The organism is Vibrio tritonius, assembly GCF_001547935.1.
Lineage (GTDB): Bacteria > Pseudomonadota > Gammaproteobacteria > Enterobacterales > Vibrionaceae > Vibrio > Vibrio tritonius.
Genome location: NZ_AP014635.1, coordinates 2,190,192 through 2,247,862 on the forward strand (window position 1 = coordinate 2,190,192; position 57,671 = coordinate 2,247,862).

The window sequence follows — 57,671 nt, forward strand, 5'->3', positions numbered from 1 at the left end:
CTGGTGAGCTTGATCTTGTGATTACCTCTGATATTTTGCCTCGTTCAGAGGTTCACTATGAACCACTATTTGACTTTGAGATGCGTCTGGTCACAGCAACAAACCATCCATTAGCCGACAAAGCGTTTATCGAGCCGCAAGATCTCGCCGATCAAACCATGTTGAGCTATCCAGTGCAAAAACAACGTTTAGATGTGGTAAAACACTTTTTAAATCCAGCTGGTGTTGAACCCGCTCGTTGGAAGCAGGCCGATAACACTCTAATGCTCGTTCAAATGGTCTCGGCAGGGTTAGGCGTTGCAACGTTACCTAACTGGGCGATCAGCGAATTTTCTCGTCAAGGGCTAATCACCAGTAAACCATTAGGGAAAGGACTGTGGCGACGCCTGTTTGCTGCCACTCGCCACAGTGAAAAAGATAAGCGCTATCTACAAGCCTTCTTCTCCACAGCTCGCATGCAGTGTAAAAGCCATCTGGAAGGTATCAAAATGGCATAAGATTACCGAAATTGATTGGTTAGCGGGTCGTATTGGAACCCCGCAGCTTCTAGCTTTTGCTCTAAGTGGCTCTGATCGATTTCATAGGTCATCACCAAATCATCCAAACTGTGGCACTCTAGCCGCAGTTTTTCATTTATGATGCCAAGTAAGATATGGGTATCAAAACGCTGCACATTGCTGAGATCCATGGTCAGTCTCCTTATAGCGATCTTATCCATCGTCGAAAGTAAGAAATCACTTAAAGAGTAGCCAGCAATCTGAAGATACGCAGTATCACACCTAAAAAATGTGATACTGCGAAAAATGAAAAGTGGTTGTCGTTAAAGTAAGTAGAGACCTTCAAATCCGGTCATGGCGATCAATATCAGAATTTGAGTAACGACTAACTGAATTTTTGCCACACTCTTGTTGGTAAAAATGTGCCAACACCAAGTGATGATCGCCAACACCAATAGAGACAAAAAGGTTAGAACGCCATGAGTCAGTGTTCCAAGAGCACTCTCCGTTAATTGGTATCCGTAAGGAATAAAACAGAGCACCATCAGCATGGTGCCAACAATACCAATCACCGGCAGGATGCGATTAAATGCCTGTAGACGAGAGCGAGCTAAAGTCATCAAGAGATGAGCCAAAACACTACCTGAGACAAATAAGCTAATAAAATGTGCCGCACCAGCCCAAAAATGCGCGTACAAAAAAGATTGCCACAGCAGCGCAATAACCGCGAGCACGTTAGTCACGTGCATTGCCCACAATGGGCCTTCATCGCGAGTTTTCTTGGTTTGTACCTGTGAACAAAAGAACAGAATACCCGCCCCAAGCACAATAAATATGAGATGGTTGAAAGCAGTTGCCAACCACAAAATACCCACCACAGGTAGTACTTTATGTACACGGCCACGCTGTCCAGGACAGATTTCACCTTTTACCATGATGAGCGTTAGAACGAGCTGCGCACCCAATAGCATAGGCGGCAACATTGCAAGTAATGAATGAAGCATAATCGTCGAGACAAGAAGAGTAACAGGGCGCAGATAATAGCAAACTATTCGTTTATCCCCAAATTAGTTCACTATTAGGTATATAGATAGGTATCTATAGAATAATTGGTTCGTTCAATTTTATATTTCTTTTATATATTATCCACTTAAAATTAATTAAGGATAATATATGAGACGTTTTCAGTTGTGCTTTTGGGTGCTCTGCACTCTATTCTTTTCTGCCCCTAGTAGCTTCGCCACGCCGCTAAGCGATGATCCCAATTGGGTGCATGGTACTCTTTCCAACGGGATGCGATACCACCTTTACCGCAAAAACAGAGAGGAAGTGTCAATTCGTTTGTTGATGAATGTCGGTTCGATTAACGAAAAAGACGATCAATGGGGATATGCACATTTTATTGAGCATATGGCATTTAATGGTAGCAAGCATTTTAAACCCAACGAAATCATATCGTTATTTGAAAGAAACGGTATGGAATTTGGTAACGACATAAACGCTTTTACCTCAAAGGAGCGTACTGTTTACCGACTTGATCTGCCTAATGATAAAGACATAGAGCCAGCTTTAATGTGGATGAGTGATATTGCCCATGGCCTAACCCTAAGTTCTGAAGAAATAGAAAAAGAAAAAGGCGTCATACTCAGTGAAATGAGAACCCATGAGGAATACGCCCGAAGTGTATATACTGCATTTTTCAAAGAACTCGCAACAGGTACACGTTATGAACATGATGTGCTTGGTACTGAGCAAAGCGTATCTAACGCATCAGCTCAATCACTCGCTAAGTTTTATCAAACATGGTATCAGCCACAATCTGCTGAACTGATAATCACTGGTAATATTGCCCCTAAAAACCTGCAAGAAGCAATCGAAACCAATTTTTCCTCATGGCACTCAACCAACAGCAACCTGCCTAAACAACCTAAGATCACATTGCAAATGCCCACCGCAGTAATGCAAAACCTCAATCAAGACGATGTTGGGCTATCCGTACTATATCCCTACCCTAATAATTCAATCACAGACTTAGAAACCCAACAAAAATATTGGCAGCTGCAATTGCTTCGCTATCTAATCAATGACCGTTTCCAATCCACCTATTCAGCTAAACCAGAGATTCAAGATGCCATCAATGTGTCAGTGATTGAACACAATCACATATCTATGTTGGCTTTAGAAGTCCTTAACCAGCCGAATAAAAATGGAGATTTTACTCAGCAAAATAAGACCTTTTTGCAGCATATCGCCTCGCTACAGATTTACGGAGTTACACAACAAGAACTTGATGAAGAGATTGCTTATCTTCAGCAAGAGATTGATCAGGATGAACAGTCATTTATTCGTGAAGACGCTGCTACCATTGCAGGGGATGCTTTAGACACACTCTATAATAATGATGCCTTTACTGAGCCTCATCAATGGTACCAACTCCAGCGAGACTATATCCACAGCCTCACATTAGAGGTGGTAAACAAAGCTCTAAAACAACTATTGGCACCAAAACCAGCCATTATTATTACTACTAAACACCAGCAGGATGTGGCAGCCCAGCAACACGAACTGGATGGCTATTACACAGCACTTAAGTACCAAGGTGAGAAATATCAAGATCAAGCTCTACTCACTACGCTGCAAGCACCAGAACGTCCTGGAACAATTACACACACTGAGATAATCAACCCTGATTTTAAATATCCCATTACCCATTACACATTGAGCAACGGATTGAATGTCTACTATTTACGTTCAAATAAACTCAAGCAACAAACGTTACAAATCACCTATTTTGGGCAAGGTGGATTAGCCTCACTGCCAGAAAAACAACATTTCACCCAATTTTGGCCAAATTTGTTTGCCCAACAAAATTGGCAAGACAGCAGTAATAATGCCCTCTGTAACTACCTAGATAAGCACAATATTTTCTATCAATATAATCTTTTTTCTGCCAACCAAAAACTATACATTGACGGCAACGTCAAAGATGCAGATAGCCTTTTTTCCTTAGCATCAGAATTTCTAACACGCTTAAACATTACTCAAAGCCAAGTGGATTCCGTTCAACAGAAATTTGTTAACCAATACCAAGTGCAAATGAGTAACCCGATACTTCGCCATATAAGTCATATGAAACGTAGGATATTCAGTCCCGACAGTGGTTTTATCGATGACCCAATGCCAAGCACCAGTGCACTATCACTGCAGCAAGCTCAACAAACGTATCAATCTCTTTATATCCCCAAGCAAGGAGATAGCATCATTATCGTCAGTAATGTGTACTACAAGAATATTGAACCTTACTTAACTCGTTACTTAGCTGGTTTAGCCGTCACGCCATCACACAAAATGGTGACTAGCCCGGCTACGTTAGACACCCTACCATTAACTTGGAGTGAAGCGGCTGGTACAAATAAATCCAATCGCTTTGATTATGTCGTTATCACAGCAAATACCGCCAAGAATTATAAAACGTATTTTAGCGATCAATTAATCGACTTAATTATCGACCAACGCCTAAACCAGTATATCCGTGAAGAGAAAGGACTCGATTACTCGCCTTACCTAAATCAATACGCTTGGCAAGGGGCACCAATCGATATTTGGCGATATTCCGCCTATGAAGATCCGAAACGACATGGTGAATTACTGACTGCCTATCGTCACGTCCTTGAGTCAATGAAAACCATCTCCAATGACGAACTGATGGTGGCTAGAAAGCAGTTTTGGAACTCGCTAAACCACGACTTGGATTTTGATGATGCATGGAGCAACGAGCTGCTCAGAGCGCTAGAAAACCACTACTCACTAACCGAATTGCCACTCTATGAGCAAATCATAGACGGGATTAGTGTTCGCGATTTAGAGCAGCGATCAAATCAATTGTTTGGTAACCATAGTCAGCATTTTTACTCCTATCTAATGCCGGAGCAAGTTCAATAAAGCAGCTTGCTAAATATGGCGGATTTAATACATTTTTGTGGCAAGCATATTATTTTCTCTATTGCTTAACGCTACGCGAATAATTCGCCATAAAATCAACATTCGCTATTATTTTGACTATTCGTCAAAATAATAGCTGAATAAAAATAGCAGACATACTTACATCAGTTGCTTTATTCGATTGTTTTGAAACTATCGTCAGATATACCCAAATGACCTCAATATGCAGACTTCAGAGCTTCATCAACGAGCACAGGTCAAGCTCAATGACGGAAGGAATGGTCATTCCCTTTCAACGCCATTGGGCGCAGAAATGGGCTTGTTGATGAGCCCCCAAGGGGCGAGTTGTATTCGCTCCTATGCTGCGTTACCGATTTTCTACGTAGAATAACTATGTATTCAAATCGGTGCCTTGCCTATGAGCGAATACATTCTCGCTGAAACCGCATCTTGAGGTTACTTGGGTATAACTCTCTCATGCAAAATTAATCTAGTATAGAGAATTCTAATATTCTCAATTTCCAGTGAATAGTCGCTAACCCCCTAGCAAATTCTTCCATCCTCGCAAAGTTTGTTATCAACAACGCGGTAAAAGCCCCCCTATTTCCCTGTTTACTCGCTATCCCCTTCGCTCTAAATTTGCTCACAATATCAACAGTTGTGTCATTACTGTAACGTAGAGATAAATTTTTTATTGCAGAACATAAACCAAACTATCCGCCATAGATGATCGTTTTATTTTTATAAAGTGTTGTATTTAACCAACATATTAGATTATATTCACACCTCATAACATCAACTGGATGCATTACATCACACTGCAGTAAATGCTAATGCAATGCACCCGGTCATATTGATACCTGTAGCACTTAAGGTCATTCTTCGATTTTCAACTTAGTAAGGACTCCAAACCTGCGGCACATCGTTATTAGTGATCACACGAGGTGACAATGGTGTTTTTAGTCGCTACTGCTAAGGATTTATCGCTAATGAGGGATGGTAACTAAGACAGCCATGTATCGTTGTTTCAATACTATATTTAAGGAATAACAAGGGATACTTGTTAGCGGAACACATGACTTTAGGATTTAAATCTCGTATTTATCTCAGTGTGTCATTATTAGTCGCACTTTCATTAATCATTCTTGGTTCAATTAATATTTATAACCTCCAAGAAAAAATGGTTGCTTCTCTGGTTAAAGAAACAGAGATAAAGCTCACCTCCCAAGTATCCAATATGGAAACTTGGTATCAGGGTAAACAAAAAGCAATTGATAACAGTTCAGCTTCATTTTCTCTCGACCTTTCAGATGCTGAAAACCTCAAATTAGTTGACCTACTCGAGAAAAGTGGCAATTTCAGCACTGTTGCCATCGCCTACAGTAATGGCAATAGTTACCTTTCTCGCGACCACCAAATTTTACGTAATAACGTCCTACAAAATCGTCCTTGGTACAAAGCAGCGATTCAGTCAAACGATCTTATCGTGACGGATATCTACCAAGATCTACAAACCGGTGAGAAAACCATCAGCTTGACCAAGGCAGTCATCCAAAATGGTCGCAAGATTGGTGTGCTGATCGGCGATATCGTGATCGATAATGTGGCAAGTAGTATCAATAAAATGCGTTTCGCTGGCGGCGCGGCGACGTTAGTCGATCGCAACTCGATCTTCTTTGCTAGTGACGATCCAAGTGACATTGGTAAAACACCAAGTCAAGTAAACCCGGCATTTTCCGATATGGAACGTGCGTTTGAGACCCAAGAACAAGGCCATTTAACTTTTTCTTACTTAGGTAAAGATTTTACCGGTTACTTCCAGCGTATTCATTTATCAGAGGATAACCATTGGACGTTGATGGTCTTTATCGATAAATCCACAGCTCAAGCAGGTGTTGAAAGCGCTAAATGGAATTCCATTTGGACAGGCGTCATATTACTTATCATTAGTTGCGGTTGCATGGTGGCGTCCATTGAAAGCGCCTATAAACCCTTAATGCGCCTTAAAGCTGCAGTCTTAGCACTTTCAGAAGGCAGCGGCGATCTTACCTCTCGTCTTCATGTTGATGGTCACGATGATCTTGCACAAATCAGCCAAGGCTTCAACAGCTTTACCGAGCAGCTACAGCATATGATGCTGCAAATCGCGCAAGCCAGCCAAAATATCTCTAGCAGCATCACACAGCTGGGGCAAAGCGCTCGTGATAACGAAACTCAGTTGATTTCTCACTCAGCAGAAACAGAACAAGTGGTCACCGCAATCACTGAAATGAGTGAAAGCGCTCATAGCGTGGCGGTTAACGTAACCGAATCTAACAAACTGACTGCGTCAGCTAACACTGGTGCCCGTGAATCACTCGCCATTGTCAATAATGCCGTGGATAACGTGGAATCTTTGGTAGGTGAAGTAGAAACCATGTCTAGCCGTATCGAAGCAATGAACAACGATACGATGAAGATCTACGATGTGGTCAATGTGATTGAAGAGATTTCTGCTCAAACCAACTTGTTAGCGTTGAACGCAGCCATTGAAGCCGCACGCGCAGGTGAACAAGGACGCGGTTTTGCCGTCGTGGCCGATGAAGTTCGCGCATTAGCCGTGCGCACTCAAAATAGCACCTCAGAGATTTCGGCCATGCTTCAACAACTATTAGATGTTACATCCAGTGTTGTTAACTCAATGAAACAAACTCAAAGCCAGTGCCAATCGACAGCGGACAGTACCGCGCAAGTCTCCACTAGCCTTACTGAGATGAGCCAATCCGTTAATGAAATTGATGATGTGAGCACGCAAATCGCAACCGCTACGGAAGAACAAAGCCGAGTGACTGAAGAGTTATCACGCAACATGCTAACCATTCGCGATATTGTCGAATCCCTTGTCGTAAGCGGCCGTCAAACGGTTTCAGCAACAGAACTTTTGGCGCAAGCCAATGGTGAACTAGACCAACTAGTTCGCAAATTTAAATTGTATTAATTTTGTTTGTACCATTAAGTAAGAGGTCCGTATGACAACGGCAACAATTGAGCACATTTGGTCTGATCTTTCTGCCAATACAGTAAGCGATACCTTCAACAGTAAATACACTGAGGTAGTGAAACGCTTTTTCGGCCGTGACAAAACGTTATGGCCAACCTATCAGATCGCCGGCTTAGACAGTTTAATCGAGAACCGTCGTCACAGTGCTGAATTCAATGATGAGCACATGATGGAAACCCTGCTGAACTATTCAGAGATTCCAGCGCACTGCTCTGACAGTAACGAACCGTTCGACCCTATTGCGATGTTCGCAGCGCAGAAAACCAAAAACTGGGAAGATCCTAAAGCGGTAGAAAACGTTATTTCTACCCCAAGTGATCCCGCGATCCATGGAGCAATCCTTGCGACCATCGCTAACCCAAACTTGGTTTACAGTGAATATTCAGGTAAAGCCACCGAGCTTGAACGCTTAGTTGTACGTCAAATCGCTAACCTTGCGGGTTATGATGTTGAACAGGCTTCTGGTCTTTTCACTCAAGGTGGCACTTTCTGTAACCTTTATGGTTATCTGTTGGGCTTGCGTAAAGCACTGCCTGGTTCTTGCGTACAAGGTTTTGCGAATCAATCCTTGATGATGATGAACTCTCAAGCGGGTCACTACTCCAACATGACCAACTTGTCGTTACTGGGCATCAACATCAACGACCAAGTACTGCGTGTTCATATCGATGAAAATAACCAGATGGACATCGACCATGCAGAGCAACAAATGGAAGACTGCTTTAAAAAAGGCATTGTGATTCCAACTATTTTGTTGACCTTCGGCACCACTGATACCTTTGCGATTGATGATGTTAAAGCGATTTACGACATTCGTGAACGTTTATGCGCACAGTACAAAACCTCTTACAAGCCACATATCCACGTGGATGCGGCTATCGGTTGGGCGCTGATTTTCTTCAATAACTACGATTTCAATGCAAACCCACTCGGCATTAACGCAGCAACGCTAGATGGCCTGATGGCGCTGAACGGCAAAGTAAAAGCGCTGAAATACGCAGATTCGTTCACTGTCGATTTCCAAAAATGGGGTTATGTTCCTTATACCTCTAGTTTGATCATGGTGAAAAACGGTAAAGATTTTGAGAGCTTAAAACACGATCCAAGCTACTTCTCTTACTTTGAACCAGCGATGCAAGACGATACTCACCTACAATCAACCATTGAGTGTTCTCGTAGTGGTGTGGGTGTGTTCTCAGCATTTTCTGCGCTGCAATACATGGGCTTAGAAGGTTACCAAGCGGTGATTGCTAATGGTCTACAAAACGCAAACTACCTGCGCGCTTTGTTAGAACAAAAACCAAACTGTGTTGTGGTATCACCAGAAAACCACGGTCCTTCGGTCACCTTCCGTCTATACGATGCAAAATGTAAAACAGAGGCAACGGAGATGTTCCGTCGTGAGCGCGATGCGTTTACTTCAGAAAAAGACATGGAGAATGTCGTACATGCGGCAGCGTTCCATCGTCAAAACTTCCAAGGACGTAAAGGCCAAGTGCTGAATACTAACTGGATCGACTCTGTTGCTCGCACTGCCTATAATGCAAATGGTCAATGCCTATATCTACCTGGTGAAAAAGCGGTATTTTTGAACCCATTTACTACCCGTCAACGCATTGAAGAATTCGTAGCCAATATCGAATCTTAATACGATGTAACGTAAGCAACACCTACCTCAGAAGCCTGCCTCATGCAGGCTTTTTTCATCTATCCCCTAACAACAATACACTGATGATGAATGTTATCTATCCTTAATATAACGTGGTGTTCTCTATTCGGTTCATGGTAAACTCCAGCGCTATTTTGTCGCTCAATTTATACTCAACATAGGAATGTATTTACCATCAAGAACATGCGGTCGGTCGTGTTCTGTTAGTAATAAAGAAATGAATAGATGGATTTATCGAACAGTAATGAGTGAACAATTACACCGATGGAAGTCAGCACAGCAGATGGCAAAACCATAATTCTTACCATAAGGCCATCACTGTTAGATAAGTGAGCATGTATTACATCTATGAATATTAAAAAGATTTTTGAGTACAACAAGTATTGGGCCGAATGCTATGGCATCTCCCCTTTCCTGCCGACCTCTCGTAAAGAAATGGACGAGCTCGGTTGGGATAGCTGTGACGTGGTTATCGTCACTGGTGATGCTTACGTTGATCACCCAAGTTTTGGTATGGCGATCATTGGCCGTTTACTTGAAGCTCAAGGATTTCGCGTCGGTATTATTTCCCAACCAGATTGGCAAAATAAAGATGCCTTTATGGCGCTTGGGAAACCTAACCTATTTTTCGGTATCACTGCCGGCAACATGGATTCGATGATTAACCGCTATACATCGGATAAGAAGCTGCGCCATGATGACGCCTATACGCCGAATAATGAAGGAGGCAAACGCCCCGATCGTGCGACATTGGTCTACTCACAACGCTGTAAAGAAGCGTATAAAGATGTGCCAATCGTACTGGGTGGCATCGAAGCAAGCTTACGCCGTGTCGCTCACTACGATTACTGGTCAGACAAAGTTCGTCGTTCCATTCTGATGGATGCAAAAGCGGACATTTTGCTCTTTGGTAACGCTGAACGTGCTCTTGTTGAAGTTGCGCATCGTATTGCAGACGGTGAATCTCTGGACACCATGACCAATATTCGTGGTACTGCCGTGAATCTTGCTGCTGCACCTGAGCGTTATAAGATTATTGACTCATCACGCATTGATAAGCCAAGTACACCATTCGTACCAACCAACCCGTACGAAGTGGAAACCCAGTGTGAAACGAAAACCAAGGAAGAAGACTCTCAGCCTAAGCCGATTACCATTCGTCCTTCTCGTCACGATGCAGAAAACACGGCTGTTCGCTTGCCTTCGTTTGAAAAGCTGGTGAATGACCGCATTTTGTATGCCCATGCTAGCCGAGTTTTACACTTAGAGACCAACCCCTACTCTGGTCGTGCGCTACTGCAAAGCCATGGTAATCGCGAACTTTTAGTAAACCAGTCGCCAATCCCTCTTTCAACAGAAGAGATGGACTACGTGTTTGGTCTTTACTACGCACGCGTACCACACCCTAAATATGGCAAGGCAAAAATCCCTGCCTATGACATGATCAAAACCTCGGTTAACATCATGCGTGGTTGTTTTGGTGGCTGTTCTTTCTGTTCGATTACCGAACATGAAGGTCGTATCATTCAAAACCGTTCACAAGAATCAATCTTAAATGAGCTAGAAGAGATTCGCGACAAAGTGCCTGGCTTTACCGGTACTATCTCCGATTTGGGCGGCCCTACTGCAAACATGTACCGCTTAGGTTGTTCCGATCCCAAAGCAGAGGCCAACTGCCGTCGACCTTCGTGTGTTTTCCCGGGTATTTGTCATAAATTAAATACCGACCACAAACACACCATCGATCTCTACCGTGCAGCACGTAAAGTGGATGGCATTAAGAAAATTCTTATCGCATCAGGGGTACGTTACGACCTCGCGATAGAATCGCCTGAATACGTTAAAGAGCTGGTGACTCATCACGTGGGTGGCTATTTAAAAATTGCACCGGAACATACAGAAAAAGGCCCGCTTGATCTGATGATGAAACCGGGTATGGGCACGTATGACAAATTCAAAGAACTGTTTGAAAAATACAGCGCAGAAGCCGGCAAGAAGCAGTATTTGATCCCGTACTTTATCTCCGCTCACCCGGGAACTGAAGATGAAGACATGCTCAATTTGGCATTGTGGCTCAAGAGCAACAACTTCGAGTGTGACCAGGTACAAAACTTCTATCCATCGCCAATGTGTAATGCAACAGCGATGTACCACTCAGAAGTGAATCCGCTAAAACGCGTGAAGTACAAAAAGCGTGAAGATGTACCTGTTGCCAAAGGCGTACGTCAGCGTCGTTTACACAAAGCATTGCTGCGTTATCACGATCCTGCTAACTGGCCAATTATCCGCGAAGCCTTGATCGAAATGGGTAAGAAGCATTTGATTGGTGATAAACCAAGTTGTTTGGTTCCTGCTGAAGACGCAAACAAACAAACACCAGCGCAACGTCGTAAATCGGGGCGTCACGGTTCAAACCGTTTTGCAACCAAGCACTCTCCTGCTCAGCCTGGTTTTGAACCACTGCGCGGTGGTCGTGGTGGTAATAACCGCAGCGAAGGCAATAAGAGTCGTGGTGAAAACAGCAACCGCAATAATAACGGTGGTGGCCAACGCGGTAATAACAACGGTGGGCAAAACGCTAACCGTAACCAAGGTAATGGACAAAGAGCTGGCAACAACCAAGGCAACCGTGGTTCAGTGAATAAAGGCCGTCCGGGTCAACGCCCCAATAAGCAGCGCCCACGTGCTACCTCATAAAGGGGTAACCACCAGCTAAAAGAAAAAGCGCAGTGTTTTCACACTGCGCTTTTTAATTATTTCTGCTAGTTAACCATGAGTTAAAGCGTTATAGAAACTTAAGCGTACTGAGCTTCAAATTCACGCATAAAGTCAACCAGAGCTTGAACGCCCTCAAGTGGCATCGCATTGTAGATAGATGCGCGCATCCCACCAACCACACGGTGACCTTTAAGTGATGTCAAACCTTTTGCTTCAGCAAGCTCAAGGAATGTTGCATCCAATTCTGGCTTCGCCAACTGGAATGGAATGTTCATGCGAGAACGGTTTGCTGGATGGATATTGTTGCGGTAGAAGTCTGAACCATCGATAGCGCTGTAAAGCAGGTCGGCTTTCTGGCGGTTAACCGCTTCCATCGCTTTGACGCCGCCTTGTTCTTTCAACCATTTAAACACTTGACCAGACAAGTACCAAGCAAAGGTTGGTGGGGTATTGAACATAGATTCGCCTTCAGCAAGCACTTTATAGTTTAAGATACTTGGTAGCAGTTCGTTCGCCAAACCCAACAAATCATCACGTACGATGGCAATACAAATCCCAGCAGGACCAATATTTTTCTGCGCACCCGCGTAAATCACACCGTATTTAGATACATCAATCACTTTCGACAGGATGTTAGACGACATGTCTGCAACGATAGGTTTATCTGTCACAGGAAGGTCGTTGATTTCAATACCATCAATGGTTTCGTTTGGACAGAAATGTACATAAGCAGAATCGTCAGCAATCGCCCATTCAGCAGCCGGTTTTACGGCAACTTTACCGTCAATGTCTGCTTTGGCATCATACAAGTCAACTTCGCAGTATTTCTTCGCTTCTTTTACTGCGCTCATTGCCCAGTAACCGCCATCGATGTAAGTCGCTTTTGTCGACTCACCAAGTAGGTTAAGCGGCACAGCAGCAAATTGAGCTCGTGCACCACCTTGGCAGAAAAGGACTTTGTAATTATCAGGGATATTTAGCAGATCACGTAGATCTTGCTCCGCTTCTTTAGCAACCTGTACAAATGGTTTACTGCGGTGGCTGATTTCCATAACGGACGATCCAAGATCGTGCCAGTTAACAAATTCTTGTTGTGCTTTAAGCATAACCGGTTTCGGTAATACAGCCGGACCTGCGCTAAAGTTAAAAACGGTGTCCTGATTAGGCTCCATGTGTTTCTCGCTCCTGCTTTTGAAATAAGTGTGATTAATACCACTTTTTTTTATGAATAAAAAGTGACAAAAAGTTCTTTTCCATGCGATTAAGTAATTTTCTCGTATTTTGAGAAAACTCGCCTTTAACTTGGTATGCGATTGACCGAGCTTACTGGCATCGCAGTGAATAGTCTCGATAATCCCAAACGGCATAAAAAGATAAACAGCAGAGGCAAAATAAGCGTCTTAAGTAAATAGAGCGCCATTAACGTCATTAAGTCGACAACTGAACTTTCCGCAATATCAGCTAATTGCGCTAGTTTATCTTTTTGCGCAACCACATCATGGGTGAGTTGCTCCCATTGCTGCGACAGTTGGCGAACAAATCCTAGAAAATTAGTCTCATCGCTTTCTTTAGCAGCTTGAGGATAATTCGATTGTTCCGATTCATGAGCTAAGCTCGCAACGCGCTGCTGGTATTGTTCAATTTGCGGATTGATAAACCACCAATCGATACACTGCGAACTGAGTACAGCCAAAAGTACCACAAATCGTCCGATGGCCATCAAATGAAATAACTTTTGCGCTATAGGCTGAAACCTTGCTAATGCGGTTAGCCAAATGGTACTCAAGAACCCTAAAGCAAATAGTGCAAAAATGATGTTAGCCGCTTGAGAGGAGAATATATACCCAAATGACCTCAAGATGCAGACTTCAGAGCTTCATCAACGAGCACAGGTCAAGCTCAATGACGGAAGGAATGGTCACTCCCTTTCAACGTCATTGGGCGCAGAAATGGGCTTGTTGATGAGCTCCCAAGGGGCGAGTTGTATTCGCTCCTATGCTGCGTTACCGATTTTCTACGTAGAATAACTAGGTATTCAAATCGGTGCCTTGCCTATGAGCGAATACATTCTCGCTGAAACCGCATCTTGAGGTTACTTGGGTATAAGTAACAGCACTTTTTGCAAACTCAGCGAGGTAAACGACATCACCATAATATCGCTGAATTTATTAATTAAATCGCTCACAGGATTAAGCACTTGGCCAATATCAATGGAAAAAACACCCGCAGACACTTCTGAGCTTTGTAATGTGGATATGGCGGCATCAAGGGTGCGAGCAATGGTGTAGCTACCTGCGGCACTCAGCATGGCTTGATTGATCAGGCGATGCGCTTTCTCGTCGGCAATATTAAAAGAACTCAACACCACCAGCCCGATAATAAGAAGCGTCATCAGTCCTTTATGCCAATTCGTTTGCATACGCGTTTTCACCATGTGCCTTTGCACTCCTTAAGCGTTCTAACAGCGTCAGTGTAGCCCCCTATTTACAAGCAAACATCTTGAGCATGTCATCGCACTGTTACCTATCAGATTTGATGTGCAGTCTGTTATAAAAAGCCTCAAACCTCACGATTTGACTTTGCCAAATCGCGCTTAGAATAATGACACGCCAATATTGCATAGTTCAGGCAATAATCAACAAATTGCGAATACTCTCAGCATATGAATCTAAACTCGTGCCTATATCGCAATTTTTAATATATTATCCCAACGATATTGCATAAATATTCTGTTGGAGTACTATGCGATTTTTCAAACGTACTACATATCGAAAATATGGGAATTAAAGCAAATCACATTAATAAATCCTATGGGGAACATCAGGTACTCAATGATGTGAGCTTTGGATGCGACAGAGGTGATACTTTGGTCCTGCTTGGCCCAAGTGGTGCCGGCAAAAGCTCTTTGATCCGCGTACTCAACCTACTTGAGTCTGCGTCATCAGGCTCGTTGACCATTGCTGGCAAATCCTTTGATTTCAGTCAGCCAATTTCCGATAGTGTTGGTCTGGCACTACGTAAACACGTAGGTATGGTATTTCAACAATATCACCTTTGGCCACACATGACGGTGTTAGAAAACCTGATTGAAGCACCAGTCAAAGTGACTGGCATTTCTAAAGCCCAAGCCAAAGAGCAAGCGCTTATCATTTTAAAACAGCTACAACTCGCTGATAAAGCAAATGCTTGGCCATTACAGCTCTCAGGCGGCCAACAGCAACGTGTTGCCATTGCAAGAGCGTTAATGATGAAACCCGACGTACTGTTATTTGATGAACCTACGGCAGCCCTTGATCCAGAAATCACCTCGCAAGTGGTCAATATTATCAAGCAGCTTAGCCAAACAGGTATCACACAAGTTGTCGTTACACATGAAGTCGAGTTCGCAAAAAAGATCGCCAGCCACGTACTCTATTTGGAACAAGGTAAAGTGGTCGAATTTGGCGACAAAACGGTCTTTGAGCACCCACAAACAAAACAATTTGCTCAATACCTAACGCACTAAATTTTCTTCATTTCCCAATAGGGTAATGTTCTTTGTTGTCATGGAGTTAAACATGAAAAAAGTACTTTTCGCTAGCCTTATCGCCCTTGCATCAACCCAAGCGTCTGCTGCGCAAACCATCAAGTTCGCAACAGAAGCGACTTACGCACCATTCGAATACGTTGACGAGAGCAACCAAATCCAAGGTTTTGACATTGATGTCGCTAACGCTCTATGTGCAGAGTTAAAAGCAAACTGCACCTTTGCCAATCAAGCGTTTGACAGCCTCATTCCTGCGCTGAAATTCAAACGATACGACGCAGCGATTTCCGCAATGGATATCACCGAAGCGCGTTTACAACAAGTTAGCTTTACACAAGCCTACTACGATAATGCGGCTGCATTCGTTACCACCAAAGGGCACGTAGCAACCCAAGCAGACCTAAAAGGCAAGCGAGTGGGTGTACAAAACGGTTCAACCCACCAATCCTACTTGATTGAACAAATGCCAGGCGTAACCGCTGTACCATACTCTAGTTACCAAAATGCGTTTACGGATATGCAAAACGGCCGCATCGATGCGGTATTTGGCGACACAGCCGTAGTCGCTGAATGGTTTAAAGACAATCAAAACCTCGCGTACATTGGCAAACCTGTTACCAATACAAAATACTTTGGCAATGGTTTTGGTATCGCTGTAAACAAAAACAACGACGCTTTGCTAAAACAGCTTAATGGGGCACTAAACGCCATTAAAGCGAATGGTCAATATCAAGTTATCTACAATAAGTATTTTGGTAAGTAATTTATGATCGTGTCGGGATATTCCCAAGCGTTAATCTCTGCGAGCTGGATGACAGTCCAGCTCGCGCTGTCGAGTCTGTTGCTGGGGTTAGTGCTTGCTGTCATTTTTGCTGCTGGCGAAATGACCAAATTTACGCCTCTTCGTTGGCTAACCACTGCTTTTGTCACTATTATTCGTGGCCTACCGGAATTACTGGTGGTGCTATTTATCTTTTTTGGTTCTGCACAGATATTGTTTTACATCACCGGAGATTTCATTGAAATCAGCCCATTCTTAGCAGGTGTTGTGGCGCTATCATTAATTTTTGCATCCTACGCAGCTCAAACATTACGTGGGGCGATAAAAGCGGTGCCTCGTGGTCAAATCGAAGCGGCTCGTGCTTTAGGCTTACCTAAGCTTCACACTTTTGTGCGCATTACCCTGCCCCAAGCAATTCGACATGCGTTGCCAGGCTTGAGCAACCAATGGCTGGTACTGCTCAAAGATACTGCGTTAGTCTCCTTAATTGGAGTAACAGACCTTTTCCGTCAAGCGCAATTAGCTTCAGCAACCACCCACCAAACTTTTGCTTGGTATGCAATGGCAGCGATGATTTATCTTGTGATCACCTTAATCACTCAACAAGTGATTAAAAGAGTTGATGCTCGTGTTCAATTAAAAGAGACGGGCTCGCGTTAATTCGCAGCACTGTTTACATGGAATAGGAATAGATATGAATTCCCAACATGTCTGGCAACTGATTGACGGCCTTGGTACCAGCATCGAACTTACCTTAGTCGCACTGTTGATCGGCGGAATGCTAGCACTAGCACTGACGATTATTATGGTTCGCCAATGGTGCCCATTAAATTGGTTTGCCCAAGGTTTTATCACCCTTTTCACAGGTACACCACTACTGGTACAGATCTTTTTGATCTACTACGGTCCTGGCCAATTTGAATGGTTTAGAGCCTCATTTTTATGGGATTGGTTCAGCCAGCCTTGGTTTTGCGCTATGTTAGCACTGGCATTTAATACCGCGGCATACAGTACTCAACTGTTTGTTGGCGCAGTGAACGCCATACCCAATGGTCAATGGCAGGCATGCCGAGCGCTCGGTATGAATGATCGTCAAACCTTGCGCGTCATTTTGCCGTATGCGCTTCGTAGAGCCATTCCGGCCTACTCCAATGAAGTCATTTTGGTATTTAAAGGTACCTCGCTCGCAAGCACCATTACTATCATGGATATTATGGGATACGCGCAGCGAATTAATGCGCAGACTTACGACACGCTAGCAGTCTTTGGTTTAGCTGGGCTTTTTTACCTGTGTGTCAATGGGTTATTAACTCTGATGTTTCGTTATATCGAAAAACACGTACTCGCATTCGAACAAAATTAATACGGCAGTTATCTCTGTTGTTACTAACAAATAAAAAAGGGCTCATCGAGCCCTTTTCTTTTTGCAGTTGACCTGAGTCCAAGACTTAGTAGCCGTGCATTCCCATCATCACTAGCGAGACAAGTGGAATTTTCTCGCCATTAGCGAAAACCACATTACCCTCTTTTATTTCGGCTTTTAGTGCATACCCCTTATCATTTTGGGTAGCCATGTTCATCACAACCAATTCATCCGCCCACTTATGCATGGATGGAAATTGCTTCAACAAAGCAGTTGATACGGTTGTGCCGATATGTCCTTGTAGTGCCGTCACTACCGCAGCTGGATTTTGCGTAACATGTTCTGTTCCTTTTGGCACAGAAAGAGACACTTGGGACGTAAAACGACCTTCGCCAATGGTGGCATCCATCTTACCTAAGCTAACGTCAAAACCTTGACTAAATAGCGTGTCAACGTATGGCAAAGCTTTGCCGATCTCTTCATTTGAAATAGCGGGATTGTTTTGATACAGATTTGAAAGCTGTTTGAATGCATTGCTATCAACACCATTGAGTGCAAAGTCCAACTCCATCTGTTTGGCATGAACCGTTTTGCTTTCTAATTCATCCACAGTAAAGGCGTGTTGGCTGCTAAAGCGTGCCTGCTGTTCATCTAACTTAGAGGTAAAATGATAGTTGAAGCCATTGAGTTGAAAAATCACTGGGGCGACGTTTTCCTCGCCAGCCTTCGCGGGCGCTTCTGGAATATTACCTTGTCCTGTCATTTTAGCGATGGAGAACACTTGATCACCGATCCAGAAACCGTTGCTCTCCTTTCCTTCACCTTTCGCACTCATGTCGGTTAACACGATTTTCGCGTCATCCTCAAAATCGATCGCCAAAGATGGGATTTTAGACTCAAATTTCACTTCGCCCAATTTGGTCACCATCCCTTTTAAATAGGATGGAGACACCGAAACAGTGAATGACTCTTCACCATCTCTATGATAATTCCAAGCATTCATGACTAAATTGAAATCCGTATTGCCATTCAACTGAGTCGTCGTGTGTAACGTCAAAGGGAAATCACGACTATCGGCCAACTTAGTTTCAGACGAAAGGCTTGCTATCCCATGAGACACATGACTATTGAGGAGAAACTCTGTAGGCAGGCCATCGGCAGCAAACTGCTGCTTTAAACGAGGATCGAGCAGTGTAATTTTAGTCTGCACTTCAGACGATAGATAACCTCGGTCATATTTAACTAACTGTACAGAAACACGGTCATTGCCGGCATGTTGTGCGCCCTCAGTTAAAATACGTTGACCAATCTGCCCCACTGCGAGCGGCCAGCATGCAGCGATAACAATCGCGCCACCTATTGCGCCAGCTTTTTTCAAGTTGTTCATAATGCCTTTATCCTATGACTTCTTTATCATTTTGTGATCCTCTCGCCAAGCGTCTGCTGTAGGCAGTTGATATCGCTTTACGATAATGTCACTTGCAGTGTAACCCGCTATGTCTCAGTTTATATTAAGAAAATGCCAAATTACGACTCGAAACGACAATTAATCTTACTCAAGCAAGGAGTCTTGGCAAAAAAACCAGCAACACCCGTACCTTGCAAGGCAAGTTCGATAGCAGCCCAAAAGGCATCCTGAGGTCATTCCGGTATACATCACAGTTTAGCTATTGTTTCTATGAGAGCATAACGAATCGCCTGATTATGGCATTCAATTTGCTTCTGATTTAAGCATTCGATAAAAATCGACATTTTTTTGATGGTCTATTGTAATCAATGCTTTATGATATTGGTTAAACGTGACCATCGTTTTTGGATTTCACAACTACACTGTGAATGAATGGAATTAATGACAGAATATAGGTTTATCGTGACTATGCGTAAAACAATGATTGCAGCTGCGCTGCTTCTCGCTTCAAGCTATGCTCTCGCTGAAACAGACCAAGACAGTCCTTCCGTTATGAGTAACTTTAGTTACGACTATATCGAAGCACGTATCGGTGTTAGCCCTGTGACTTACGGCGCGGGATTCAGCATGTCAATTCACCCTAATGCTCACTTCATTGGCCGCGTTGACTCAGAGTTTGACGGCGACTTTGATGCTGCGACAGGTTTAGGCTTTCACGCCCCAATCAATAACTGGTCTGATTTAACCGGTGAGATGTTACTTCGTGCTCAAGATAAGAAGCATGATGGCAATGCCGATGCAGGCATGGAACTGAACTTGGGTGTACGTCAATGGTTAGGGCCACAGCTTGAAGTTGGTGGTAAAGCTGGTTATGTCACAATTGATGACAATGACGATTGGATTGGTTCTGTATACGCTCGCTTCCATTCTACAGAGCTGTTCTCTCTCGGTGCAGAAGCTCGATTTAACGACGCGTACAACGATCAAATTCTATTCACTGCACGCTTCAAATATTAATTGAATCGTAACCCAGACGAATAAAAAGTCGACCGAAATGAAAGGACACATATTCATATTCGGTCGACTTGGGTATCTATTTGATGACTGCTGTATGGTTTGGTCTGCTACATAGAGACAAAACCATAATGTTTGCACTCTTGCAACAACTCTTGCTTCTTTGGCTCTTGAATTAATTCCCAATGAACCCCTTCAACAGCACCAGCCAATTTCCAAAGTAAACGCATATCAACGTCTCGCCCATAAATGTCGCAGATACGAGCAAACGCAAATGAAGCCCCTTTCTCTAACAACATATCGACGTTATCGATGCCCGCTTTCTTAATCATTCTTTCAGTAGTCAATTGCATATTAGGTAAATCGCGTAAACGTCGATTACTTTTACAACGTTTTGCCGCGTCGTCTAGCTTAGCGCCTTTAATGGCAAGATTAACGAGTTCTACGGCTAAATCCGGCTGCCCTACCACCACTTCCGTGATGTCATAATAGTTAACGGTCGCCACCGTGGATTTCTTAATATGCTTAAATTTCTCACAGGATAAGTCTGCTAATTTAGGTTCCACCAAAGGGTGACTTCTAAGGTAAATCGATTCTTCGCGAATAAGAGCATACATAACATTATTTTGGAATATGCCTGTACCGCCAAACATGGAGCGCGTCTGCAATGAGCCACATTGCGTCGCAACTTTATAGAATAAATGTCGTTTCATAATGGTGTCCTCTACTAGCTCTGACGTTGTAAATATTTTCATTAGGTACTAGATAAACTGCATCATTACACCCACTCGGTGCATAAAAAATCACCAAGTAATTAACACGACGAAGTATGCATGCTATTTACACAACTATCACTTATGCAACTCTGCTTTATGCGATGCAGATCTCGTCAACTACCTCTTGTTGATTAGATGAAACATAAAAAGAGGACTAAATGTCGAACCGCTCCTATAAAAGCGAATTTATTTGAAGAGAAAAATATAATTGGTTGCAGTTGTTACGATTACGTAGGTAGAATAGCCGCCGGTATGACAGAGTTGGCGTTTTTATGAATCATTTATCCTTTTATTGGCTCCCAGATAATCGGCACAAATTGATCCACGGCTTAGAAAGTGAGTTTGCACAACTCGTTGAGCTATCTATAAGCACTGGTAAAATTTCCTTGCCTCCGATCCCGACGGTTGTTCTTCGTGTTCAGCAACTCTGTATGCAAGATTCCACCACCATATCTGATATCGCAGACTGTTTGACCGATGATCCTAGCCTTGCGGCGATCGTTATCCGCGTAGCTAACTCTGTTGTGTTTAACCGCAGGAATATCACCTGTAACGATTTAATCACGGCTGTATCTCGTTTGGGCATTTTGCGCGTGCGTGACATCGTAACTGCACAAGCCATTGAACAATTGAAACATGCGATTAACTTAAGCCCTGAATGTAATAAGATTTTGGCCAATAGTGCCCATGCTTCCCGAGAATTAGGGGCAACCATGGTGCTTGTCACTGAAACGTTCAAACAAGTTGAACCTGAAGAGTATGCTTATCTTGAAGAAGAAAAGTCTCTACTGGTTGGTTTACTTGCGGATATCGGTCTGTTTTGCCTAGTGAATGAATACCATCTCTACTTAGAGAACGGGAACTATCTAGATGAAGACATCGCGATGCAAATCTTCCAATCTCGCTGTTCAAGTACCAGTAAACTGGTTTTGAAGCATTGGGGCTTCGACACTGATTTCTTAGAAGTGGCTTGCAACGAAGAAATGGCAGAGCAGATCCAAGAAGTGCGTTACCTAGACATCGCTCGTATTGCGAGTCATCTACTGATGTTCCGCAAGCAAGACGATGCAATCGAAGAACATGAAGTGGAAATCAATGCAACTGGGGCCGATGTTCTTTATCAACTAAGTAACCTTTCCGATCACGAGTTTAACGAGAAATTACGCTCAGTGATCACCCGCAGTGGTTTTTAATCTCTCGATAATGAACTAACCATGCTATCGAGTATGTTATTGGTCTATATTGGGTATGTCATAGTATTAAATGATTCAAAGTGGCTTGGTCGAGTAAACCAAGCCGTTGTTTTTCTAATTCATATGATCTTGTTAAACATCCCCACCTCGATAACTTGTCTACTAACAACTTACAAACCATCGCTCACTACACATTGGTGTTTTTCACCTCAATGACACTATGTAATTGGGGCTTTCTACCGTGGTTAGATAAGCTCTATCCACTCTATCCAAGTGGGCAAACATCAACTTCCTTTGACAAAAATGTGTCTAATGGTCTTTCCGTTCGGTACTATTCAACTTTGGGCTATTAGGTAATGAATAAAATTAGGTAAATTAGGATGACGGCAACAAATAAAACAGCGGATGTGACTTTTGAGAATCTTCTGCGTATTTTTACTATTCCTGAAGGTCCCGACTCCACTTTAACCCAAATTGAATCTGAACTTTCCCATAACTTAAACCTTTTTTTAGGTGAGCACATCGTGGCTGAAGAAAAGCCTCTGGTTGAGATTGAAAAAGATTTTTCTAGTGCGCATGTACCAGAGCAGCCGCAATTCGTATCCGAACATACCGAACACCTTCTTAACACTCTTGTCGCCCACTCTGTGCACACCTCAGCCCCTAGCTTTGTGGGGCATATGACATCAGCTCTGCCTTACTTTTTGATGCCGCTTTCAAAAATCATGATTGCGCTTAACCAAAACTTGGTAAAAATAGAAACCTCAAAGGCTTTTACACCTCTTGAACGCCAAGTTCTTGGAATGATCCATCACCTTATTTATGGTGAAGACGAGACATTCTACCAGCGCTGGATGCACAGTGCGGTGCACTCCCTTGGCGCGTTTTGTTCCGGTGGTACCATAGCGAACATCACTGCTCTTTGGGTGGCGCGTAATAATGCATTAAAGGCGACGCCTGACTTCGGTGGAGTGGAAAAAGAAGGCTTGTTCAAAGCATTAAAATATTATGGATATGAGGGCCTTGCCATCGTCGTTTCTGAACGGGGTCACTACTCATTGAAAAAAGCGGCCGATGTGTTAGGTATTGGCCAAGATGGACTGGTCAGTGTTGCGACCGATGAATATAACCGGATAAAACCAGCAGACTTAGATAAAACGCTGTGTGAGCTGAAAGCTAAACGCATCTTGCCCTTTGCTGTTGTCGGTGTTGCCGGAACCACCGAAACAGGCAATATCGACCCATTAAATGCGATGGCGGCTATTTGTCGTCAACATTCGTGTCATTTTCATGTCGATGCGGCTTGGGGCGGAGCGACCTTGATGTCGCAGCAACACCGTTATTTACTCAACGGCATTGAACAGGCGGACTCTGTCACCATTGATGCTCACAAACAGCTTTACATCCCAATGGGCGCTGGCATGGTGCTGTTCAAAGATCCAAGCGCAATGCAATCGATAGAACATCATGCACAATACATTTTGCGCCAAGGTTCAAAGGATTTGGGCAGCCACACTCTAGAAGGGTCACGTTCTGGCATGGCCATGCTCGTCTACTCAAGCCTGCACATTATTAGCCGCGCTGGCTATGGCATGCTTATCGACCAAAGCATCGCTAAAGCCCATTTTTTTGCAAAACTCATCAAAGCCACCGACGATTTCGAATTGGTGTCTGAACCTGAGCTGTGCCTGCTTACTTATCGGTTTGTTCCCCCCTTTGCTCTACACGCTCTAGAGCATGCAAACCGTGAGCAAAAAATCGAACTCAATAACGCTCTGAACGAATTAACCAAATTCATCCAAAAACACCAACGTGAAACCGGCCGCTCGTTTGTTTCTCGAACTCAATTAACACCAACGCGCTGGGATCATTTGGCCACCATTGTGTTTCGAGTTGTGTTAGCAAATCCCCTCACCACTGAAACCATTTTGCAGGGAATTTTGCAAGAACAGCGAGAAATTGCTAGATTAGCGCCTCAATTGATGACAAACATAGAGAATATCGCGTACTCTATCGTCCCAGTACCTGCGCCCAAAGTTACACAAGAATGAAAATTAATTTCTGAACTTTGTAATTTACCTATCATCAACTTGCTGAAATATGGAAAAAACAGCGCAACTAGTTGGTGTATGTGTAGTTTTAATGAAATTTAGTTTGAGGCTTGTCATAGAATCACCATTTGATACATCGTTTCATTTATGAATTGACCATGCTTGGGTTTATACTCGAGTCACTGGAGTTGGGTCGATGTGCCTATGTGATGTGGCAATGTTCTCAGAATTTTAAACAGCTTTAGGGCATACCAACAATTCATTCCTTATGCCTGCGTGAATACTATGAATACATTAGAAAAAATCCAAAAAAATCTGGAAAATTTTAGCAAGTCTGAGCGTAAGGTAGCGGAAGTCATTATGGCCTCCCCTCAAACTGCCATTCACTCAAGCATTGCCACTTTAGCCAAAATGGCCGATGTCAGCGAACCAACTGTAAACCGTTTTTGTCGCCGCTTAGACACAAAAGGCTTTCCCGACTTTAAATTGCACCTTGCACAAAGCTTAGCTAATGGCACTCCGTACGTTAACCGTAACGTTGAAGAAGAGGATGGTCCAGATGCTTACACGCACAAGATTTTTGAATCAACCATGGCGTGTTTGGATGTAGCAAAAAACAGCATAGACCCCGTACAAATCAATCGAGCTGTCGACCTATTGACTCAAGCGAAACGCATCTCTTTCTTTGGCTTAGGCGCTTCCTCTGCTGTCGCACGTGATGCACAAAACAAATTTATTCGTTTTAATATTCCTATCACCTGTTTTGAAGACATTGTGATGCAACGAATGAGCTGTATTAACTGCACAGATAACGATGTAATTGTGTTGATTTCGCACACTGGCCGAACCAAAAGCCAAGTGGAAATTGCTCATTTAGCCAAAGAAAATGGTGCTACAGTCATTGCGATTACTGCAAAAGACTCACCACTCGACAAAGCAAGCTCATTGTCGATCTGCTTGGATGTCCCAGAAGATACCGACGTTTATATGCCCATGGCAAGCCGCGTAGTACAAATGACGGTGATTGACGTATTAGCAACTGGCTTCACATTGCGCCGCGGCTCTGGTTTCCGTGAAAACCTCAAGCGTGTAAAAGAAGCTTTGAAGGATTCGCGCTACGATAAATACTCGAATTTATCTTAATCCTCGACTGCTGGTTACAAATAGATTCTGGTTACCAATCAAAAAAATGAGCGTCGTTAGACGCTCATTCTCTTTCTAAAGGTTGCTTATCTCCACTTTTCTGCCCTTCGGTTTGCTTAATTAACGCAACCGCATTGTGCTCCACAGTTTGCTCCTTCTCCGTTTCTGTTCGCGTCCTACACTGACAAACATGATTCAAAATGCTCATCAATCGAGCTTCCGTTAACGGCAAAGGGTTCCCTTTGATTGAATTAGATTGCAAAGCATCTCGAACAACATCTTGAAAAGAAGTTTGGCAAACACCAAAGTGATCTAGCGTAGGCAGTTGTAAACGCTCCAAAATCATATTGACCCATAAAACACCATCTTCAAGATTCACATTACGCCTATCGGTAAGAATTTGAGCAATTCGGTAGTAACGCTGCAAAATATCATCCGCTTGATGCTGACGAGCTAACTCGATATTTTCATGCATCACGTAAGGAGATAGACGCGCGGTAATCACACTGTGTGGAGCGTCCAGTTTCCCTCCCAATGCGGAAGCTAACCCATGGGCAGCACCTAATTTTGCATTGCTCAGCGCCAGCCCTCCTAACATGGCAGCAAATGAAAGATCACGCCTTGCCTTTGGTTCATCCAGAACACAGGCATCAATGATTGAATGAGCGATACGGGATAACCCCTCTTCACAAACCATATCGGTTAGCAAGTTGGGTACACCACACACATAAGCCTCCATCAAATGGGTAAAGGCATCCATTGCTCCACGGCCTGAAAGATAAAGATTCGTTCCGTAGGTTAACGTTGGATCAACAATTGCCACATCTGGCATCATATCTGCGCTACGCAAACTCACTTTAATTTTGTCTTGCCCAGAGCGTAATACCGCATTTTTTGTCACTTCCGAGCCCGTGCTTGCGGTGGTTGGAATGGCGATAAAGGGTAACGGTTTTGCCTTGAGAGGAACACTACGACCAATCACTTCCACATAATCATATACAGAGCCTTGGTTAGGTATGATCGCCGCCAGAGCTTTACCTGTATCAAGCACACTGCCACCGCCAATTGCGACAACAGCATCCACTTTAAAGCGCCTTGCAAGACTTGCGGTCTCTTCAATCATAGTGATATTCGGCTCACTCGATACAGCAACATGTTGATAACGCTTATGATGCTTTTGAAAATCCTGCACAATAGGTTGTGCGCGTTCCTGAGTTCGCCCCGAGACTAACAGTATGCTGTAACCTATCTGGCGAATCTGAGGCAAAGCGTGTAGTAATGAACCGGCACCAAAAATGATCTTTGTGGGGGTCATAAATTCAAACATGATTAAGCCCTTTATAAGTGTTCACTTCTATCAGGATGGCTCATCTACTTATTGAATTCGGTGACCCAGAGCAAAGTGAAACATTCGCCCTTAAATTTCGCGGTTAATTTTTGCTCAGCATCACGTAATTATCTCCCTATCTCAAATGTTATCACTGCGTTTATACGTCTTGAATTCAGCGGCTTTCATTTCGAAACCGTTCGGGTCAGCTATACTCTAATTATCAAAATCGTTGAATATGAATACAACAGCAATAGCTGAAGAAGTGAACAATAGGTTTTATCTATTGAATTGAATGGTAATTGCTACTTTATTTTCTATATCTAATCAGGCATATTGGCTTCGAAAACAATTAAGGAGAGAGTCATGTTTGTAGTAATTTTTGGTCGTCCAGGTTGCCCATACTGTGTTCGTGCAAAAGAGCACGCAGAAACTCTGAAAGAAAAACACGAAGATTTCAACTACCGCTATGTTGATATTCAAGCGGAAGGCATCAGTAAAGAAGACCTATCTAAAAGTGTAGGTAAACCAGTTGAAACTGTTCCACAAATCTTTATTGATCAAAAACCTATCGGCGGCTGCACAGAATTTGAAGCATTCGCAAAAGAAAACCTAGGTCTGTTCGACTAATCGTGACAGATTGAAAAACCCGCAGCTAATGCGGGTTTTTTTGTACCCAAAACAGGTGCACTTATTAGAAAATCGCAGATGGATTCAGGACCGATGGTTCGACCTCTCCAAAATCTACGTAAAACTAGAAAATTTAACTTATCTTTTTCTCATAATCAGATAAAATTATCTGCGTTAATTCTTTCGCCATACCTTCTTTGAGCCTAGACAGTGAATATAGACGTCGTACTCTTGCTAAAGCAAAATCCCATTCTTCTTATCTTCGTCGTTTTAGCCATTGGGCTTTCCATTGGTAAAATCAGGATAGGTAGTTTTCAACTAGGAAACTCCATCGGTGTATTGGTCACCTCTCTTGTCATGGGGCACCTTGGTTTTTCTTTCAGTTCCGAATCACTCACCATTGGGTTCATGCTGTTTATCTACTGTGTAGGTATCGAAGCGGGGCCCAATTTTTTTGGCATTTTTTTCCGCGATGGGAAACATTACCTCATCCTGAGTTTAACGGTGTTAATCACCGCGATGTGGATCACCTATTTTGGTAGCTACTACCTTGATCTCGATTTTGGTCTCTCTGCCGGTATGATGGCTGGGGCACTAACATCAACCCCTGTTCTCGTAGGGGCTCAAGATGCCATTAACTCCGGATTAGCAGAAGTGCCTCACAATAAAGACCTATCACTTATTTTGGATAGCGTCTCTGTCGGTTATGCAATGGCTTATTTAGTCGGCTTAATCAGTATGATTATGTTCGCTAAGTTGCTACCTAAACTACAAAAGCAAAATCTTTCCGACTCAGCGCAACAAATTGCCCGCGAACGAGGCCTAGGCGGAAATAGCCAGCGTAAAGTCTATTTACCAATTATTCGGGCTTACCGTGTTGGTCCTGAACTTACCAATTGGGTTGATGGACGTAATCTTCGCGAACTCGGGATTTATCGCCAAACGGGGTGTTACATCGAGCGAGTACGCCGTAACGGTATTCTTGCCCACCCGGATGGGGATGCCATTTTACAAGAAGGCGATGAAATTGCGTTGGTGGGTTTTCCTGATAGCCATGCTCGACTGGATCCTAGTTTTCGTAACGGAAAAGAAGTTTTTGACCGCAACCTACTCGACTTACGTATCTCAGAAGAAGAGATCGTTGTAAAAAGTGATGCCATTGCCGGTAAACGTCTATCTGAATTAAATCTCTCTGAATACGGCTGTTTCTTAAACCGAGTTGTCCGTGCTCAAATTGAGATGCCAATGGATTCTGATATCGTGCTCGCGAAAGGGGATGTGCTGCAAGTCAGTGGCGAGAAAAGCCGAGTCCAAGGGCTAGCCGATAAAATCGGGTTTATCTCGATTCATAGCCAAATGGCAGACCTGATCGCGTTCTGTAGCTTCTTTATTCTTGGCATTCTGTTTGGCCTGATTACCATGACCTTTGGTCAGGTTTCTTTTAGCCTAGGCAATGCCGTTGGTTTATTGTTGTCGGGTATTACGTTAGGTTTCTTGCGCGCGAACCACCCAACGTTTGGCTATGTGCCACAAGGGGCGTTAAACATGGTCAAAGACCTAGGGTTAATGTTCTTTATGGTGGGCATTGGTTTGAGCGCCGGTGGGCAGATGTTCGAACACCTCTCCGACATCGGCTTTAAAATATTTGGCCTCGCCTTCTTAGTCAGTGTTGTACCTGTGGTATTTGCCTACCTTGTTGGAGCTTACATTCTTAAGATGAACCGCGCCTTACTATTTGGGGCCATCATTGGTGCCCGTACTTGCGCACCGGCTATGGACATTGTGAACGAATACGCTAAATCAACCATTCCAGCATTAGGTTACGCTGGCACTTATGCCATCGCCAATATTCTGATGACTCTTGCTGGTACGATACTAATATTGTTGAATTAACCAGAACGAAAAAAGGCGCTCAATGAGCGCCTTTTGTTTATCTACGTGTTAACCCAATTAGAAATTGATAAGATCAAATTCAATCGCTGGGTTTACGTCTGCTTCGTAATCTACGCCTTCGATACCAAAACCGAATAGTTTCAAGAACTCTTCTTTGTACTGAACGTAGTCAGTCAGTTCTTTTAGGTTTTCAGTGGTAATTTGTGGCCATAGGTTTTGGCAGTGCTGTTGAATGTCGTCGCGCAATTCCCAGTCATCCAAACGTAGACGGTTTTTGTCGTCCACTTCTGGAGCTGAACCGTCTTCTTTGTATAGACGTTGGCTGAACATACGGAAGATCTGTTCCATACAACCTTCGTGAACGCCTTCTTCACGCATTTTCTTGAATACCATCGCGATGTACAGAGGCATCACTGGAATTGCAGAACTTGCTTGAGTCACAACAGATTTAAGTACAGCAACGTTTGCGGTGCCGCCTTTTGCAGACAGTTTGCTATTTAGCTCTGCTGCTGCGCGGTCTAGGTCCATCTTCGCACGACCAAGAGCGCCGTCCCAGTAGATAGGCCAAGTTAGCTCAGTACCAATGTAGCTGTAAGCAACCGTTTTACAACCGTCAGCCAATACGCCAGCTTCGTCTAGAGCATTGATCCAAAGTTCCCAATCTTGACCACCCATAACAGTAATGGTGTCTTCGATTTCTTGCTCGGTTGCCGGTTCAACACTTGCTTCAATGATAACGTCACGGTTAGTGTCAACCGCAGTTGAAGTGTAAGTTTGACCGATAGGTTTTAGAGATGAACGAATCAACTCACCTGTTTCAGGCAATTTACGAACTGGAGATGCAAGCGAGTAAACCACCATATCGATTTGACCTAGGTCTTCTTTGATCAGTTCGATGGTTTTTTCTTTCGCTTCGTTAGAGAAAGCATCGCCATTTAGGCTTTTAGAGTATAGGCCTTCAGCTTTAGCGAACTTATCGAACGCTGCTGAGTTGTAGTAGCCCGCTGTACCTGGTTTTTTCTCTGTGCCAGGTTTTTCAAAGAAAACACCGATTGTCGCTGCACCGCCACCGAAAGCAGCTGCGATGCGAGAAGACAGACCGTAGCCGCTTGATGAACCAATCACAAGAACGCGTTTAGGTGCGTTTGCAATTGGACCGTTAGCTTTGGTGTATTCAATTTGTTCTTTTACGTTAGCTTCACAACCCACTGGGTGCGTTGTTGTACAGATAAATCCGCGAATTTTAGGTTTGATGATCATATTCAACTTCCTTCAAAAATCTTCGATAGGATAAAAGGTTCGTCGCCCCTTCGCATCCTATTTCTGCAAAAATAGGAATAAATCCCAAGTGGTTGGAGCACTCTCGCTTAAAATTCACCCAAGAAATAGCGAGAGCTTCTATTTTGAGAAGCTCTCGACGTCGGTTTGAACCACTTACATTGCGGGTTAAAGTGTAGGGGCTTGTCCCTTGTTGGTCAAAACTTCAGAGAGATCCGGTGAGAAATGATCCACTTGAATTGCCCGATAACGCAGTTGCTCCGCCCTAAGCACCATGCGCCTCTCATTCGAACTCAACACGCCCGCCTTTTCCGCAGCATGCAATTTTTCTTCTAGCGGTAACTTCCCATTCACTGTTTTAGCAGCAATGGCTTGTTGCAGTCGTTTCTCAATTGGCATCACCTCGTACAAGGCAACAAAGGCAGTATCCATCAACCCAATGGCGTCATCTTTATCTTTACCAACAAAGCATAGATGGGTCATTCGATCGCGCTGTTTACCCGGCACCATCATGCTTTGTGCTATTTCTAGCGCCAACGCATCTTTAGGGGGAGTGTAATGCTGACCCAGTGGGAAAATAATAGCGCGGAGCAACCATCCAGCCCAACGATTAGGAAAATTGATTAACGCCTCTTTCATAGCATCTGCTGCACGACAAAAACAGTGTGCTAAAGCGTAATCGAGATAAGGTCGGTCGGCGGCTTGTTGCCCTTCATCAGCAAAGCGCTTGAGCGCAGCACTGGCCATGTAAAGGTAAGCCAATGCATCACCGAGACGGGCTGAAATAAGCTCCTTACGTTTTAAAGCACCACCTAACGTCAACATTGCCATATCCGAGGTAACAGCTAACCCCGCGCACAAACGCGATAGATGCTGAAACTCTCTTTTAGTCGCACAGTTGCTCGGAACCTTAACCCAACGCGAGCTTGTCAGGGCTAAACCAAAGGCGCGCCCCATATTACCGGCAGTATGGCCGATGTGCTGAAAAAGCCAACGGTCAAACGCTTCCGCCCCACGTTCAGCTTCCGGGTCTGCTGCCGCCGCCATCTCTTTTAACACAAAAGGATGGCACCGAGTCGCCCCTTGTCCAAATATCATTAAGTTGCGAGTCAGTATGTTGGCCCCCTCTACCGTGATAGCAATCGGAATGCCCAAGTAATGAGTCGATAAATAGTTCATCGGTCCACCTTGAATCGCGCGACCTGCGTGAATGTCCATGGCATCAGCTAAAATGGTACGACCCATTTCCGTCATATGATATTTGGCGATGGCGGTGACAACGCCAGGCTTTTCTCCACTATCTAAAGCAGTTGTGGTGAGTGTGCGAGTGGCCTCGAGTAGGTAGGTTAAACCGCCAATGCGCCCCAATGCCTCCCCAACCCCTTCAAAACGCCCAATCGACACACCAAACTGCTTTCTAACGTAAGCATAAGCGCCCGTCGTTCGCGTAGCTAAATGACCAATTGCAGCCCCTAAGGCCGGTAGAGAAATACCACGCCCTGCCGACAAGCATTCCACCAGCATACGCCATCCTTTTCCCGCGTATTGCTGACCACCGATGATCCAATCGATCGGAATAAAAACATCCTTCCCTCGAGTTGGTCCATTCATAAACGCGAGCCCCATGGGATCGTGCCGCTCCCCAATCTCGACTCCTGGGTGAGACGTTGGAATCAAAGCGCATGTAATCCCAAGTTCGGGTTGGTCACCGATTAGTCCTTCAGGATCATAAAGTTTAAAGGCTAAACCAAGCACCGTGGCAACAGGGGCTAGCGTGATATAACGTTTGTTCCAAGTAAGGCGAATGCCCAATACTTCCTCTCCTTGAAACTCGCCCATGCAAACAATTCCTTTGTCTGGGATGCCTCCAGCATCAGAGCCTGCTTCCGGTCCAGTAAGAGCGAAACAAGGAATGTCACGACCATCGGCTAAACGGGGTAACCAATACTCTTTCTGTTCTTGGGTTCCATAGTGAGTGAGTAGTTCGCCCGGACCAAGTGAGTTAGGCACCATCACAGTAACTGCCGCACTGATTGAACGTGTTGCGATCTTGGTCACTATGGTCGAGTTGGCATAGGCAGAAAAAGCGCGCCCACCGTATTTTTTTTCAATGATTAAGGAAAAAAAGCGCTCTTGACGGAGAAAATTCCAAATAGCTTCAGGCAGATCTTTTTCGTGCTGCATGATGTGGTAATCATCAAGCTGAGAAAGCAATATTTCCAATTCGTTGTCGATAAAGGCTTGCTCTTCATCACTCAGCTGAGGTTTGGGGTACTCTAATAAGCGGGTGAAGTCTGGCTGGCCAGAAAACAGCTCACCTTCCCACCAAACACTGCCCGCTTCCATCGCCTCTTTTTCCGTTGCAGAAAGCGGAGGCAATACGCGTCGAAACCATTTTAGTGCAGGACCACTAACCCATTTTTGACGAAATGTACTCATAGGGCGCTCCTTATTCTGTTTGGGAAGCTATGCAGCAAGCATGTTTATACCCAAGTAACCTCAAGATGCGGTTTCAGCGAGAATGTATTCGCTCATAGGCAAGGCACCGATTTGAATACATAGTGATTCTACGTAGAAAATCGGTAACGCAGCATAGGAGCGAATACAACTCGCCCCTTGGGAGCTCATCAACAAGCCCATTTCTGCGCTCAATGACGTTGAAAGGGAATAACCATTCCTGCCGTCATTGAGCTTGATCTGTGCTCGTTGATGAAGCTCTGAAGTCTGCATCTTGAGGTCATTTGGGTATACTAAACCGATAATCGTCTCTGTCTCCCTATATGAACTATAGTGCCAGCCCACTTTTTAACAAATGATTAACCTAAGACTTTGGTCAAACTCTGCATTGTGCAGCATTTTGTTGATTACCCCGTTTTTGCCCCCAAAAAGCTTTCACAAAAAAGGCGCTTTCACACAAAAAAGGCGCTTTCGCAAAAAAATCTGAACTCTTCGCCGAAGCCGCAGTCTCTATTTATGTGGTTAAGAAGCTTTCAGCTCACTGCTGAAGTATTTTTTCATCGTAACAGTTAACTCACGTTACTGTTTTTCCTATTAACTCCTACGTTTGTATGTGCCCAGTTCGCTTTGTTCTGGGTATTTTTTTATCTTACGAAAAAGCCAAATGGTTCGATCATCGCAAGTGAACACAGCACTTAGCGCCGAACTTCGATATACTCTGCGAACTGATTACCACCACTAGCACCTTATGAAACTTCAGCACAGCCCAATTACCCACCATCAATTTAAAGACATCGCCTTTTATCTAAAACGCGACGATTTATTGCATCCGCAGTTTTCCGGGAATAAAGCACGCAAATTCATGAGCCTGCTAAATTGGCAAGACGCAAAGATAGATACCTTGGTAGGTCATGGTTCACCACAGGCAAACTCTCTCTATTCCATGGCGGCTTTGGCGAACTTACGCCACTGGAAGCTCGATTTTTACGTTGACCACATCCCATCATGGCTAGCAGAAAACCCAATAGGCAACTATCGGGCGGCACTCACTCTTGGCGCCAATATTATTGCAACCCGCCCTACCTACGGTTGCTCGGTTGCTGACTATCTCTCAACGCAACAATGGTCAGAGAACCAACTTTTTGTGCCCGAAGGAGGACGTAGCCCCATCGCACAATTGGGTGTGGAGCAACTTGCTCAGGAAATTCTTATCTGGAAAGAGCAACAGCCCGCCGCAGATTGGGTAGTTGCGTTACCTTCAGGTACCGGGACAACAGCCTTGTATCTGCATCAGACATTGAAAGAACATCACATCGAAGTGGTGACCTGTGCTTGTGTTGGTGGTGATGAATATCTGAAACAGCAATGGATTAGCTTAGGAGAACACGCTCATCCAACGATATTAAGTGGCACAACCAAACATCAGTTTGGGCACCTTTATCCCGACCAGTACCAGTTATGGCAAGCACTTGGTCAACAAACCGGTGTGGAATTTGAATTGTTGTACGACCCCTTGATGTGGCAACGGCTACTGACATGGTGGCCAACCCAAAAAGGGCGCAACCTGCTATACATTCATCAAGGCGGTCTTTTGGGTAACGAAAGTATGGTACCGCGCTATCGCCGACAAATGGGATAAACGCAACCTCCATCGCCTCGGTTATCTGTGACCTTCATTACGCCAATCTTGACAAATATCGTCTATCCCTAATGTGAGTGGCACTTTTTTCAAGGTCACTCCTTGTCTGTCGCCCTATGCTAAGCGACAGGTTTCTATTAGCCCACAGAACCTACTGTTGAGATTCTCCAAGTACCACAACAGATTAATTTTGATATTACTAAGGAGTTTCTTATGTCATTTGCGTTAAAAATGCCTCGGCTATGTCTTATGGGAGTTGGCGCCATTCAAGAAGCCATTGAACAAGTTGCCACCCAAAATAAACAGAAAGTTTTGGTGGTTACCGACCATACACTAGTAGAGTTGAATATTGTCGCCCCTGTGTTAGCCGCTCTCGATCAACATCAGATCGCTTATTCACTGTTTGATAAAGTCACACCAAACCCTACTGTCGCCCTGGTAGAGCAAGGCTTGGCTCAATATCAACAAGAAGCTTGCGACGCGTTTATCGCCATTGGCGGTGGCAGCCCTATCGATTGCGCTAAAGCAATCCGAATTATGGCCACCAATGATGGACGAATTAACGATTATGAAGGGGTTAATCAAGTTGTTAATGAGGGCGCCTACTTTGTTGCGATTAACACCACCGCAGGTACAGCGGCAGAGATGACCTCAAACTCGGTCATCACCGATGAGCAAGCGGAAAAGAAAATGGTGATCATTGATGATAAGCAGATCCCTGATATTGCCGTCAATGATCCGACAGTGATGGTTGGACTTCCTGCATCGGTTACCGCCGCCACCGGTATGGACGCCTTAACCCACGCGATTGAAGCCTATGTTTCAGCCGGGCATCACACTTTAACCGACCCAACGGCATTAGAAGCGATCCGTTTGATCCATCATTGGCTGCCAACCGCCGTTGCTGATGGGCAAAACATCGAAGCACGTCAAGGTCTAGCATGTGCAGAGTATTTGGCTGGGATGGCATTTAATAGTGCAGGACTTGGGCTAGTGCATGCCATGGCTCACCAACCTGGCGCAACTCACAATTTGCCACACGGGGTATGTAATGCCATTTTGCTTCCCGTGGTGAGTGCCTACAACGCTCAATTTGTACCGGAGCGCTTTCGTACTGTCGCAGCGGTATTAGGGGAAGATGTGGCAACGCTCAGTGATAAAGACGGCGCCCAACAAGCGATTAAAGCGATTCGCGCTCTATCTGAACAAGTAGGTATCCCAGCAGGATTCTCAGAACTGGGTATCAAAGAGAGTGATATTCCTCAGTGGATTGAAAAAGCGCTTGCTGATCCATGCCTCGGTTGCAATCCTCACCAACCGACAGCAAAAGAAGTGTATGAGCTTTACTCTGAAGCGCTATAAGCTATGTTAGCCTCCGAATACCAAACAAATAAAAAGGTCCTGCAAAGGACCTTTTTCATGGGTATAAAACAACAACATGTTGCCGCTATTTTAATTTAAATTGAGTAATCAGCTTATTCAGTTGCTCAGATTGATCAGTCAATTCATTCGCCGACGATGCGCAACTATCTGAGTTGGTACTATTTTGCTGCGTGACTTCATCAATTTGACCAATACCCAAACTGACCTGATCAGCTCCCGCTGATTGCTCACTTGCCGCTTGTGCAATCTCTTCAACCAAACCAGACACTTGGCTTGCGCCATCCACAATTTCTTGTAGAGATTGTGCTGTTTGTTTCGATAGAGCAATACCGCGATTGGTTTTCTCTGCAGAGGTTTCAATCAATTTCGCTGTCTGTTGCACCGCTTGTGCACTTCGACCAGCCAATTGGCGAACCTCATCAGCCACCACTGCAAAGCCTCGCCCATGTTCCCCCGCACGAGCCGCTTCTATCGCAGCATTTAATGCCAGCAAGTTGGTTTGCTCTGCAATCGATTCGATAGTGCGTATAATGTCATTAATGTCGTTTCCTGATGCCTCAATTTCCACCATGGCAGTTTGGAGTTCCGACATCAGTTGATTACCATTGTTAGCCGCAGCAACCGACTGGGAAGAGAGGCGACTGGCTTTATCCGCATTGCTCGCACTTTGACGAATCTGCTCTGCGATCTCGTTAATCGTCGCACTGATTTGCGTCACTGCTGATGCAGAATCCGTTGCCCCTGTTGATAAGCTTTGACTTAAGCCATTCACCATATCAGCATTTCGCGCAATAACATCCGAGCGACTGCGAATCTGGCCGACCAGCGTATTTAAGTCATCCACCATTTGCGACAGTGCCCGACCTAATTGGTCTTCATTGGAAGCAAGCTTAACAGAAACCGCTAGGTCGCCTTGCGATATTTTCTCGGCGATCATCACTTGTGCTTGTAAGCTTTCAGCCATGTTATCTAACGCTGCAGATAGCTGTCCCACCTCATCAACACTGTGGTAATTCAATCGGTTGTTAAATTGTCCTTTTGCGATGGTTTTTGCCATGTTTACTGCATTTAAAATAGGCAGAGAAATGTTACGTGCCATCACCAGCAACGCACCTATCGCCACAATAGAAATAATCAAACCTAACCCCACTTGCCATGTGGTATCTGTTTGATTATTAGATTTTAACTCCGCCGATAGCGCATTCGCATCTGCGAGTACCAAGCTCAAATCTAACTTGATCACCATCGCCCAAGCGACATTACTTTGGCCAAGTACAAATGGTGAAATCACTTTAAGATTATTGGTTTTTTCATCGACTTTCACGACCGGTTTGTTATTTTTAATCGCAGTCAGAATGTAGTCAGTTTCATCACCAAACAATGACTCCATCGACTTACCAATCGTTTCGGTTTGCTCGCTGTCGGCAATGACCAAGCCAGACGCTGTAACAATCGAAACATGCGAACGACCATCATATAAATCTGAAGATACTTGCTCACTCAGGTTTTGGACAAAATCCAAATTATAGTCGGCACCAACAACGCCTAAAAACTTGCCATTAGCTATGATTGGCGCAGAAAGTGTTGCCAACCAAACATTTTTTCCTTGAACAATATAGGGTAAAGGCGCCGTCACCATTTCGTTTAAGGTCTTTTCTGGGACTTGATACCAAGCACCCTTCATCACTCCATTTGGGTGTGCTTGCGATGAATCATATTCCACTAGCGGCTGCACATTAATCGCACCTGATGTATCGCGAATCCAGTACGGCGTAAATCGGCCAGTATCAGGGTTATTACCATCGCGATTAACTTTAAATTGATTGTCATTGCCATCAAAGGCATTAGGAGCCCAAGCGCTATAAGTCCCATTCAAATCTTTATTCGACTTCAGCACTTCTTTAAGCATGCCGTTGAACACACTGCGATTAATAAACGCAGCCCCCTCATTCATTTCTGCTTCTTTTGCTGCAGACATTGCATCAGAAATTGCACGAGCCGCACTTAACGCTTCTTCAAGTCGACGACTTATTGATTCTGAATAGCTGGAAGCCGTCGCTTCTAACTCTTTTAGAGTGGTTTCTGTGGCTAGCGCAGAGACTTTTTCAGAGACTAACGTTTGGGTATTTTGCGCAGAATAAACGCTGTAACCCACCAGTATCCCTGCAGTAATAAGCAAACAAAGCCCTGCTGTCACGGCTATTTTTGTCTGAATAGATTTGAACTTCATAATTTATCCTAAAAGACGTTAACCTTTTAAACCGTGTGGTTACGGTTATTCAGCATTAACTAAAGCTTATATAAATGAATTTTCCAGTAACACATGGATAAACTGATATGAAGTTTACAAAAATGTAACTTAGCTCTCTTATTTGGCGTTAGCATACTAAAAAGCAGCATTTGTCTTTTCATCACTGAGCGCCACACAGTCCTTGAATAAGATCAAATCAAGTGATTTATTTTGCTGTTCGAGGCATATCACACACTGTGCTGTTTTACCCGAAGTAGGTATAGGGTTCGACTCAAACACTCAGTAAGTTGAGTTCCTATTTTTCTTTATTTATTAGGTATTAAGCCATGCGATTTCGCTTATTGTCTCTGGCTAATCTGTTGTTTTTAGTAGGCTGTAATAGTGCTGGTGGAGGCGATATTAGCACAGACAACCACCAGTCTACTTGGTATTCCCCGGCCGCGGGGGTAACGTGGCAATGGCAATTACAGGGCTCGGTAAACACTAGTTACAATGTCACTATTTATGATATCGATCTCTTTGACTCCTCCACGACTTTTATCACGTCACTGCAGGCACAAGGACGGAAAGTCATATGTTACTTTTCTGCAGGTTCTTACGAAAACTGGCGCTCTGACGCTGCTGATTTTGACGCCAGTGACTTAGGAAATGATGTCGATGGTTGGCCGAACGAACAATGGCTGAATATCAATTCCACTCAAGTTCGTAATATCATGCTTGCCCGACTCGATTTAGCTCAATCAAAAGGTTGCGACGGAGTCGAGCCAGACAATGTTGATGGTTACGTTAACAGTAGCGGGTTTAGCTTAAGTTATAACGACCAACTCTCTTTTAACCGTTTTCTTGCCAACGCGGCGCACAAGCGTGGGCTTGCCATTGGCTTGAAAAACGACTTAGACCAAATTAGCGATTTAGTCGATTACTTCGATTTTGCTGTGAATGAACAGTGCTTTGAATTCAGCGAGTGTTCAGCGTTGACCCCATTTATTAATGCTAATAAACCGGTACTCAATGCGGAATACCTAAATACTTATGTATCAGATTCGTCGGAACGCGCAAGTATGTGTACTTCCTCGGTAAATTTAGGTTTAAGCACGTTAGTTTTACCAGAAGCGTTAGATGACAGTTTTCGCTACTCCTGCCGCTAAATGGTCCTATTAGGGACATAACTAAATCGAACGCATACGAATTAAATTCTCTTTTTTTTCATCCAGTTACAAAGATCTACCACTATAGGGTTAGCTAAGCTTGCTTATATGAACTATTTTTTCTTTAATCCCTTAGAACGCATAATGGTAATGGTTGTGAATTTTCAACGAAGTAAACACACCACATGGTTTTTAGTATGCTCGATTTTGTTGTTTCTTTCTTTAGACACAACAATGCTGGCACTTAACTACAAAATAACGCACGAAGTATCTGAGGATGCCGTGATCATAAACCTTGCCGGTAGACAAAGAATGCTGTCACAAAACATGGCTAAATCTGTCTTCCAAATCGATCCAACAAGTACCAATACTAAGCAATCTCAAACGCTCATACTTCAGTACATGCAGTCTTATGAAATGTTCACCGACACACTCGAAGGATTTGCCAAAGGTGGGTATGTGGTTGATGCTGAGAAAAAGTTAGTCATGGTGCGCCCGATTGACCTGCCCAAGGTTAGCGAGCTAATCAATAATGCAAATCAACTGTTGATCCCGCTTGAGCAACTTAATCTAACCATTCTTAAGCACGGTCTAAACACTAAATTACTTGGAGATATCAAACATACCTTAGCCAATATTAATCTGCCTCTGTTGGGTTTAATGAATGACATCACCGTATTGGTAGAAAAGAACTCTCAAGAGAAGTCGGACACGTTGCGCTCGATCCAGATGTTCACTTTCTTTTTAGCTTTACTGAATTTTGCTTTCATCGTTACTCAATTTCGCTCAGGCCAACGTCAATCAGCTCAAACAATCAATGTTCTTAATGAGTTAATTCAATCAGCGAAAGCTTCTCTTGTTATTTTTAATGAGATGGGCCAAGTAAGTATGGCAAATGAAAGCGCACGTAGAATGTTCGGCTATACCGAGCAAGAAATATTGCAACTCTCTAAAGATAAACTGTTTACTTATGATAACGAGCAGTTAGTCGCTCTTAGCCGCAGTGGGAAGCAAATCCCGATAGAGCTACACGAACGTTCAATTATCCGCCATGGAGAAACACTCACGATAGCGACACTCATTGAATCTCAGCAGCAGATAAACCAGAACCGAGCCCTCTTCCAGCTCGCCAACCGAGATTCTTTGACAGGAATGTTCAACCGAAATGCATTGAACATCGCGCTCTACCACAAAGTTCAACAAACGAAATTCTGGGGCGCTCGCTTTGCTTGTTATGCCATTAATATCGATAACTTTAAGCAAGTGAATGCGTTATATGGGCGTAACGTCGGCGATGATGTTCTCAAAGAGTTTACCTATCGACTATGTCGAACTACCCGCGATAGCGACTTTATTTATCGTTATGGTGGAGACGAATTTGTTTTAGTCGTTGATTTATCTGACAACGAGCTAGCGCTTAATAAAGTCACACATAAGATAAATGATATTACGACCTCATCATTTAAGTTACCAGATGACATTGAAATCACTTTAACCACCAGTTTTGGAATCGCGATCTGCCCAGATGATGCCGATGATCCTGAAGAGTTACTGAGTATTGCTCAGGAATTAATGAAAAATGGAAAAGATTCTCAAGTCATTGAGTTATCGCAAGCATCAAAAATTCGGCATATACAACCTCATTCGGAATAGATAATAATAAAACTATTTTTTACTTGCTCCTTATTGCAATTGAAATAAGGAGCAAGTAAAACACAAATATTAATTATTATGGTGACCTTCCTCTTTATCTCTATATCAAATAAATTCTTCATTTATGAAAAATAAGATACTGAAATAATAGACATTTAACTCAAATAAGTAGCAATAAGATCATTTACTCACGTTAGCGTTTTCTGATATAAAGCACGGCATAACAAAATGTCATATTTATGATAATTCGGAATATTTTCTAAATTATCTGCTTTAGTTAACAGGAATGTATATGCGGCTTAGCCAAAAAATCAAGTCTAGTTTACACAAAGAATCTCAGCCCCTGATAAATATTCATACCAATGAGGCCCAACTGCAAAAAGATATTAAAAAAATATCTTTTACCCCTCGTTTAATTATTGGATTCACTTCGCCAAATAGTAATATTGATAGTGTGGCAAGACGTATAAAAGCAGCGTTTCCATCTTGCCAACTGGTATTAAGTAGTTGTGCGGGGACACTGAGTAATGCCAATGGTCAGGACCTATATCAAGGGACTCAAGCCCAATGGCAAGATATTGTTCTTCAATGCTACAGCGATACTTTGATTGATAATGTTGAAATACTCTCAGTCCCTTTAGGTAGTGATGATTTGGCGCAAGGCCGTATCGACCGACCACTTGAACAACGCATTGCAGATCTTCAAAATCGCCTAAATCATCTAAACATAAAATCTGACATCGATTATCGCGATACTATTGCCTACGTCTCCTTTGATGGTCTTTCACGATCAGAAACCTTTTTTATGGAGGCAATATATCAAAGTGGGCGCTTCCCATGCCTATTTGTCGGAGGGTCTGCTGGTGGTCATCTCAACTTTGAACATACCTTTTTGCATAACGGCCAGCAAACACTTCAAAATCACGCCATCATCACACTCATTAAGATCAAACCAACAATGCGCTTTGGCGTATTTAAATCGCAGAATTTTGAACAAACCAATATTGAAGTAAATGTTCTCACCTCTTCTCAAGAGCATCGGTATTTAAGCGACATCATTACCCAAAATGGGGAAATAACCACCCTAATCGATTTTCTTTGCCAACATTTCCGTTGCCAACCAAACCAGCTAGAACAAGCTTTAGAAGAATATTCTTTTGCGGTCAAAGTGGGTAACGAACTTTTTGTGCGTTCCGTTCAGTCGTTTGATCTATCGGCTAAGAAAATCCACTTTTACTGTGATATTGCCGCAGGCGAAACACTGTCCCTGGTGAAAAGAATTCCTTTTGCCGAAGCTACTCGACGCGACTTATCCACCTTCTTAAAAGACAAGCCGGCTCCTATCGGTGGTCTGCTTAATGACTGCATTTTACGTCGTCTCAAAAACAATCAATCATTGGCGCAAATGAATAGCGTATTTACCCATATTCCGGTGGTTGGCAGCTCCACATTTGGGGAAATTCTTGGGCTGAATTTAAATCAGACCCTAACTGGCATTTTCTGGTTCGATGTGCGGGACGCGAAAACGCCATTTCATGACGAATATTTGGAACAGTTTATTCATCGCTATTGTGAATTCAGAGCGATGTTCTTACATAAAGATGTCAGTAAACTCGCGGGGCTTAACCGTGTGATTGTCAAACAAATTGATCACTTTAAAGAGAGCCATTACGAAAGTTTGGTGGATGCCACAGGGCTAGACAACAAAGTTCGCCCTATTTTCCAAGGACTGAATCAACTAGGCCAACTACTTAATGATGCAGAGCAACAACGAGCATCCATGGCTTGTGAGTTGGCGCTATGCGCCAGCGACTTAGATCAGAGTGTGGACGAATTGTCGGGTCACGTTCAAACCCAAGCCGCCGCTGTGGAACAATCGGAGACGACTGTATCGGGTATGGCAGGACAAGCGCACCATGTGGCAGAGAATGCTCGTCAGTTGGCAGAATCGGGTGAACGAATCCAAGATATTGTTGCGGTGATTCAAAAAATATCAGAGCAGACCAACCTGCTAGCACTCAATGCCGCGATAGAAGCTGCACGTGCAGGTGAACAAGGTCGTGGATTTGCCGTAGTCGCCGATGAAGTACGCAAGCTCGCTGAAAAATCGCGTCAGAATGCCGATGAGATAGGTGGTGATGTGGTCACTCTTGCTCAGGAAATTCGCGCAGTTGCTCAGGAAATCGAAAATCAATCGTCGGCCGTCGCAGAACTTACGTCTGTTTTAGCATCACTGCGTGAAGTCAGCTCGTTAACCGCAGAAAATTCTATTAGGACCCAATCTGTGGCAGATAAGTTACTCACGCTGACTCAGGAACATAACTGAGCTATCCCCCTGCAAGGGCTGCCTTTGCAGGGGACACCCCGAATTCATCAGCAAATTTCTCTATTTACCAAAGTTTTTTCAAACTATTTTTGAATTTTTGCCATATCGTAAAACCGCACTTTCTCAGCACAAAATTTCAAACCATGCATAGTTCACAATTTGGCACACTAAAATGTGCATATTTCCCTATAGATTGTGTTTTTCGTTGCAATATTTAACTATCATTTGCACAACATAACATTCCATAATCTTAACAATAGCTCTTTAATTTCCCATTCTTCGTGCGTAATATCCTAGATCCCCTGCTTTTACGATAAGTCAATTTGTTCATCCTATCTGCCGTTATTTAAGATGAGTTTACCTTCGTTAGCAGTCCCAAAAATAAAATGAAAAAGGTTCATCAGGGATTAATCATGACCACAACACAAGCACAACAGCACTCAACAACACCTCCCTCACAGAGGCGCAAATTAAACTTTGAAGATGTAAAAACACTAAGCCTTTCAGCATTAGGCGGTTCACTCGAATTTTATGATTTTGTAATCTTCGTCTATTTCGCCAATGTCGTTGGCGGATTGTTCTTTCCGGCGGATATGCCTGAATGGATGCGCCAAGTACAGACATACGGTATTTTTGCCGCAGGTTATTTAGCACGCCCTCTTGGCGGTATTATCATGGCTCACTTCGGTGATCTATTAGGCCGCAAACGCATGTTTATGCTAAGTATTTTTCTGATGGCAGTTCCAACACTAGCGATTGGCCTTATGCCAACATACGAACAAATTGGCCTAGCAGCACCACTACTGCTGTTACTTTGTCGTGTATTGCAAGGTGCCGCTATCGGTGGAGAAGCGCCTGGAGCATGGGTATTCGTCACAGAGCATGTGTCTAAACGCCATATTGGTTTTGCCTGCGGAACTCTTTCAGCGGGGCTAGTTGCCGGAATTTTGATTGGCTCACTGGTCGCAACGGCTATTCACGCTAGCTACTCGGCTACAGAAGTACACGCCTACGCTTGGCGTATTCCCTTTTTATTAGGCGGCTTATTCGGTTTTATCACTATGTATTTACGTCGCTGGCTGCACGAAACACCCGTGTTCAAAGCGATGCAGGAGCACAAACAGTTGGCCCAAGAGATGCCGGTTAAAACCGTCGTCAAAAACTACTTACCCTCTGTGATCGTGACCATGGCGGTAACTTGGGTATTAACAGCTGCAGTTGTGGTGACGGTTCTATTACTGCCATCGTTATTGCAAAGTGTTATTCACCTTGATCCTGAAACCGCATTAGAAGCTAACAGCCTTGCGATTATTTTCATTCTTATCGGCTGTCTTGTGTCGGGAGCTCTTGGTGACCGTTTTGGGAATGGGCCCATTATGGCGATTTTTAGTATTGGGTTAGGCACCAGTTTCTGGGCTTTTTATAGCACGATGTTACAAGACACCACTTATCTATTCCCAATGTACTGCCTAGTCGGTTTCTTTGTTGGACTTGTGGGTATTGTTCCAGCCATTGCGGTAAAAAGTTTCCCAGCCGCGATTCGTTTTTCGGGTTTGTCGTTTTCCTATAACATCGCCTACGCCATATTCGGCGGATTAACTCCGATGATTATTACGACATTAATTATCGATAACGTGATGGCACCTGCTTATTATGTTGCAGTAGTTTCATTGGTTGGAGTGTTGGCCAGTCTCGCGATCATGCGCTTTCGTCCAACTCTGGATTTAGCAGCGAACCCTGCTTAATACTCACTTTGTTGCATTAAAGGTAGCATTCGCTACCTTTTTTTATGCCATATTTTCAGGCAGTGGATCGTCAAACTACTCATCTAATTACTCATTTAATTTTGAAACAACGCGATTGAGTTCACAAAACTTTCATTAGTCTACCTTCTTAGTGATTTTTCACCGCCAAACATCAATGTACGACATACACTCAATTTATTGATAATAAACCTCAACGACTCTAGGTAATTCGATGACAATAAATTCGATTAAAACCAAAATGGCGTTAGCTGCTGGGATCTGTTTAGTAACCGCGTCTGTCTCATTGGTAGGTTATAGCGTTTTTTCCGCCAATGAATCTCGAGACTTCGTCTCTGAAGAATCCACCAGACTCATCAAAGAAGAAACATTAAAGAAATTGGAATTAACCGCTGCTGCTGCCGCCAATACGGTTGATGAAAGAATCGACGCTGGACTCGAGACCGCGAAAGCGATCGCCACTTTTGTGGCGAGTGTAAAAGCGCAAGACGAAAAATCTGGATCAAAACGTCTTAACCGAGATGACTACGACAGTGCTTTACTCGCATTTTTGCATAAAGATAAAGACTTAAACGGCACATACAGTGCGTGGGCACCCAACAGTTTTGATGGACAGGATAGCGCCTTATTATCATACCGAAGTGACACCAACGAAGAGGGGCGATTTGTTCCTTATATTACTCGAGATACAAATGGGAAAATCAGTACTCAGCCTCTGGTTGAATTTGACTCGTTAGAAAAGCATCCCAATGGCATTACCAAAGGCGCTTGGTATCAGGTTCCCAAAGCAACCGCGAAAGAAACCGTGACTGCACCACTGCCCTATATTGTTCAAGGTAAATCCGTTTGGCTAGCGACCATGTCTGCCCCCATTATTGTTAACGGTCAGTTTTTAGGCGTTGCCGGTACCGACTTTAATCTCGACTTTATGCAATCATTAGCTGTTAGGCTTGCAAATCGTATCTACCCTGGCCATAGTCGTGTAACGATTTCAACGGCGGATGGTTTACTCATTGCAGATAGCAAAACGCCCGAATTTATTGGCAAATCCACCGATGCTATTTATGGTGACAAGTCCAGCGTGGTGATTTCCTTAATTAATAAAGGTGAAAACTATGTCACCGATGATGAGGAAAGAAACCTCTATAAAGTACTTGTTCCCATCAGCTTTGGTAACTCCGATATCAAATGGGGTATTACGCTTGAAGTGGACAGAGATGTCGTGCTCGAAAATGCCGTGTTACTCAGCAACAATCTTAAGGCAAAAAACCAAGAAAACTTTATTTATCAGCTTGTGATTGGTGTTGTGATCACCATCTTGGCCATCTTAGGTATTATCTATTTCTCACATCGAATCGCGCAGCCTATTTTAGCGGCTGTCACCATGGCAAAAACCATCGCACAAGGCCGCTTTGACCATAGGCTCAATCACCAATCCGCTGATGAAATTGGGCAACTTTCCCATGCGTTAGATGAGATGGCGACATCGCTTTATAATCAAGTGAAGGTGGCGGAAAAAATCGCCCAAGGTGATTTAACCGTAAAAGTCAATTTAGCCTCCTCTGATGACCAGCTCGGAAACTCACTCAGTAAAATGGTGATGGACCTTAATAACCTCATCCAACAAATTACCGAGCGAGCCAATGTTATCGGCAACAATGCTGAATCGGTTTCTACACTCAGTCATGACCTAGCAAGTGGTGCTACCCAATCTGCCGCATCGATCACAGAAATCAGTGCGACGATTTCCAGCATTACGGATCAAATTAACCAAAGTGCAGAAAACGCTCAACAAGCCAATAATCTATCTAACCTAAGCAATGAGCTAGCGACCAATGGTAACCAACTGATGGAAGAGCTGAATACGGCAATGGTTGATATTGAAAGCTCAGGTAATGAAATTACTAATATCATTGGTGCGATTGAAGATATTGCTGAACAGACCAACTTATTAGCGCTCAACGCCGCTATTGAGGCAGCCCGTGCGGGTGAAGCTGGCCGTGGTTTTGCCGTGGTGGCCGACGAAGTACGTAACCTCGCAGCCCGAAGCGCATCAGCAGTGCAAGATACCGTAAAAATCATTAACAATTCAGCGGCAAAAACCAAACGCGGTATTGAATTGAGCACACAAACCTCCAACGCCCTGAAAGATATCGTTGAAAACATTAATAATGTATCAGCTTTAGTGACGGATATTGCAGAAGCCTCTACACTGCAATCGACCGGCGCCGACGAAATTAACCAAGGCATTAAGCAGATTGACCAAGTGACCGTACACAACAGTGCTAACTCAGAACGCTGTGCAGATGCAGCGAATGAATTAACCGCGGAATCTCAAGATCTGATTAACCTCGTTAGTAAGTTCAAACTTTAATTCAAACACAGTGGCGGTGCGGCTTTCTAAGTATCAGGCTTAGAATCCGTATCGCCATTCATCTCACTAGTGAACTCTCTCTTTCCCCCCGTTATTCGCTAAACAGCCCCACATTGAACTATGTTAATGAATAACAATGGAATAATAACTATACAATGACCTATGTTATAATCGCCGTCAGTGACATTTATCCGAAGGGGAAACCGCGTGAGCAGTAGTAAATTTGAGCAAATAGCAGCCATCATTGAGCGCGATATTGAATCAGGTAAATACCCATCGAATTCAAAATTGCCTACTCATCGGCTTTTAGCGGAAGAACTGGGAACAACCCCTGTTACGGTTGCTAAAGCATATAAGCTACTAATGGATAAAGGTCAGCTTGAATCTTTTGTCGGAAGAGGCACATTTGTTTGTGCTGCATCTGATTTAGACCATGCTATCCAAGCTCCACCCGAAGATAACAACTTTAATTTTTCAATCTTACAGCCGTGTTTGGAACTCAATGTTCCTGCGTTAAAATCTGCTTATAGGCAATCAGCCGACCTGATTACCGCTCCAGTGATTGGTTATACTGAACATTCAGGTCATGAAGTTCATCGTGCAGCCGGCGCAAAATGGGCGGCAATGTATGGTTTAGAGGGCGCTACTAGCGAAAATATTCTATTAACCAATGGTGCTCAGCATGCGCTCTCCTTGGTCATCGAAAGCTTAACAAAACCCGGTGACACCATATTGGTCGAACAGCTCACTTACCCAGGCATTACTGCCATTGCCAATATGTCGAGCAGAAAACTGGTTGCGGTCGAATTAGATAAAGACGGTTTATGCCCCAAAGCCCTTGCACAAGCCATTGATGACTACCAAGCGACTATGGTAATTACGATTCCGAGTCATCAAAACCCTACAGGTATCTCCATGCCTGAATATCGTAAAAAAGAGATCGCTCAGGTTATCAATGAGAAACAAGTTTGGTTGGTGGAAGATGACATTTATGCCTTTTTAGACGATGTAACAACGCCACCCATAGCGAACTTCGCTCCAGATTACACGTTTCACATTTCTGCGTTATCAAAGGCTATTAGCCCTGCCATGCGATGTGGCTACTTAAAGGCGCCACACTCCCAGATTCATGCTCTGAATGCTCACATCAGAACCAATATTTGGCTTGTCTCACCCATTAACTTTATTGCCGCAACTCAGCTCATAGAATCAGGTGAAGCGTTTCGTTTAGCGAGCTTACAAAGAGAGACGGCCAATCATAGACAGCAGTTGGTGAGAGATATTTTCCCATCGGTTGATTGTGCGGCATCGGGTTACCATGTTTGGCTTCCCTTACCTGCCCACTGGCACCCAGACCGATTTGCCTTAGAAGCAAAGAACAATAACATCATTGTGACTAGCGGCAGCTATTTTTGTGTAGGAGACGCCCAACCAACTCACGTACGGTTGTCTTTAATGTCTATCGGCAATCAAGCACGCTTGAAAGAAGGGCTATACAAAATAAAAGCACTTATGGACTCAGACACAAGTGGCTTTTTCCCGTATTGATGGTCTTTTCCCGTATCAATGACTCTGCATTTAATTAGCCATGTCGCGGCGCGAACATGATGATAGCCATACCGAATAACGCCACCGTGGCACCGACGACATCCCATAGCGTTGGGCGAATACCATCGACAACCCACAGCCATAGAATGGCCACAAAAATATAGATTCCGCCATACGCAGCATAAACGCGCCCTGCCGCGGTGGGATGGAGAGAAAGCAACCAGGCAAATAGTGCTAGGGATAACCCCGCAGGTAGTAAAAGCCAAGCCGATTTATCTTGTTTTAACCACAGATAAGGTAGATAACATCCCACTATTTCTGCTATCGCTGTAATAAAAAATAGCCCGATAGTTTTTACTTCTAGCAACTCAATTCCCTCATATCATTTCCAGCCCATTTAGCATTGCAGATGACCATGTAACGGTGATAACTATTATGCTAGAGGCGATGATGCCGCTTTTTTGGGGGTGATTCAATTGTAAGCGCACCACAAACCCCACATTCTAAACAGGCTTTGCCCACTCTATGATCACATCTCCAATCCAAAGGAGATGTGACATGAATAAACGACGTACCGACCAAGAATGGCTTTCTCTGATTGAGCAATGCCAAGCCAGTTCGCTCACACAACAAGCTTTTTGCCAAAAACACGACATTAGCGTATCGACGTTTTACGCTAAGCGGCAGCAGTTGAGTGTTAACCCATCCCCAACTCAGAGTGGCTTCGTTAAGGCCGAAATTATTGAAAAAACCACCTGTCGCAAGGTGACCCAGACGTCGGTAGCCAACATGACTTTGATGGTAAATAACGTCGAATTGAGTATTCCTCAAGGCACGCCACCACACTATCTTGCTGAGTTGATTGGAGCCTTGTCATGAAGCGCATGATGACCGCGCCAGTGGTGTATTTATACCGCGAGTTTGTCGATTTCAGAAAGTCTATCAATGGTCTGGCGCTGTTGATTGAATCCGAAACCGACCTTGAGCTAGGCTCTGGGGCATTGTTCCTCTTCACCAATAAACAACGCGATAAAATCAAAGCGTTGTATTGGGACCAAACGGGTTATGCGCTCTGGTATAAACGCCTCGAAAAAGCCAAGTTTAAATGGCCCACACAAGAGAAAAATGCCGTGTTTACCTTAACGCAATTTGACCTCGACAGGCTGCTTTCTGGCTTCACAATAATCGGCCATAAACCGATAAAAATCGACAGTTTTACAATGGGTTAATGGCAATAAAAGTCAGATAAACCAAGCCTTTTTTATCGGTATAAAGTACAATAACCACCATGAAAAAGACGACCCCCGACATCAATCCAGACAGCCAAAACATCGCGGAACTTCAAGCGATGGTGAAGGCGTTGATGTCTGAGCAAGAAGCTTGGCAGCAAAAAGAATCACAGTGGCAACAAGAGCGCCAATCCTTGATTGAGCAGTTCAAACTGGCACTTGACCGTCAGTTCGCCAAACGCTCTGAAGCGTTAAAACCGTATAACGAAGCTCAGGGCGACTTCTTTAATGAAGTGGAATGCGAAGCGGAGAACGTCGAGGAAGAAGTGGTGACCACGACGACCACAACAAAGCGCCGTGGTAAACGCAAGTCATTACCGAAAGACTTACCTCGCGAAACCGTGGTGCTTGACCTGGATGAGCACGATAAAAATTGTCCTTGCTGCCAGCATTCTCTGCATCAAATCGGGGAAGACCGTAGCGAGAAACTGGAGTTCACGCCTGCAGTCCTCAAAGTTATCGAATACGTTCGTCCTAAATACGCGTGCCGTCATTGTGAGCAACACAGTGAGACTAACCCAGTTCACCAACAGCCAGCACCCGAGAGCATTATCCCGAAAAGCTTCGCCACAGAAAGCTTGCTGGCCAATATCATCTTGGGTAAATACCAGTACGCATTGCCGCTTTATCGACAAGAAACCTTGTTCACGCAATCGGGTATCGATTTATCAAGAACCACTATGGCTCGCTGGGTTATCCAAGTCAGTGAGAAGTTCCAACCCTTGTACCAAGCCTTAAAAACGCACTTACTTGAGCAAGTGGTGGTTCATGCCGATGAAACCCCGTTGAATGTTCTTCAAGAAGAGAAGCGCAGTTACATGTGGCTTTACTGCTCAGGAGCTGACTCTCCGCAAGCTGGTTTACCGGATATGAAAAACATCGTCTTGTACGACTATCAAAACAGTCGCGCGAGAGCGTGCCCAATGGACTTCTTGGGAGATTACTCGGGTTACCTGCAAACTGATGGTTATGCGGCGTACGATGGTCTCACTCAAGTGACGAATGTTGGTTGCTTCGCTCATGCTCGCCGTAAGTTCATGGAGGCAAAAAAGATTCAGGGTAAAGGCAAGACCGGTAAAGTGGATATCGCGCTGGCAAAAATCCAAAAACTCTATGCGCTCGAAGCTCGCTTAAAACAGTCGTCAGCTGAGGAACGTTGGTCAGAAAGACAAACGCACGCCAAACCGATGTTAGACGACCTGTATCAATGGCTCACGACACAGAAAGTGTTCGAATCCAGCCCACTGGGTAAAGCGATTAAATACGCCTTGGGTCAATGGCCAAAGTTGGTGCGTTATGTGGATGATGGGCACTTATCCATCGACAACAATCGAGCAGAGCGTGCAATCAAATCGATGGTCATTGGCCGAAAAAATTCTTATGACCTTTTTCAAGTTTTTCGACAAAACCTCTCTCTCCTCTGTGAGACGAGGCATATTCTCAGAGTTGGAATTGCCTGAAAGTGAATCAACAAATACTTGGGTTATACATACTCTTATTCGGGGATCTTTAGCCCCAACATGGTTTTCGTAATGAGCTTGCCTCTTTCTGGCTGCTAGTATCTAACCTAATGGTCGACTTAAATTCTTGACGAGGATTACTCACCTTGAGCTTCTTCACTTCCAAGCAAATTTTAAACTCTCTGATTTTGAGTAGTTACCGCGATATCCCACATGAATCCAAGTAACTCTCTAGCAACAGCCGTAATAGCCACCTGCGATTTTTTGCCTTTTGCTACCAAGCTTCTATAACGGAAACATAAACGTTGTTGTGCTTTCCAAGAAATATCCTTAGCTTCTTGGCAGACGCTATCTGGGCGGTAGGTGACTAACCAGTTACCTACTTTTGCATTGGTTCTATAGCTCCATGCTGCTTCATATAACAAGCGCCTAAGTTCTACGTTGCCAGCCTTAGTTATTCCGGCTTTTCTGACGGTAGCTCCACTTGAATACTCACCAGGAATCAACCCCAGAAACGCCATGATTTGCTTGGGATTACTAAATCGAGAGAAATCTCCCAGTTCAGCAACAACTGAAATTGCAATAGTCCGACCGACGCCTTTCAAAGCTTGTAATTGGTTAACAAGATTATTAAGCGACCAATCTGGAAGTAATCGATCAATCTCTTGGTCAAGCTGTGTGATTCTATTTTCTATTTGTTCAAGGCTTTGTCGATAGTGCTCGTACGCAATTTGTTGGGATGGAAGCGGGAATGACTGATTTGCCAGCCATACTCGGTGGCGAACAGTCCACATCTTTTTCTCGTATATTTTTCCTGCTCTCAGAAGAATACTCTGAATTCGTTGCTTGGCTACTTTGGTATCCTTTTTTGCACAACTTCTCGCCCTAACAAGATCGCGCATTGCTTCATGCGTAATATCGGGAACCCAAATATCCACCAACTCTCCTGCTCTCAACAGCCTTGCTAATGCAACCGCATCTCGGTGATCATTTTTTATCTTGTTGGTTGATAGCTTGGGAATTCTAGAAGGAGCGACAACGATGCAATCGATATTCATACTTAACAATAATCGATATAGACCGTAGCCAGTTGGCCCTGCTTCATAGCAAACAAGAATCGGTTCGTGGAGTTTTATGAGCTTCTTCATCAAACGAATGACAGAATCTTTAGCTGACGATATATTGCCATAAAAACGTACTTCACCCTGTCTCTCGGGGCTTGCTATTGCAACAGCAATTGTATCTTTGTGAACATCCAGCCCAATATAAGCAGAATAGTTAACTGGTTTCATATTGACGACCTCCAAAAACGCACCATAGGTGAGTCTTAGTATATAAGGTCATACCATCTGGCTCTTCGCCAACACATCAAAAGGTGCCGATGCTAGCGCATTACTCTATAGCATCATCGAGACGGCTAAAGCCAATGGACTCATTCTCTACGATTACATGGTTAAGTGCATGAAAGAGCTGGCGAAAGCAGAGCCTGACATTGACTCACTTCTTCCGTGGAACTTCTCACATTAAAACGCCCCGTGTGTTCATGGGGCGCTTACATTCAATTAATGTATCTATACATCAATAGCCGTGACTTTTGCTGTAAGGAAGGACTCGCTTAGAAAGGGTAATAACAGTTCCTAAACAGAACCGTTCAGGCAAATGCTGAACGCAGACTCGCATAAACTCATCCATGGGACTCCACTTTGCTATCGAAAGCCATGAAACCATCAATATGAAATCTACCTGTTGATTTTTATATATTTCAGGCATAAAAAAAGACGTCCTAGGACGTCTTTTTTCTTGAATTTGGCGGTGAGCAAGTCATCAGACTTAAAGCAATAACTAGTTGTTTTAATTGGTAATAAAAATCTTATCAATCACCCAATATTAACGAGAATATCCATTAGATGAGATATTGTCCGAGGAACATGTCATGGAGTAGCCGCTAAAATGCCGATCAAGCTACTTAAAGTTAACCGTACATGACCCTTACAGTAACGACTAGTAAATTAATAGCAACCCATTCAAAACCAAAACAACATATTGCAGGAAGGTTTAAGTTTCACATTGTAAACGTTTATTAAATGCTATTGAACCATGAAGGTTTGATTGTCACATCCTTTTTTCTCTCAACATTCACACCTAACCCCAAAATTTTGAGCTGTTCAGCAAGGGCACGGCCATCAATCTAATATATTGGTTGAGCCTCATATCTCCGAGCCTTTCGTCTAGCATTGTAAGTGGTCAACAAAAATCTGCTGTTCACCAACACATTAAAAGAAAATGCCAGTGCGTTACTCTACAGTATCACCGAGACAGCTAAAGCCAATGGACTCATTCTCTACGATTATATGACCAAGTGTATAAAAGAACAGGAGAAAGTAGAGCCCAACATCTACTCACTTCTTCTGTGGAACTTATCACACTAACACGCCCCGAGGGAGCATGGGGTGGATACAATCAAACTCATACACCGATTAGAACAATGGCCAAATATAATTAACTATAAATTTTCAATCTCTATTCCTTCATCTTTAGCCCTTTTGAGCAAATCGACAAGAATTAAACTCTGTTTTTCTGTTGGTATTTTATTCGGGATCTGAACGGCAACGTTTAAAATCCCAATATCTTTATGGGATAAAGTCACAGCAGAGCTAAATCGTTCCAATAACCTTTTCCACTTTATGGCTGAAATATTCAGTACCATCTTCTGAGCTTCTATTCCATCATCCATTTTCTGTACTTTTCGTGCTTGTTTTGTCTCACTCAACACAAGGTCATTTGAAATTAGACTATCCTTAAAATCTTGTGACAGAACATCTTCAAGTTCAGCAGATCTTTCTTTTAATCTTTGCCAGCACCCTTCTTTTTTACACCACTCAGTAACGTTAGAAATTCCTTGTTGAGGTTGAGTTATCTCATCATGCACTAGTTCAGAGGTAACCTCGATCGCTCGCTCCAAATCATCAGCAATGAACTGAGCACTCCATATCCGCATGAAATCTATAGACTTACCGAGCTTGGACGCATAGTGCCCTAGAAGAGCTAAAGTATAAGCTACAATATTTGCTCTATAGCCGCCGTTGTACCATGGTTGAGCGGAAACCAGCTTTTCTGTTTTTCTAAAGAGGATGGCACGAGCGATGGCTCTTTTATAATAAAACTCGCTAAACGCTTCAGGTGATTTTACCCATTCAGAACCAATTCGCTTCGCATATTGTGCAAAGTTTTTCTGGGCTCCGAGGTTAACGAACCTAGGAGCGTCATCCCAAACATTCTCAAATTTAGCCAGATCGGTTTTAGTAAACATCTGCAGCTTGGGATTTTCTGCTTGGAACTTTTTCTTTTCACCTTGAGTAAGCTTACTCTGTGCATCAGCATATTGACCACGAGCTCGCTCATAGAACCACTTAGTCTCACGTAATGCTCCTTGCTTGGCAGGAGCCCATATACGTCTCGAAAACTCTTCCATGCGAATATGAAAAGGATGATTTGAGAAAAAATCAGCAGCATTAACCTTGTTCTGGGTGTTTGCATATTCCGAGATTTTAGGTACTACTATTTCGCTTTGTTCACTATCAATAACAGATAGTTTCATCTGAACAAAAATACCTTCAAGTGAAACATTATCTTTACGACTCGTGTGAAATAGAGAAGCTGTAGTTTGACCACCATTCACTATTTGCAGATCTTTCATACTCACTACCTCAAGCCCAGAATCCCCTTGTCTGACTTCTACCTCCTGAGCAGTGGCTGTAATACCATTGTTGTATGCAAAGAACATTTGCGGCTCATTGATAATAGTACTTCTGATGCCTTTGTTAACATTACCTCGTGCTTGTAAAAAACATCGAACGTTTTGCTCTAGCAAACGAGCACCATATTTTTCATACATAGCTGACAAAATAGTTGCTGGGATTACTATCAGATAAGATTTGTAAGAATCTGAACCTAAATGAGCTGGCAGACATGAAACCCCTGTTCCATAAGCATCAGGGAAATTTATATCAAGGATTTCCTTATGACCTCGAGAGCTTTGTTGTCGTTGTAGCCTCGACACATCCCAAATATGATATGAAGCTGGCACACCAGCAATTTCGCCATCTTCAATTGCGCTAACTCGTCCGCTCAGCGCTTGCTCAGAAAACAAATAAAAATTAACCTTTCTTATTGCCCTTCCGCGATCATAGAGCTGCCTTGATAGGCCATACACAGGAGCAGTCTCTTCGAGATCTTTGAACAATTCTTTGTTTTTACTCGACTCAAAAAATTTTGCCACTCGTCTGAAAGCGCTATCAACGTTAGTTTTCGTCAGTGATCCCAACTCTTCTCTACAATCGAAGTCAGCTATAAAGAGATCTAATGTTCCTTCATCATTAAACCAATAACCATCAACTCTCATTCCTTTTTGTGCACGATAGTGACAAAGTTCAAACCCTTCCAGAAATCCTGTATCTATCAACTCTTGTGCAACGGTTTCCAAAAACTGCGACAATTGAAAACTGCTACTAGCTTCTGCACCAGCTAACAAATCCTGTTTGAAATCATGAAAAAACTCCTGGACGGACTGTTCCATTTTACTTCCCCCATACATGCTTATCTTCGCATAAAAAACCCCGAATGCTTTCTAACTTAATTTCATAACCAACTCTTATAAGACCCTCACTTAACTCAGATCTAACAATCTTTGGAAACTCGCCTTCGACTCGATACGTTTGTTCTTCAGCAATGACAAATTTAGGCTTATCGTAATTGAGCATCTTTACATACCCGACTTTAGCCAGTTTGGTATCAAACATATCTATAGCTTCAGCCTCCGTTAGTGTCTCCTCAACTATCTTTACTAATTCGTTCAAGGAAATTGACGCTTTTGATTCAGGCATATCAATCAACCTAAAGACTTTAAGAAACAGACTGCTACTCAAGCTTTCGAGCTGATCTTCTGAAGATATTTTTACTGTATTTCTCTCACGACCGGAAAGTGATTTAACTTCTACAGCGGTATCTGAAAATATAAAATCCTGATGAGATGCTTCGGGGCCCTGCCATGAATCTAATGCATCCAGTTCGTTATCCATTTGGTCAAGCATCTGTTGTAGAAACTTAAGTTCACTGAACAGTCCCCTTATTTCTTCTGCACTCAGTACACGACTTTGTTTTCCTGCCAAAAATGCTTTCCATCGTTTTATCTGAGAAAGGGCAACTGACAAGCCAACCAACGGATCTGATATCTTAGAGAGTTCATCAACCAAAGTTTCGCATAAGCTGTAAAAGAGATCTTGATCTACATGTTTTTCCAGAACCAAAATCAGGCCTTGATTTCCAGTAGTACTAAGCACTCTAAAGTCGATTTTGATCCCATGAATGCATACTAGGTTTTCCTGAAATATCTTGGTTCCATCTTCATTAATTTCATAAATAAAAACACATCGCCCATTTACATCCTTCCCCCAATACAACGGAAGATATTGACTGTCTCTGATTTGCCTTACACTTAAATCTTCAGTAGGTGTCTTTATATCATCCCAAGGCCTATTCCTCGTCATCTGCAGCCTCATCTCGAATCAAAGTATCTAAATCCACCCCAATCGATTTTCCCAAATACACTCTATTTGCTACTACAGAAACTGTGTGGAAATAATCTACCTTAGGAAAGCTTAAAACGAAGGCAGGAACTGGAAAATTCGATTTTTCACCATCAACCAGATTCAAGTTGTAAATCATTAGTAGTGGCTTATTTCTCTCCACCCTGTAGTACCTGTCAGCTGGTTTTTTAATTTCCTTCCCTTTTTCTTTGGCATCGGTGACGGCTTTTTTCATAGCATTATCTTTTTGTGGTTCAGACAAACCATAATGTTCATGTCGACCACCAACTCTTCCTTGGTTAACACTCCAAGTATTATCTTTTTCTGAATAAGTAGCTTTCCGTCGATTTGGACTCAAAGAATAATCGTGTTCTGTCGTACTTTCCTTTTCTGATATTAAGACAACATCAGAATATGGAAATCTGGTTACAATTGAATTTAAATACTTTAGAGCAAAGTTTTTCTTGTCCGACATTTTAGAAACGCATTTAAACTCATTCAGAAATTTGATAATGGATCTTGTATCAGCACTACTTAAATACCAGC

44 protein-coding genes and 4 pseudogenes (2 of these 48 cut by a window edge) are annotated in these 57,671 nt (G+C 43.5%); 31 read left to right on the forward strand and 17 right to left on the reverse strand.

Features of this window, described 5'->3' with window-relative positions:
* On the forward strand, positions 1–497 hold the 3' portion of the coding sequence (locus JCM16456_RS09720) for a LysR substrate-binding domain-containing protein (RefSeq protein WP_068714027.1). 415 nt of this gene lie to the left of the window's left edge; 497 of the gene's 912 nt are visible here — the last part of the coding sequence; the start codon falls outside the window, past its left edge; it ends in the stop codon at positions 495–497.
* A 2-nt stretch (positions 498–499) separates the two neighbouring features.
* Here the strand turns inward: JCM16456_RS09720 and JCM16456_RS09725 are convergent, their stop codons facing one another.
* Together JCM16456_RS09725 and JCM16456_RS09730 are read right to left on the reverse strand one after the other, a co-directional pair.
* Positions 500–688: a DUF4250 domain-containing protein gene (locus JCM16456_RS09725; RefSeq protein ID WP_068714028.1), complete on the reverse strand. Its 189-nt coding sequence runs from the start codon at positions 686–688 to the stop codon at positions 500–502.
* Between the two features lie 132 nt (positions 689–820).
* On the reverse strand, positions 821–1,501 hold the full coding sequence (locus tag JCM16456_RS09730; RefSeq protein WP_068714029.1) for a hypothetical protein: 681 nt from the start codon (positions 1,499–1,501) through the stop codon (positions 821–823).
* Between the two features lie 169 nt (positions 1,502–1,670).
* Between JCM16456_RS09730 and JCM16456_RS09735 the strand changes: the two genes are divergently transcribed.
* From JCM16456_RS09735 to JCM16456_RS09750, 5 genes are all read left to right on the forward strand, one after another.
* Positions 1,671–4,439, forward strand: coding sequence for a M16 family metallopeptidase (locus JCM16456_RS09735; RefSeq protein WP_068714030.1), 2,769 nt, complete (start codon positions 1,671–1,673; stop codon positions 4,437–4,439).
* Positions 4,440–4,662: 223 nt separating this feature from the next.
* Positions 4,663–4,830, forward strand: coding sequence for a hypothetical protein (locus JCM16456_RS23685; protein WP_156430501.1), 168 nt, complete (start codon positions 4,663–4,665; stop codon positions 4,828–4,830).
* Between the two features lie 684 nt (positions 4,831–5,514).
* Positions 5,515–7,416, forward strand: coding sequence for a methyl-accepting chemotaxis protein (locus tag JCM16456_RS09740; protein ID WP_068714031.1), 1,902 nt, complete (start codon positions 5,515–5,517; stop codon positions 7,414–7,416).
* 46 nt (positions 7,417–7,462) lie between these two features.
* Positions 7,463–9,127 (forward strand): pyridoxal phosphate-dependent decarboxylase family protein, encoded by a 1,665-nt coding sequence (locus JCM16456_RS09745; protein ID WP_404819201.1) that lies wholly within the window; start codon positions 7,463–7,465, stop codon positions 9,125–9,127.
* Between the two features lie 369 nt (positions 9,128–9,496).
* On the forward strand, positions 9,497–11,845 hold the full coding sequence (locus tag JCM16456_RS09750; protein ID WP_068714033.1) for a YgiQ family radical SAM protein: 2,349 nt from the start codon (positions 9,497–9,499) through the stop codon (positions 11,843–11,845).
* A 98-nt stretch (positions 11,846–11,943) separates the two neighbouring features.
* Here JCM16456_RS09750 and serC read toward each other — a convergent pair whose 3' ends face one another.
* Together serC and JCM16456_RS09760 are read right to left on the reverse strand one after the other, a co-directional pair.
* Positions 11,944–13,038: a 3-phosphoserine/phosphohydroxythreonine transaminase gene (serC, locus tag JCM16456_RS09755; protein WP_068714034.1), complete on the reverse strand. Its 1,095-nt coding sequence runs from the start codon at positions 13,036–13,038 to the stop codon at positions 11,944–11,946.
* 125 nt (positions 13,039–13,163) lie between these two features.
* Positions 13,164–13,586, reverse strand: a complete 423-nt coding sequence (locus tag JCM16456_RS09760) for a hypothetical protein (protein ID WP_068714035.1) — start codon at positions 13,584–13,586, stop codon at positions 13,164–13,166.
* A gap of 139 nt (positions 13,587–13,725) precedes the next feature.
* On the opposite strand from JCM16456_RS09760, the gene JCM16456_RS23690 reads away from it, so the two are divergent.
* A complete protein-coding gene (locus tag JCM16456_RS23690; RefSeq protein ID WP_156430422.1) occupies positions 13,726–13,893 on the forward strand; it encodes a hypothetical protein in 168 nt (55 codons plus the stop codon).
* Positions 13,894–13,958: 65 nt separating this feature from the next.
* Here the strand turns inward: JCM16456_RS23690 and JCM16456_RS09765 are convergent, their stop codons facing one another.
* A complete protein-coding gene (locus JCM16456_RS09765; protein WP_068714036.1) occupies positions 13,959–14,300 on the reverse strand; it encodes a hypothetical protein in 342 nt (113 codons plus the stop codon).
* 342 nt (positions 14,301–14,642) lie between these two features.
* On the opposite strand from JCM16456_RS09765, the gene artP reads away from it, so the two are divergent.
* The 4 genes from artP to artM are packed head-to-tail and all read left to right on the forward strand — an operon-like array spanning position 14,643 to position 17,536.
* The gene (gene artP, locus JCM16456_RS09770; RefSeq protein ID WP_068714037.1) at positions 14,643–15,371 is read left to right on the forward strand and encodes an arginine ABC transporter ATP-binding protein ArtP; all 729 of its coding nucleotides are present in this window, start codon (positions 14,643–14,645) and stop codon (positions 15,369–15,371) included.
* Between the two features lie 52 nt (positions 15,372–15,423).
* Positions 15,424–16,155 (forward strand): arginine ABC transporter substrate-binding protein, encoded by a 732-nt coding sequence (locus JCM16456_RS09775; protein WP_068714038.1) that lies wholly within the window; start codon positions 15,424–15,426, stop codon positions 16,153–16,155.
* A 3-nt stretch (positions 16,156–16,158) separates the two neighbouring features.
* Complete coding sequence (artQ, locus tag JCM16456_RS09780; protein WP_068714039.1) at positions 16,159–16,833, forward strand: arginine ABC transporter permease ArtQ; 675 nt, start codon at positions 16,159–16,161, stop codon at positions 16,831–16,833.
* A 34-nt stretch (positions 16,834–16,867) separates the two neighbouring features.
* Positions 16,868–17,536, forward strand: a complete 669-nt coding sequence (artM, locus tag JCM16456_RS09785; RefSeq protein ID WP_068714040.1) for an arginine ABC transporter permease ArtM — start codon at positions 16,868–16,870, stop codon at positions 17,534–17,536.
* Between the two features lie 85 nt (positions 17,537–17,621).
* On the opposite strand, the gene JCM16456_RS09790 is transcribed toward artM, so the two are convergent.
* Positions 17,622–18,923, reverse strand: a complete 1,302-nt coding sequence (locus JCM16456_RS09790) for a DUF945 family protein (protein ID WP_068714041.1) — start codon at positions 18,921–18,923, stop codon at positions 17,622–17,624.
* Between the two features lie 489 nt (positions 18,924–19,412).
* Between JCM16456_RS09790 and JCM16456_RS09795 the strand changes: the two genes are divergently transcribed.
* Positions 19,413–19,961: a hypothetical protein gene (locus JCM16456_RS09795; RefSeq protein ID WP_068714042.1), complete on the forward strand. Its 549-nt coding sequence runs from the start codon at positions 19,413–19,415 to the stop codon at positions 19,959–19,961.
* Positions 19,962–20,068: 107 nt separating this feature from the next.
* Here the strand turns inward: JCM16456_RS09795 and JCM16456_RS09800 are convergent, their stop codons facing one another.
* Positions 20,069–20,671 carry a TfoX/Sxy family DNA transformation protein gene (locus JCM16456_RS09800; protein WP_068714043.1) on the reverse strand — a complete coding sequence of 201 codons (603 nt, stop codon included), beginning with the start codon at positions 20,669–20,671 and terminating at the stop codon, positions 20,069–20,071.
* Between the two features lie 335 nt (positions 20,672–21,006).
* Between JCM16456_RS09800 and JCM16456_RS09805 the strand changes: the two genes are divergently transcribed.
* The 3 genes from JCM16456_RS09805 (at position 21,007) to JCM16456_RS09815 (ending at position 25,121) form a co-directional block, all read left to right on the forward strand.
* Entirely contained in the window at positions 21,007–21,927 is a 921-nt protein-coding gene (locus JCM16456_RS09805) for an HDOD domain-containing protein (RefSeq protein ID WP_068714044.1), read from the forward strand.
* Between the two features lie 380 nt (positions 21,928–22,307).
* Entirely contained in the window at positions 22,308–23,978 is a 1,671-nt protein-coding gene (gene panP / locus JCM16456_RS09810; protein ID WP_068714045.1) for a pyridoxal-dependent aspartate 1-decarboxylase PanP, read from the forward strand.
* A 285-nt stretch (positions 23,979–24,263) separates the two neighbouring features.
* A complete protein-coding gene (locus JCM16456_RS09815) occupies positions 24,264–25,121 on the forward strand; it encodes a MurR/RpiR family transcriptional regulator (RefSeq protein WP_068714046.1) in 858 nt (285 codons plus the stop codon).
* A gap of 64 nt (positions 25,122–25,185) precedes the next feature.
* Here JCM16456_RS09815 and JCM16456_RS09820 read toward each other — a convergent pair whose 3' ends face one another.
* Positions 25,186–26,448, reverse strand: a complete 1,263-nt coding sequence (locus JCM16456_RS09820) for an iron-containing alcohol dehydrogenase (protein WP_068714047.1) — start codon at positions 26,446–26,448, stop codon at positions 25,186–25,188.
* A gap of 366 nt (positions 26,449–26,814) precedes the next feature.
* Between JCM16456_RS09820 and JCM16456_RS09825 the strand changes: the two genes are divergently transcribed.
* Both JCM16456_RS09825 and JCM16456_RS09830 read left to right on the forward strand, forming a co-directional pair.
* Positions 26,815–27,078 (forward strand): GrxA family glutaredoxin, encoded by a 264-nt coding sequence (locus JCM16456_RS09825; RefSeq protein WP_068714048.1) that lies wholly within the window; start codon positions 26,815–26,817, stop codon positions 27,076–27,078.
* 210 nt (positions 27,079–27,288) lie between these two features.
* Entirely contained in the window at positions 27,289–28,971 is a 1,683-nt protein-coding gene (locus tag JCM16456_RS09830) for an aspartate:alanine antiporter (protein WP_068714049.1), read from the forward strand.
* A gap of 57 nt (positions 28,972–29,028) precedes the next feature.
* On the opposite strand, the gene fabV is transcribed toward JCM16456_RS09830, so the two are convergent.
* The 3 genes from fabV to JCM16456_RS23695 all read right to left on the reverse strand — a co-directional run bounded on the left by fabV (position 29,029) and on the right by JCM16456_RS23695 (position 32,979).
* Positions 29,029–30,231, reverse strand: a complete 1,203-nt coding sequence (gene fabV / locus JCM16456_RS09835; RefSeq protein WP_068714050.1) for an enoyl-ACP reductase FabV — start codon at positions 30,229–30,231, stop codon at positions 29,029–29,031.
* A gap of 186 nt (positions 30,232–30,417) precedes the next feature.
* Positions 30,418–32,688, reverse strand: coding sequence for an acyl-CoA dehydrogenase (locus JCM16456_RS09840; protein ID WP_068714051.1), 2,271 nt, complete (start codon positions 32,686–32,688; stop codon positions 30,418–30,420).
* Positions 32,689–32,748: 60 nt separating this feature from the next.
* Entirely contained in the window at positions 32,749–32,979 is a 231-nt protein-coding gene (locus tag JCM16456_RS23695; protein WP_156430502.1) for a hypothetical protein, read from the reverse strand.
* Positions 32,980–33,454: 475 nt separating this feature from the next.
* Here JCM16456_RS23695 and JCM16456_RS09845 point away from each other — a divergent pair, with 475 nt between their 5' ends.
* Together JCM16456_RS09845 and fucO are read left to right on the forward strand one after the other, a co-directional pair.
* Positions 33,455–34,345: a pyridoxal-phosphate dependent enzyme gene (locus tag JCM16456_RS09845; protein WP_068714052.1), complete on the forward strand. Its 891-nt coding sequence runs from the start codon at positions 33,455–33,457 to the stop codon at positions 34,343–34,345.
* Positions 34,346–34,558: 213 nt separating this feature from the next.
* On the forward strand, positions 34,559–35,707 hold the full coding sequence (gene fucO, locus JCM16456_RS09850; protein WP_068714053.1) for a lactaldehyde reductase: 1,149 nt from the start codon (positions 34,559–34,561) through the stop codon (positions 35,705–35,707).
* 85 nt (positions 35,708–35,792) lie between these two features.
* Here the strand turns inward: fucO and JCM16456_RS09855 are convergent, their stop codons facing one another.
* Positions 35,793–37,958: a methyl-accepting chemotaxis protein gene (locus JCM16456_RS09855; protein WP_068714054.1), complete on the reverse strand. Its 2,166-nt coding sequence runs from the start codon at positions 37,956–37,958 to the stop codon at positions 35,793–35,795.
* Positions 37,959–38,305: 347 nt separating this feature from the next.
* Between JCM16456_RS09855 and JCM16456_RS09860 the strand changes: the two genes are divergently transcribed.
* The 7 genes and pseudogenes from JCM16456_RS09860 (at position 38,306) to JCM16456_RS09885 (ending at position 48,791) form a co-directional block, all read left to right on the forward strand.
* Positions 38,306–39,127: an endo alpha-1,4 polygalactosaminidase gene (locus JCM16456_RS09860; protein WP_068714055.1), complete on the forward strand. Its 822-nt coding sequence runs from the start codon at positions 38,306–38,308 to the stop codon at positions 39,125–39,127.
* A gap of 234 nt (positions 39,128–39,361) precedes the next feature.
* Complete coding sequence (locus JCM16456_RS09865) at positions 39,362–40,780, forward strand: diguanylate cyclase (protein WP_162266538.1); 1,419 nt, start codon at positions 39,362–39,364, stop codon at positions 40,778–40,780.
* Between the two features lie 292 nt (positions 40,781–41,072).
* A pseudogene (locus JCM16456_RS24540) lies at positions 41,073–42,230 on the forward strand (FIST signal transduction protein); the annotation flags it as partial.
* Between the two features lie 447 nt (positions 42,231–42,677).
* Positions 42,678–43,106: a methyl-accepting chemotaxis protein gene (locus tag JCM16456_RS24545; protein WP_455570272.1), complete on the forward strand. Its 429-nt coding sequence runs from the start codon at positions 42,678–42,680 to the stop codon at positions 43,104–43,106.
* Between the two features lie 413 nt (positions 43,107–43,519).
* Positions 43,520–44,851, forward strand: a complete 1,332-nt coding sequence (locus JCM16456_RS09875; RefSeq protein ID WP_068714058.1) for an MFS transporter — start codon at positions 43,520–43,522, stop codon at positions 44,849–44,851.
* 232 nt (positions 44,852–45,083) lie between these two features.
* The gene (locus JCM16456_RS09880) at positions 45,084–47,243 is read left to right on the forward strand and encodes a methyl-accepting chemotaxis protein (protein ID WP_068714059.1); all 2,160 of its coding nucleotides are present in this window, start codon (positions 45,084–45,086) and stop codon (positions 47,241–47,243) included.
* Positions 47,244–47,450: 207 nt separating this feature from the next.
* Complete coding sequence (locus tag JCM16456_RS09885) at positions 47,451–48,791, forward strand: aminotransferase-like domain-containing protein (RefSeq protein WP_068714060.1); 1,341 nt, start codon at positions 47,451–47,453, stop codon at positions 48,789–48,791.
* 34 nt (positions 48,792–48,825) lie between these two features.
* Here JCM16456_RS09885 and JCM16456_RS09890 read toward each other — a convergent pair whose 3' ends face one another.
* Positions 48,826–49,158, reverse strand: coding sequence for a YnfA family protein (locus JCM16456_RS09890; RefSeq protein ID WP_068714061.1), 333 nt, complete (start codon positions 49,156–49,158; stop codon positions 48,826–48,828).
* Positions 49,159–49,349: 191 nt separating this feature from the next.
* Here JCM16456_RS09890 and tnpA point away from each other — a divergent pair, with 191 nt between their 5' ends.
* The 3 genes and pseudogenes from tnpA to tnpC all read left to right on the forward strand — a co-directional run.
* Entirely contained in the window at positions 49,350–49,670 is a 321-nt protein-coding gene (gene tnpA, locus JCM16456_RS09895; RefSeq protein ID WP_068712900.1) for an IS66 family insertion sequence element accessory protein TnpA, read from the forward strand.
* The gene (gene tnpB / locus JCM16456_RS09900) at positions 49,667–50,020 is read left to right on the forward strand and encodes an IS66 family insertion sequence element accessory protein TnpB (RefSeq protein ID WP_068712902.1); all 354 of its coding nucleotides are present in this window, start codon (positions 49,667–49,669) and stop codon (positions 50,018–50,020) included. Before tnpA ends, tnpB begins: the two co-directional genes overlap by 4 nt.
* Positions 50,021–50,079: 59 nt before the next feature.
* A pseudogene (gene tnpC / locus JCM16456_RS09905) lies at positions 50,080–51,456 on the forward strand (IS66 family transposase); the annotation flags it as partial.
* A 257-nt stretch (positions 51,457–51,713) separates the two neighbouring features.
* Here the strand turns inward: tnpC and JCM16456_RS09910 are convergent.
* On the reverse strand, positions 51,714–52,832 hold the full coding sequence (locus JCM16456_RS09910) for an IS110 family RNA-guided transposase (protein WP_068712904.1): 1,119 nt from the start codon (positions 52,830–52,832) through the stop codon (positions 51,714–51,716).
* 46 nt (positions 52,833–52,878) lie between these two features.
* Between JCM16456_RS09910 and JCM16456_RS23300 the strand changes: the two are divergent.
* Positions 52,879–53,067 (forward strand): annotated as a pseudogene (locus tag JCM16456_RS23300) (transposase domain-containing protein); the annotation flags it as partial.
* 722 nt (positions 53,068–53,789) lie between these two features.
* Positions 53,790–53,969, forward strand: a pseudogene (locus tag JCM16456_RS24205) (IS66 family transposase); the annotation flags it as partial.
* Positions 53,970–54,043: 74 nt separating this feature from the next.
* Here JCM16456_RS24205 and JCM16456_RS09915 read toward each other — a convergent pair.
* The 3 genes in view from JCM16456_RS09915 to JCM16456_RS09925 are tightly spaced (at most 1 nt apart) and all read right to left on the reverse strand, a layout consistent with a single transcriptional unit that may run on beyond the window.
* On the reverse strand, positions 54,044–56,116 hold the full coding sequence (locus JCM16456_RS09915; protein ID WP_068714062.1) for an AIPR family protein: 2,073 nt from the start codon (positions 56,114–56,116) through the stop codon (positions 54,044–54,046).
* A gap of 1 nt (position 56,117) precedes the next feature.
* Complete coding sequence (locus tag JCM16456_RS09920) at positions 56,118–57,086, reverse strand: PD-(D/E)XK motif protein (protein WP_068714063.1); 969 nt, start codon at positions 57,084–57,086, stop codon at positions 56,118–56,120.
* Positions 57,073–57,671, reverse strand: partial view of a Z1 domain-containing protein gene (locus JCM16456_RS09925; RefSeq protein WP_068714064.1) — the end only. It continues 2,110 nt past the right edge of the window; only the last 599 of its 2,709 coding nucleotides appear in the window; its start codon lies off the right edge, out of view; its stop codon occupies positions 57,073–57,075. The genes JCM16456_RS09920 and JCM16456_RS09925 overlap by 14 nt, the downstream gene beginning before the upstream one ends.

Excerpts from the sequence above, each read along its gene's own strand:
- JCM16456_RS09725 (WP_068714028.1), bottom strand. The coding sequence starts at position 688 with ATGGATCTCAGCAATGTGCAGCGTTTTGATACCCATATCTTACTTGGC.
- JCM16456_RS09730 (WP_068714029.1), bottom strand. The coding sequence starts at position 1,501 with ATGCTTCATTCATTACTTGCAATGTTGCCGCCTATGCTATTGGGTGCG.
- JCM16456_RS09735 (WP_068714030.1), top strand. The coding sequence starts at position 1,671 with ATGAGACGTTTTCAGTTGTGCTTTTGGGTGCTCTGCACTCTATTCTTT.
- JCM16456_RS23685 (WP_156430501.1), top strand. The coding sequence starts at position 4,663 with ATGCAGACTTCAGAGCTTCATCAACGAGCACAGGTCAAGCTCAATGAC.
- JCM16456_RS09740 (WP_068714031.1), top strand. The coding sequence starts at position 5,515 with ATGACTTTAGGATTTAAATCTCGTATTTATCTCAGTGTGTCATTATTA.
- JCM16456_RS09750 (WP_068714033.1), top strand. The coding sequence starts at position 9,497 with ATGAATATTAAAAAGATTTTTGAGTACAACAAGTATTGGGCCGAATGC.
- serC (WP_068714034.1), bottom strand. The coding sequence starts at position 13,038 with ATGGAGCCTAATCAGGACACCGTTTTTAACTTTAGCGCAGGTCCGGCT.
- JCM16456_RS09760 (WP_068714035.1), bottom strand. The coding sequence starts at position 13,586 with ATGGCCATCGGACGATTTGTGGTACTTTTGGCTGTACTCAGTTCGCAG.
- JCM16456_RS23690 (WP_156430422.1), top strand. The coding sequence starts at position 13,726 with ATGCAGACTTCAGAGCTTCATCAACGAGCACAGGTCAAGCTCAATGAC.
- JCM16456_RS09765 (WP_068714036.1), bottom strand. The coding sequence starts at position 14,300 with ATGGTGAAAACGCGTATGCAAACGAATTGGCATAAAGGACTGATGACG.
- artP (WP_068714037.1), top strand. The coding sequence starts at position 14,643 with ATGGGAATTAAAGCAAATCACATTAATAAATCCTATGGGGAACATCAG.
- JCM16456_RS09775 (WP_068714038.1), top strand. The coding sequence starts at position 15,424 with ATGAAAAAAGTACTTTTCGCTAGCCTTATCGCCCTTGCATCAACCCAA.
- artQ (WP_068714039.1), top strand. The coding sequence starts at position 16,159 with ATGATCGTGTCGGGATATTCCCAAGCGTTAATCTCTGCGAGCTGGATG.
- artM (WP_068714040.1), top strand. The coding sequence starts at position 16,868 with ATGAATTCCCAACATGTCTGGCAACTGATTGACGGCCTTGGTACCAGC.
- JCM16456_RS09790 (WP_068714041.1), bottom strand. The coding sequence starts at position 18,923 with ATGAACAACTTGAAAAAAGCTGGCGCAATAGGTGGCGCGATTGTTATC.
- JCM16456_RS09795 (WP_068714042.1), top strand. The coding sequence starts at position 19,413 with ATGCGTAAAACAATGATTGCAGCTGCGCTGCTTCTCGCTTCAAGCTAT.
- JCM16456_RS09800 (WP_068714043.1), bottom strand. The coding sequence starts at position 20,671 with ATGAAACGACATTTATTCTATAAAGTTGCGACGCAATGTGGCTCATTG.
- JCM16456_RS09805 (WP_068714044.1), top strand. The coding sequence starts at position 21,007 with ATGAATCATTTATCCTTTTATTGGCTCCCAGATAATCGGCACAAATTG.
- panP (WP_068714045.1), top strand. The coding sequence starts at position 22,308 with ATGACGGCAACAAATAAAACAGCGGATGTGACTTTTGAGAATCTTCTG.
- JCM16456_RS09815 (WP_068714046.1), top strand. The coding sequence starts at position 24,264 with ATGAATACATTAGAAAAAATCCAAAAAAATCTGGAAAATTTTAGCAAG.
- JCM16456_RS09820 (WP_068714047.1), bottom strand. The coding sequence starts at position 26,448 with ATGTTTGAATTTATGACCCCCACAAAGATCATTTTTGGTGCCGGTTCA.
- JCM16456_RS09825 (WP_068714048.1), top strand. The coding sequence starts at position 26,815 with ATGTTTGTAGTAATTTTTGGTCGTCCAGGTTGCCCATACTGTGTTCGT.
- fabV (WP_068714050.1), bottom strand. The coding sequence starts at position 30,231 with ATGATCATCAAACCTAAAATTCGCGGATTTATCTGTACAACAACGCAC.
- JCM16456_RS09840 (WP_068714051.1), bottom strand. The coding sequence starts at position 32,688 with ATGAGTACATTTCGTCAAAAATGGGTTAGTGGTCCTGCACTAAAATGG.
- JCM16456_RS23695 (WP_156430502.1), bottom strand. The coding sequence starts at position 32,979 with ATGCAGACTTCAGAGCTTCATCAACGAGCACAGATCAAGCTCAATGAC.
- JCM16456_RS09845 (WP_068714052.1), top strand. The coding sequence starts at position 33,455 with ATGAAACTTCAGCACAGCCCAATTACCCACCATCAATTTAAAGACATC.
- fucO (WP_068714053.1), top strand. The coding sequence starts at position 34,559 with ATGTCATTTGCGTTAAAAATGCCTCGGCTATGTCTTATGGGAGTTGGC.
- JCM16456_RS09855 (WP_068714054.1), bottom strand. The coding sequence starts at position 37,958 with ATGAAGTTCAAATCTATTCAGACAAAAATAGCCGTGACAGCAGGGCTT.
- JCM16456_RS09860 (WP_068714055.1), top strand. The coding sequence starts at position 38,306 with ATGCGATTTCGCTTATTGTCTCTGGCTAATCTGTTGTTTTTAGTAGGC.
- JCM16456_RS09865 (WP_162266538.1), top strand. The coding sequence starts at position 39,362 with ATGCTGGCACTTAACTACAAAATAACGCACGAAGTATCTGAGGATGCC.
- JCM16456_RS24545 (WP_455570272.1), top strand. The coding sequence starts at position 42,678 with ATGGCAGGACAAGCGCACCATGTGGCAGAGAATGCTCGTCAGTTGGCA.
- JCM16456_RS09875 (WP_068714058.1), top strand. The coding sequence starts at position 43,520 with ATGACCACAACACAAGCACAACAGCACTCAACAACACCTCCCTCACAG.
- JCM16456_RS09880 (WP_068714059.1), top strand. The coding sequence starts at position 45,084 with ATGACAATAAATTCGATTAAAACCAAAATGGCGTTAGCTGCTGGGATC.
- tnpA (WP_068712900.1), top strand. The coding sequence starts at position 49,350 with ATGAATAAACGACGTACCGACCAAGAATGGCTTTCTCTGATTGAGCAA.
- tnpB (WP_068712902.1), top strand. The coding sequence starts at position 49,667 with ATGAAGCGCATGATGACCGCGCCAGTGGTGTATTTATACCGCGAGTTT.
- JCM16456_RS09910 (WP_068712904.1), bottom strand. The coding sequence starts at position 52,832 with ATGAAACCAGTTAACTATTCTGCTTATATTGGGCTGGATGTTCACAAA.
- JCM16456_RS09915 (WP_068714062.1), bottom strand. The coding sequence starts at position 56,116 with ATGGAACAGTCCGTCCAGGAGTTTTTTCATGATTTCAAACAGGATTTG.
- JCM16456_RS09920 (WP_068714063.1), bottom strand. The coding sequence starts at position 57,086 with ATGACGAGGAATAGGCCTTGGGATGATATAAAGACACCTACTGAAGAT.